Raw genomic sequence first — 56,884 nt, forward strand, 5'->3', positions numbered from 1 at the left:
GGGGGGCCGGGCAAGCGGCCCCTCTTGGCTCGCCGTGAAAGGCGAAAGGCGGGCTATCCAGCGGCACATGAGCGAAAAACACACCACCACAACCGGGCGCAGAGCGTCCTTACCGGCGCCCCCACGCAGGATCTTGGGAGCGATCAGAGCAAAAAAACACCTCGCGCCTTGTCGGATTGGCGATCTCGTTCGGGATATCCGGTGATATCTGCCAACTACAAGGAGTCACCCCCATGCCAACCCGCTTGTTCACCGCCCGCACGCCGCTGGCGCAAGCCCTGCGCTGCGCTCTGTTCGGCGGCCTGCTGGCCGGCCCGGCACTGCTGCTGGCGTCGCCGGCCGTGGCGCAAACACCGGCGGCCGTCAGTGCCGAGCTGCACAGTTTCAATATCGCTGCCGGCCCGCTGGACCGCGCGCTCAGCCAGTTCGCCGACCAGCTCAATCTGTTACTGGCCGCCGATGCCCGGCTGACCGCCGGCAAGACCAGCCCCGGCCTGCGCGGCCAGTACAGCCAGCAGCAGGGTCTGCAGCAACTGCTGCAAGGTAGTGGCCTGAGCGCACAGACTCGGGCCGACGGCCGGGTGGTGCTACTGCCTTTGCCGGAGGCGGGGGCGGACCTGCAGCTGAGCCCGATCACCGTGACCGGCCAGCAGTTGTCTGCGACCACAGAAGGCACCGGGTCCTACACCACCGGCTCGACCAGCACCGCGACCAAACTGCCGCTGTCGATCCGCGAAACGCCGCAGGCGGTCAGCGTGCTGACCCGGCAGCAGATCGACGATCTCAATCTCACCACCCTGGACGACGCGGTACAGAATATTACCGGTCTGACCATGCAGAAGGGGTACTACACGGGTGACTCCGGCAGCTTTATGGCGCGTGGCTTTCCGGTCTCCAGCATCCTGCTGGACGGCCTGCCGACCAGCACCGGCGCCAACGGCACTTTCAATGCCGACAACGATGCACTGGAGATCTACGACCGAGTCGAGGTAGTCCGGGGCGCAACCGGCCTGACCACCGGCGCCGGTACACCGTCGGCGGCGATCAATCTGGTGCGTAAACGCCCGACCGCCGATCCGCAGGCCAGCATCACCGTCAGCGCCGGCAGCTGGGACAACTACCGCAGCGTGCTCGACGCCGCCGGCCCGCTCACCGACGGCGGCGCTGTTCGGGGTCGCACCGTGGTCAGCTGGCAGGATGCCCAGCGTTTTTACGACTACGCGCGCGACCGCAATCATCAGTTCTACGGCATTCTCGAAGCGGACCTGACCCCAGATACTCTGGCTTCCATCGGCTTTCATTACCGCAAGGTCGATAACGACGGCATTCTGGCCAGCCAGCCGACCAATACCGATGGCAGCTTCCTGGAGGGGCTGAGCCGCTCCACCAACCTGATCAATGAGTTCGACTATTGGCGGCAGACCGACAAGACCCTGTTTGCCGATCTGACCCAGCACCTCGCAGGTGGCTGGCAACTGAAGGCCGCGGCCGTCTGGAAGCGCCCCGAGCAGGATATGCTGTTTACCGGCCTGAACCGCACCGCCGGTGTGTTGCGCCAGAGCTCCCAGCGCTACCGGCTGGACAACAAGCAGGACAGCTATGACCTGTCTTTGACCGGCCCATACCGCCTGTTCGGTCGCGAGCACGAGCTGGTGCTGGGCGCCAGCTACCAGCAGCGGGAGAACCGCAACTGGGGTGGTTGGGCGGCCTACAGCTGGACCGCCGCTGCACCCGCCGCGGACCCTTACAACTGGGATGCCTCGGCGGTGCCGCGCCCGCCCATCGACATGAGTCTGTGGACCCATGCTTTCGACGATCAGCAAAAGGCGGTCTACGCTGCCACCCGTCTGCAGTTGGCCGATCCGCTGACCCTGATACTGGGCACGCGGGTGACCTGGTATGAGCGTGAACTACTGACCGGCAGTGGTGATACGCTGAAGATCAACGCTGAGGCCGTACCCTATGCCGGGTTGGTTTTTGACCTGGATGACAACCACTCGGTGTATGCCAGCTGGACCGAGATCTTTGAACCGCAGACGGTCACGGATCAATATGGCGATTTTCTTGAGCCGATCACCGGCACCAACTACGAGCTGGGGATCAAGGGCGAGTACTTTGATGGTCAGCTCAACGCCAGTCTCGCGACCTTCCTGATCAAACAGCAGAACCGGGCGGTGTCTGACCTCGCCGGCCCCAACCCCTGCCCGGGCGGCTGGGGCTACTGTTCTCGCGCGGCGGGTGAAGTGGAAAGCCAGGGTGTCGAGGTGGAAATCAGCGGCGCGCTGACCGCCAACTGGCAGTTGACGGCCGGCTATGCCTTCATCGATGCCGAGTTCAGCAAGGATACCGACCCGGCCAACGTAGGCGAGCCCTATGACACGGACATTCCGCGTCATCAGTTCAAGCTCACCAGCAGCCACCAGCTGACCGGTACCCTGCAGCGCTGGCGCGTCGGTGGCAGCTTGTATGCGCAAAGCGACATCCAGGCCAGCGACGACAGTCGTATTCAGCAGCCCGGTTATGCCACCGTTGGCTTGCACGCGGCCTATCAGCCGACCGAGCAGACCGAGGTGCGGCTGAACGTCAATAACCTGTTGGACCGCGAGTACTATCAGAGCCTTGGCTGGGCCGAGGGCGGTAATAGCTTCGGCGCACCGCGCAACTATATGCTGAGCCTGCGCTATCAACTGTAGTGCCACCGGGGCAGGGCGGCAGACTCTGTCCCGGTCTTTCTTTTGTGTTGTTGAGAGTTGTTTTTATTTAGATTAGCATCCGTCGCCTCATTCCTATGGAAAAGGAGGTTCCCGACGTGTCTCGTTTACCCCAGCAAACCCCGCACCGTTTTCCCCGCTCGCTGCTGAGCATTAGCTTGAGTCTCGCCGCCATGCACGCCGCGCCGGTCTGGTCCCAGGAGTCGGCCGTCCCGGCAGAAGAGGAGCGCATTCAGCTTGAAGCGGTCACTGTGACCGCCGAATCCGCGGGCGCTTCGCCGGTGACCGAAGGCACCGGCTCCTACACTACCGAGGCGACGCGCACCGCCACCCGTCTTACTCTGGCACCGCGCGAGACACCGCAGTCAGTCTCGGTGATCACCCGTCAGGTGATGGACGACTTCGCGGTGGAGTCGATTACCGACGTGGTCAACATGACCACCGGGGTCTCCAGCAAGGCGTTCGACAGCTCGCGCAACGGCTTCTCTGCCCGGGGCTTTGACATCACCAACCTGATGGTCGACGGCGTGCCGACCACCTGGAGCGCCGGCTGGGCTGCGGGCGAGACGCAGATGGACACCTTGCTGTATGACCGCGTGGAAGTGGTGCGCGGCGCCACCGGGCTGGTGACCGGCGCAGGCAACCCGTCGGCCGCGATCAACATGGTGCGCAAACGCGCTGACAGTGTGCAGCCGCGCGGGTTTGTCAGCGGGCAGGTGGGCTCCTGGGATCGCTATCAGGGCACAGTGGACCTGTCCGGTGCCCTGCACGACAGCGGCAAAATCCGCGGCCGTGTGGTTGGCAGTTATCTGGAAGAAAGCTCCTATATCGATCTGGCGGAGAATGAGAAACAAGTCCTGCTGGGCACCCTGGGTATTGACCTGACCGATAGCACGCTGCTGAATCTGGGCGCCAGCTACCAGGAGAACAGTCCGACCGCGTCTATGTGGGGTGGCTTGCCGACCTGGTTCAGCGATGGCACGCGCACCGACTGGAGCTCCTCCAAGACCACCGCCCCGGAGTGGGCCGAGTGGGCCTCCACGCAGACCACCTACTACGCCAACCTGGAGCATACCTTTGACTCCGGTGTGCGCCTGTACGGGGCTTACAGCCGGGCGACCAACGAGGCGGATCTGCGCTTGCTGTACCTGTCCGGCGCGCCGGACAAGACCACCGGTCTGGGCATGAGTGCCAGCCCTACCTGGTACGACGTCAGCCGCGAGCAGGACACCCTCGACCTGTCCGCCACCATTCCGTTCTACTTTGCCGGTCAGGATCACGAGGTGGTAATCGGCTCCATGTACAGCCAGCAGGAGCTGGTCACCGAACGTCGTGCTGCGCTGACCAGTTCGCCGGTGGGTAACTATTTCGAGTGGAATGGCGCCTATCCCGAGCCAGAGTGGGGGCCGTCTGCGGTGTACACCACCCAGGACACCGACGAGCTGGGCGCCTACGCCGTGGCACGCCTGCGGCTGGCCGATCCGCTTCAGCTGATTATTGGTAGCCGCATCAGCGACTGGGAGACCAGCGGCATGAAGTGGGACGGTTCGACCTATAAGTTCGAGCACGAGCATGAAATCACGCCCTATGCCGGTCTGATCTACGACATCAATGATCAGTACTCCACCTATGTGAGCTACTCCGAGATCTTCAACCCGCAGGACTACCAGGACCGCAATGGCGATTATCTGGACCCGCTGGAAGGTCAGAATTATGAGGCCGGCATCAAGGCCGAGTATTTTGGCGGGCGCCTGAATGCCTCGCTGGCGGTATTCCGCATCGAGCAGGACAACCTGGCGCAACCGGACATCGGCCAGGTTGTGCCGGGTGGTATCGCCCAGGCGTATTACGCGGCGCAGGGCACGACCAGCGATGGTTACGAGATTGAAGTGTCCGGGGCCTTGACCGAGAACTGGAATCTGCTGGTGGGCTGGGCGCAGTTCAGTGCCGAGGACGCCGATGGGGAGAAGGTCAATACGCGTTACCCACGGCGCAGCGCAAACCTGTTCACCACCTACCGTATGGGGCGTCTCACCCTGGGCGGCGGGGTGAACTGGGAAGACGGCAACTACACTATCGCGACCAACCCGCTGGGCCAGCGCGACAAGCTGGAGCAGAGCTCCTACGCACTGGTCAATGTCATGGCACGCTACGCGCTTAGCGATGAACTCAGCCTGCAGCTGAACGTGGATAACCTGCTGGACAAGAAGTACTACAGCCAGATCGGCTTCTACCAGCAACATGCCTTTGGCGAGCCACGCAACGGCAAGCTCGAGCTGCGCTACAGCTTCTGAGTGTCTGCAGCGGCGCCAGCTGGCGCCGCTGCTGTCTGCCTACTCAGGCACATAGATCATGCGGCCGTCATCCAGCCGGTAAGTCACACCGGCGCGGGCGCCCTGGCCTTCGCCCATTTCCCCGCTGGACTCGTACCGGGTCAGCTCCTGTCCGTCCTTGACGGTAATGCGCATATTGTCCTCCCCCGGATTTTCGACCACCACTACCCGCTCCTCGGAGAAGGGGTTGAGGGGATTCTGCGCGATCACCACCATTAGCATGCCGATGATCACCAGAAACAGGTCGATCAGGTTGACCACCGAGAGCATCGGATCGTCGTCATCTTCGTCCAGGAAGCGCATCAGTTTGCCCCTTGGCGGCTACGCTGCTGCTCCAGCTGGCGCAGGTCTTCCAGCAGCCAGCGCCGGCGTACGGTAAGCATGAAGTAGCAGAGGCTGGCCGCCAGCAGCGCGAGGATCACTGCCGAGAAGGCCGCCACCATGTTGCGACCGACCGCTTGCGCATCGTTGTTGCCCAAGGCCAGCAGCGCCGGGCCCATGGGAATCATGGTGGCGATCAGGCCGAGCATGGGCGCGGTACGGGAGACCACGCGCAGCCATTCCAGCCGGCGCATGATCCACAGCTCCAGATCATCGCTGGCTACCGGTGTGCCGTCCGGGTGGTTGGCCTGCCGGAAGAGTGCGGCTTGATGGCTACGTCGCTGGCGTTGCCAGGCCTCCACGGCAAAGGCGCCGAGGGTCACCAGTGCGTAGGCCAGGGCCAGGGCGATGAGCAACATGACCGGGGCCAGAAACAGGCGGGAAACGGCGTATAACAGGTGTTCAATGTCGTTGAAAAAGCTCATGTCAGTCAGTCTTGTCAGAGGTTGTAGGAAGTGCGTTGGCGGCGCGCCTGCTGCAGGGCGCCGCCACCGATCAACAGCAGCATGAGCGCGAGCGCCCAGTAGGCGGTGTAGTCCGGTTCGGATTCTTCGCCGACGGCTTCTAGCACCTGGCCCTGCACTGGCTGGGTCGCTGCGGGTTCGCTGGCGGCAGCGGGCTGCTCGGGCAGCTCGGGACGCGCTGCCGACGGCTCGCTGCTGGCTGGCGCCTCGAAGCCGGCGCCGCGCGCCAGCTCGGCGATAAAGGCACTGGTCACCGGGTTGCCGGGTGCCACGTCAAACTCGTCCTGCAGCTGCTGCCAGCGCTCGGCCAGCTGCGCGCGGGTCTGCTCGGAGGCGTCCCAGTAGTCCTTGCGAATGGCCTCGGCCATGCGTTCCAGCATCTGTGCCTGGGCGGTGGGATTGTGTTGCTCGAACCATTCGTTGGTGCCCAGCGCCTGACTGTCGTTGACGTAGGTGTCGAACAACGCTTGCCATTGATCGTCGCGCACGGTCGACGGGTCCACTGCCTGCCAGCCAAACAGATTGTTGGTGACCTTCAGCACTTCCAGCGTGCCGGCATAGCCCTCGGCTTGCATGCCTTCGATCCACTGCGGGTTGAGATAACGCACGCGCAGCTCATCGGCGAGGAAGCGGTCCAGACCGGTGGTGCGGGTCTCGCTGCTGCGCAGGTCAGAGATCAGCAGTTGCGGCGCGGCGCCATCGAGGTGACGCACGGCAGCCGACAACCCGCCGAGAAACTCGAACGGGTGGTCGGTGGACAGCACGCCATGCAGGTTGGAGGAGCGCGACATGATGGCCGCCTGGGTGCCGCGCAGCTGTGAGGCCAGCAAATTGGCGTTGCCACTGGCCTCGCCCCATTGCCGATTACCAAAGGCGTAGCCGTTGCTGGCGAGGAACTGCTCGGCCAGCACGGCATCGTCATCCCACTCGGTCGAGGCCATGGCCAGATCAGGCACGCCGGTACCGTATTCGCCGGGGGCGTTGCCAAAAATGCGGTAGCCGGCGGCTTCAGCGGCCTGTTCGACGCTCATGCCCTGGGCTTGCAGCTCGGCGGCGATGCGGCGGTTGTTGGCGGCAATCGGGTTGCCCGGCTCGTCCAGCTCGGCCAGCCGGACGATGGCGTCGTCGAGCAGGCGCATAAAGTGGTCAAACTGGTCGCGGTAGACGCCGGTGACCTGAACCACCACGTCGCTGCGCGGGTGGCCCAGCTCGCTGGCCGGGATGATCTCCAGCGCGGTGACCCGGCCGCCGTCATCCCAGATCGGCCGCAGCCCCAGTGCATGCAGCACCTGGGCTTCGGTCACGCCGAGGTGGCGGATGGCTTCCGATGACCAGAGGCTGAAGGCCAGTTTCTCGGGCCAGGCGCCGTCGTGTTCAGCGCGGAAGGCGTCGACCAGCTGCTGGTAGGCGATTGCGCCGCTGTCCCAGGCGGCGCGGGCGGGAATCTTGTCTGCCTCGAAGGCATAGAGGTTACGGCCGCTGGGCACATCCGGGTTGCGGATCGGGTCGCCGCCTGAGCCCGGCGCGACAAAGCGCCCGGCCAGCCCGGCCAGCAGCGCCTCATTCTCGCCGGTATTGCGCAATTGCCGGTCCAGCTGGCGCGCGCGTTCGGCAAAGGCGGCGACCTCGGGAGCCAGTTCAGCGCTCGCCTGTTCATCCAGCAGCAGTTCGACAGCGCGGTAGGCCGGGGTGGCGGTGAGCGCCTCGTGCTCGACCGCAAACAGCTCCAGCTGGTCGGTACCCAGTGCCGCATAGAAGGGCGCACCCAATTGCTGCATCAGGGTGATCATGCGGTGTTCGGCGCTGGCCGGTTGACCGAAGGTATGCAGCCCGAGTGGCATGGCGGTGCGTGCCAGCTCATGCAGATGATCGTGCAGGGCCTGCAGAAAGCCGTCGAAATCGGCGGTGGTTCGCTCCTCGCTCCAGCCCAGGTCTGCGTGCATGTTGGCTTCGACGGCGCTGGCGCGGATCTGTTCGCGCACGGTGTCCAGCACCTGACCTTCGTCCAGTTGCTGGTACTCGTGGATCAGGTGATGCAGGTCGCGCATCTGGTCATACAGGCCGGCCGGGGCAAAGGGCGGGGTCTGGTGGCTGATGGTCACGGCGCGGCCGCGGCGCTTGGCCTGGATGGCTTCACCGACGTTGTCCTGAATGTAGGGATAGAAGATCGGCAGATCACCCGCCGCCAGCCAGGGGTAGTCATCCGCTGCCAGGCCGCGGTCCTTGCCCGGCAGCCATTCCTGGGTGCCGTGGGTGCCCAGGTGGATCAGCGCGTCCGTGCCGGCGCGGGTCTGCAGGTAGCGGTAGGCGGCCAGATAGCGGTGATCCGGGGTGCTGTCCTGGCTGTGATAGTTGCCGGGTTCTCCGCCACGCGGCATTTGCGGCATCAGCAGCAGCTGGCCCAGTTGCCAGGCCGGCAGGATAAATGCCGGTTCGCCGTTCACTTCACGCACGGCCGGGTGTTGCTCGGGCGGGCCTTGGGCGGCCAGGGCCTGCTGGCGCCGGGCGGGCAGGCTGTCCAGCCACGTTTGGTAGTCAGAGACCGGGTAGCTGACGGCCAGCCCGGCGGCCAGCAGCTGCTCGGGGGTGACACTGCCGTACAGAGCGCCGAGCAGGCGCTGGGCATGCTCGATCACCTGTTGCTCGCTGACTGGCTCACCTACCTGATACCCCTCGGCCCGCAGCGCCTGCTGGATCGAGACGATGCTGCGTGGCACGTTGAGGTTGGAAGCGCCGAGGTTCTTCTCCCCGGACGGGTAGTTCCAGAACAGCAGTGCCAGCCGTTTGTCCGCTGCTGGGGTGTGGCGCAGGGCAACCAGCCGCTGCAGTTTGGCGATCAGGGCGTCGGCCTGCTCGGGCAACAGGTCGTCGACACCGTCGGTGGTCGCCGACAGCACCAGCGAGTCGCTGACGCCCCAGCCTTCAGGCCCGGCCAGAAACACCGCCGTGGTGCGTGCAGCGACACCGCTGACCGCGTCAGGCCAGTCGGCTGCTTCACCCTCGCGAAAACGCAGGGTCTGGATGACTGGCACGTCGAGGGCGAGAAAGTCGGCGCTGCGCGCCGAGCCGTTCTGCATGTGGGTCAGGTTGACCAGTGCGTCTATCGACTGGCCGGCGAACAACGAGGTGAGACCGCCCTCGGCGTTGCCGTCGAACCAGAACATCACCGGCTGCAGGCCGGCGGCCTCGCTGCGGGCGATCAGTTGGTCCAGCTCGCGGGTCAGCATATCTCCGACCATGCCCGAGTGGATCAGGTAAGCGATGCGTCCCTTGGCATTGGGAAGCCGCTGATCAGCCCAGTCAAGATAGTCGGCCAGGGTGCTGAACAGCTCGGGTGCCTGCGGGTGATAAAACCCGGTGGACGGCAGCTGCTCGGGCGGGGCAAGTAACTCAGGAGTAACCGGCGCGCCGCGCTGAATGGCGGCAGCCAGCGCAAAGAAACGGGTGTAGTTGGACTCGCCGCCCGCGGCGTAGAGCGCCACCAGCGGGCCAGCCACTCTGGGCGGCAGCTGCTCCCAGAGTGGGCGGCCACCGCCGATGGTCAGCTGTGGCGGCAGGTCTTGCCGGGCTTCAAGTGCCCGACTGACTTGTGCACGGTCACTGGGGCGAGGCACGTCCAACACCACCAGCGCACTGTTCTCCAGCGCCTGTTGCAGCGCCTCGCTGTCTGCATTCTCGACGTTCAGGTGCTGCAGCGCGACATCGCGCTGCGCCGCCAGAGGTTGCAGCAGTTGGAATTTCTCGCTGGAGACAAAGCTGTTGTGCAACACCAGCACGCTGGCGCCCGGTGTCTGCGCTTGTGTCATGCCGGCCGCCAGCAGCCACAGCAGCGCGCAGAGGCTGCTGCGGATACCACGCTTGCCGTGCATCAGAAGCTGACCGTGACGCCAGCGAAGTAACGGCGGCCAGTGTCGACGCGGTCGTACTCGTCCGGGTCATCATTGGCCAGGCGCTCATCGCCGATATTCTCGATACCGGTCTGCAGGCTCAGGTTGCGGGTGACGGCGTAGTCCAGGTACCAGTTCACCAGCGTATAGCCGGGGCTGTCCGGCTCGCTGTCCGAACGGAATTGCGAGCTGTGGTACTCGGCCTGCAGGCGGGTGCCAAGCGACGAGCTCAGCTCCCAGTTGACGCTGGCATTGGCGCGGTGGCGGGAGCGGTCAGCCAGACGCTCACCGGTGACCCGGTTCTCGGCATCCAGGTAGGTGTAGTTGGCGCTCAGCTCAAGCGGGTCGAGCAAGGTGACGCGGCCGCTCAACTCCAGGCCCTGCAGGCGCGCTTCGGCGATGTTGTCGTACTCCAGGCAGACGCGGCCCGGTACGTCGCAGGTAGGCAGACGAATGGTCTCGATCAGGTTGTCGACGTCGTTGCGGAACAGGGTGGCGGCGACCATCCAGCGGCCCTGATCCAGCTCGGCGCCCAGCTCAAAGGACTGGTTGGTTTCCGGCTCCAGCTCGGGGTTGCCGCGGATGATGCCGCGCCCACCCATGGCCGCGCGCGACTCGTACTCGGGCGACAACTGCTTCAGCGTCGGCGCCTTGAAGCCGTGGCCCACGCCGGCGCGCAGGGTCAGGGCATCGCTGGGGTGGTACATCAGATAGCCGCGCGGGCTGGTCTCCCAACCAAAGTCCTCGTGGCGGTCGACGCGCGCGCCGAGCACCAGCTCCCACTGCTCGTTGAACCAGATTTCATCCTGGGCGAAGGCGGCGTAGTGGTCCTGTTCGGCCTTGCCGTCGAAGTTGACGGTGGGGTCTTCCAGTTCCTCGCGGCGGGTTTCTGCGCCCAGGGTGAGCAGATGGTGCTCGCCCAGCGGCAGGCCAACGCGGCCATCGAGTACGGTATCGGTGAAGGTGTTGGGGCCACTGGCGTCGGCACCGTCGCTGCGGTAGGCCTTGCGCTCCAGCTCAGAGCGATACAGCCGCACCTGGCTGTCGCCCCAGCCCCAGTCGCCGTTGTGCGACAGTGAGTAGCGGCGGCGGTCGATGTCGTAGTGCGTTTGGTACAGCGGGCTGGCAGTGGAGCTGCGGTCGCCGTCCTGCTCCTCGTTGCCGGCGTCGACCGAGAGGTCGATGCGCTGATTGTCCAGCGGGGTCCAGCTCAGGCCGAGGTGGCCGGTGCGCGCGTCTTGCTCATCCAGCTGGCTGAGGGCCGGGTTGGCGGCATCATGCAGGGCGTCGCGCTGGCGAAACTCGCCCCACAGGTTCAGGCCCAGCGTGCCATCGACCAGCGGGCCGCCCAGATAGAAACCGGTCTTGCGCTGGTCGCCATCCAGGCTGCTGTCGGTAAAGGTGGCGTTGCTGCTGAGCGAGCCTTGCCACTCATCGGTGGCGGCGCGGGTGATCACGTTGACCACGCCGCCAAGGGCTTCGGAGCCGTACAGCGAGGACATCGGCCCACGCACGATCTCGACTCGTTCGATGGCTTCGGTGGGCACCCAGCCCAGTTCAAAGTCCGAATGAGCAATACCCGAGGCCGAGGCGTTAATGCGTTGGCCGTCGACCAGCATCAGGGTTTGCTCGGAGTTCATGCCGCGAATGGATACGCCGCGGCGCCCCAGCCCGAGGTCTTCCAGATCAACGCCGACGGTATTGCGCACCGCGTCGGCCAGGTCATTGACCGGTCGGCGGCGCAGCTCATCGCCGGCAACCACGCTAACGCTGGCCGGTGCATCGGCGGCGCTGCGCTCGGTGGTGGTGGCGGTGACTACCATAGTGGGCAGCGCTGCTGCTGTGCTGGTGCTATCGGCCCAGGCGTTGCTCCCCAGCAACGCGAGCGCGAGCAGGCCGCCGCTGGCGGCTTCGATTCTGTGTTTCATGGTTGGTCCTTGCGATGGTTCTGCGACGGCCTGGGCGGCAGGCAGCCTGGCGGGGGTGCTGGCTGGTTATTTTTTAAATAGTTATAACATAACAATTAAGGCTGCGTCAGGTGCTTTGATAAATCGGTATGATGTCGACGCCGAGCTACGGCCGGTTGGCGGCCGTTATCGCGCGGCGCTGGGGTTGGCGTGGATAGAGGGAGAGGCAGGGATGGAGCAGGGCGGCAAGCTGGTCAACTGGAACGATGCCAAGGGCTTCGGCTTTATCCAGCCCGATGACGGCAGTGACAGGGTATTTGCCCATATCTCGGTGATGCGCGGCGACGCGCGACCGGTGGCGGGCATGGCAGTGCGTTTTGTCGGCGCGCGGGATGCTCAGGGACGCCTGCGCGCCGAGCATATGCGGGGCACTGGGTTGGCGCTGGATCGTCCGGCGATTCGCCGCAAGCCACAAGCGGCCCGTGGCAGTAACGGCAAGACCAGCACCAAGCCTGCGCCGCGGCGACAGGCAGCGCCTTCCCGGCCTGCGCAGCCGGTGCGTCATGCCGGGCTCAAGCTGGGGATTCTGGCCCTGCTGTGCGCCCTGCCGCTGGCCGGCAGTCTGCAGCTGTTGCGAGATCACGGACAGATTTGGTGGCTGTTAGCGTATGGCTTTGTGAGTGCTGTCAGTTTCAGACTGTACCAGGTGGACAAGCGCAGCGCCGAGACCGGCCGCTGGCGCACGACCGAAAACACCCTGCACATCACCGAGCTACTGGGCGGCTGGCCTGGTGCGCTGGTGGCCCAGCAGGTGTTTCGGCACAAGACCCGCAAGGTGTCCTTTCAGGTCGTGTTCTGGCTGATTGTCGGCCTGCACCAGCTGGTCTGGCTGGACCGGCTGGTGCTCGGCGGCAGGCTGACGGGCGGGCTGTTGCCGTTCTGAGCCGCGCCCGCCGCTATCAGAAGGTCAGGTTGGCGGATACCCAGAGCCGGCGTCCTTCCTCCAGCACACCGGTGGTCGATCGACCGCTGACAATGTAGTCGCTGCCAAAGGCGGTGCCGTCCACAGCACCGGCATTGGTGTAGGTGGTGTAGGTCTGGCCCTTGAGGAAGTCCTTGTCGAACAGGTTGTAGATGCTGGCGTTCAGGGTCAGGTTGTCGGTTGCCTGGAACGAGCCACCCAGGTGGAACAGGGTATAGGCCTTGGTCTTTGAACCCAGTGCGTCATACAGCGACTGGTTGCTGGAGTAGCTGCCGTTGCCGTTGGCCAGGTTGGCATAGCTGGACGAGAAGCGCGCACGTTCGCCGCGATACTCGCCGCGCAGCCACAGGTTCAGGCGGCTGGAGGTTTGCCAGTCGAGCTTGGCGTTGGCCAGATGCGCCGGTGTGTTGGTCAGCGGCTGACCCTTGTCCGCGCCACTTTTTTGCTCGCTGTCGGTATAGGTGTAATTGCCGCTCAGCGTCCAGGCGGGAATGAATTCCCAGCTGGCTGCCAGCTCCAGGCCGCGGGTGACCGCCTCGTCGATATTCACCAGCTGTGAGCAGGTACCGCCAGCGTTGCCGGCGCACAGCGGATCGGCCACCGGGTTACCGCTGGCGATCTTGTCCTCAAACTCGTTGTGGAACAGGGTGGCGTTGGCGTTAAAACCAGCCAGGCCGTTGTAGTACACGCCAAACTCGGTACTGGTGGTGGTTTCCGGGTCCAGGTCCGGGTTGCCGATGGTGACTACGGTGCCCTGACCGCTGATTCCGTTGATGCCGTCATGCAGTTCGTTCAGGTCCGGGGTGCGGTAGCCACGGCTGACACCACCCTTGATCGTCCAGCTGTCAGCGGCGTTCCAGACCAGGTAGGCGCGCGGGCTGACATGGCCGCCGAAGGCATCGTGATCGTCATAGCGGGCGCCGAGGGTCAGTGCCAGGTCGTCGCGCAGCATCCACTCGTCTTCGGCAAACAGCGCCCAGGTTTTCTGCTCGAAGTCTTCGACCGCAATGCCGTCGGTCATGTCCGCCTTCCACCATTGCGCACCCACGGTGGTCATGTGGTTTTCGCCGACCGGCGCGACCAGCTTGGTATCAAATACCAGGTTGGTGGTTTCCAGCTCGCGATCGTCACCGGCCAGGCTGCCGGGAATACCGGAGGGGCTGCCGATCGGGTTGCCGGGCAGGGTACGGCCAATGGTCTCGGTCTGGCTGCGCATCAGGCTGGAATCCAGCGTACCAATGCCCAGACGGGCGGTATGAGTCAGCGCAATCTGCTCGCGCTCAAAGCGCAATTCGTCGGCATAGCCGTTGGCGGTGGTGGATGGCGCGGTGCAGGCACGGTTGAGGCCATCCAGTGTGCCCAGCTGGCACTCGTCGTTGTTGTAGCGCTGGCGGCCACGCTCGAAGTCCAGACTGAAGTCGTGGTCGTCATGGGGTGTCAGGGTCAGACGAGCGCCCAGGGTCTGGTTGCGGCCATCGACCGGGGACGGGCCGCGTTTGCTCACATCGCTGCCGTCGCCGAAGCTGAGATCCGACTCCTGGCGGTCAAACACACTGGCGCGCAGCTGCAGACCAAGCAGGTCTTCGACCAGCGGGCCGCTGGTGTACAGGCTGGCGTTGCTGGTGGCCCCGTAATCGCTGTTTTCCTGGAAGGTGTGGTCCAGTGTTACGGAGCCGGTCCACTCGCTGGCGACCTTGCGGGTAATGATGTTGATCACCCCGCCCATGGCATCCGAACCGTACAAGGTCGACATCGGGCCGCGAATGACTTCGATGCGCTCGATGGCCGACAGCGGCGGCATGAAACTGGTGGAGGTCTCGTTGAAGCCGTTGGGCGTGACGTTGCCGGCGGCGTTCTGGCGCCGACCGTCGATCAGGATCAGCGTGTATTCGCTGGGCATGCCGCGGATGCTGATGTTGAGCCCGCCGGTCTTGCCGGTGCCTTGCCCGATATCGATCCCTTCTACATCCCCCAATGCGTGCGCCAGACTGTTGTAGCGCTTCTCCTGCAGATCCTGTTGGCTGATCACGCTGATGCTGGCCGGGGCGTCGGTGAGCTTCTGTTCAAAGCCGGAGGCGGTAACAACCAGCCGATCAAGGGTAACGACGTCTTCGGCGTGAGCGGCGGTGGCTGCCGACAGGGCGATTGCGCTGGCCAGCAGCGTGCGATGGCGAATCGGGGACATTCAGAGGCTCCAGTGGAAAATTTCGCAGATGATAATCAGTTGCAAATGAAATGGTTTCATCGGCAATGTTTCTATCTGTGAAAATCGTCTGGAGGGCGCGTGCAGCAAGGGGTAGAGGGAGGTGTAAATTCTGTAAAGCGCCGACCAGAGAGCAGACTCTGCTGGTCGGCGGTTTTGATCAGACCAGCACGCCCTGACTGCGCAGATAGTCGTCGTAGCTGCCGGAGAAGTCGGTCACGCCGTTTTCCGACAGCTCGATGATGCGGGTGGCCAGCGAGCTGACGAACTCACGGTCGTGGCTGACGAAGATCAGCGTGCCCGGGTAGTTCTCCAGCGCCAGGTTGAGCGCTTCGATCGATTCCATGTCGAGGTGGTTGGTCGGCTCGTCCATCAGCATCACGTTGGCCTTGCCGAGGATCAGCTTGCCGAACAGCATGCGGCCCTGCTCGCCGCCCGAGATAACCTTGACCGATTTGCCGATCTCGTCGTTCGAGAACAGCATGCGGCCGAGAGTGCCGCGCACCAGCTGCTCGCCACCTTGGGTCCACTGCGCCATCCATTCGAACAGGGTGCAGTCGTCCTTGAAGTCGTCGGCGTGATCCTGCGCGAAGTAGCCGATGTCGGCGCTTTCGGCCCATTTCACTTCACCGGCCATGGGAGCCATTTCGCCGACCAGGGTGCGCAGCAGGGTGGTCTTGCCGATGCCGTTGGGGCCGATGATGGCGACCCGCTCGCCGGCTTCGATCTGCAGGTTCAGGCCCTTGAACAGCACTTCGCCGTCGTAGCCCTGGCTGACGTTCTGCAGGGTGACCGCCTGACGGTGCAGTTTCTTGAACTGCTCGAAGCGGATAAACGGGCTGACGCGGCTGGAGGGTTTGACCTCTTCCAGCTGGATCTTGTCGATCTGCTTGGCGCGGCTGGTGGCCTGCTTGGCCTTGGAGGCGTTGGCCGAGAAGCGGCTGACGAAGGTCTGCAGCTCGGCGATCTGCGCTTTCTTCTTGGCGTTGTCCGACAGCAGACGCTCGCGCGCCTGGGTAGCGGCGGTCATGTACTCGTCGTAGTTGCCCGGAAACAGGCGCAGCTCGCCGTAATCCAGGTCGGCCATGTGAGTGCAGACCGAGTTCAGGAAGTGACGGTCGTGGGAAATGATGATCATGGTGCTGGTACGCGCCGTGAGGATGCTTTCCAGCCAGCGGATGGTGTTGATATCCAGGTGGTTGGTGGGCTCGTCGAGCAGCAGTACGTCCGGATCGGAGAACAGCGCCTGGGCCAGCAGCACACGCAGCTTCCAGCCGGGGGCGACTTCGCTCATCGGGCCAAAGTGCTGTTCCAGCGGAATGCCGAGACCGAGCAGCAGTTCACCGGCGCGGGATTCGGCGGTGTAGCCGTCCATTTCCGCGAACTCGCCTTCCAGTTCGCCGACTTTCATCCCGTCTTCTTCGCTCATCTCCGGCAGCGAGTAGATGCGGTCGCGCTCGGCCTTGACCTTCCACAGCTCCTGGTGACCCATGATCACGGTGTCGATCACGCTGAACTCTTCGTAGGCAAACTGGTTCTGGCGCAGCTTACCCAGACGCACGTTCTGTTCGAGCATGACCTGGCCGCCGGAGGGCTCCAGCTCGCCGCCGAGGATCTTCATGAAGGTCGACTTGCCGCAGCCGTTGGCACCGATCAGGCCGTAGCGGTTGCCGTTGCCGAATTTGACGGAGACGTTTTCGAACAGCGGCTTGGGGCCAAACTGCATGGTGATGTTGGCGGTGGAGATCACGGAAAGTCCTGATGTTGAGAGCGAAGAAGTGGGCGCGCATTGTAGCGACTTGGCGGCGCGGGTGACAGGCGAGTGCGACCGGAGGTGTTTGCCGGACGGTGGTGGATGCAGTATGTTTGCGGGCGTTTATGGTTCTCATTCTTGGTGCGACGGGTGCAGGTATTTCAAGCACGCATATTGGCGGTGGAGGACGACCCTGTACTGGGCGAGCACTTGCTGCAGTCGCTCGGCAACAGCGGGCACGATGTCGTGTTGGCTACCGACGGTCAGCAGGGCCTGGCGCAGGCCAGTCAGGGCGCGTTTGATCTGATCCTGCTGGATGTCATGCTGCCGGGCCTCAGTGGCATGGAGCTGCTCAGCCGCCTGCGTCGGCTGTGCGTCACGCCGGTCTTGATGATGTCGGCACTGGGCGATGAAGAGAGCCGAGTCACCGGCTTTGATCGCGGCGCCGACGATTATCTGCCCAAACCCTTCAGCAGCCGCGAGCTGGAGGTGCGGGTCAATGCGATTCTGCGCCGCATCAGCTATGAGCGGGGGCAGGGAGTAGCGCAACCTGCGGTCGGCGATGCCGAACTGCACTTTGACGAAAAAGCCTCGCGTCTGCGTTATGGCGACATTGCCGTCATCTTCACGCCGACCGAGTATCGCCTGCTGGAAGTGCTGCATACGCACGCCGGCGAGGTGCAGAGCAAGGCCTTTCTGTATCAGCAGGTGCTGCATCGCGGTTTTACCCGGCATGACCGGGTGCTGGATATGCATGTCAGCAATCTGCGCCGCAAACTGAGTCAGGCCGGGATAGATTGCCTGCGTCTGGAATCTGTCTGGGGACACGGCTACCTGCTCAGCCGGGACCCGTGCTGATGCTCGGCCGCCGCTCGCTCTACTGGCGCATGGTGTTGTTGGTCGCCGGCTTTTGCCTGTGCATGATTGCGGTAACCGACTACGCGGCCCAGCGGGTGGACAGCTACCTGGCGCACCTGCCCGAATCGACCCTGCGCGAGCTGCGTGGTTATGCCGCCGATGCCGCCAGCGCGCTGGATCAGGGCGTCGACGCACTGAATGCCTGGCGAGACCAGCACGCAGAGCTATCCCCGGAAATTCTGGTGGTGGTGGATGCTGCCCTACAGGCGTTGCCCGGCCAGCCGCTGAGTGACGAGCAGCGCAACATGCTGACCTTTCTGCGCAGCTATACGGCGCCGATGAGCATGCGTGGCGGTGGCCGCCAGGTGATCTATGTACCCATGCAAGGTCGGGACGAGTCGCTGGTGCTGCGCCTGCCCGAGCCGCTGACGCCCTGGGCTGTGCGCCCGCTGCTTAATGCCTTGGTGCTTTATTTGATGCCGGCGCTGCTGTCGCTGCTGTTTTGTGCGCTGCTGTACATGTTGCTGATCTCGCCGCTGGAGCGCTTGCGCCGCCAGGCCAACGCCATGCGCGCCAACCCGCTGGAAACCCTGCTGCCTGCCGAGTTGGCCGGGCGCCGGGATGAGCTGGGCGAGCTGGGCCGGTCGCTGGATTACCTGACCCGGCGCCTGCGCGATTCCATCGGGCAACAACGGCAGTTGCTGCGGGACGTGTCCCATGAGTTGCGTACCCCGCTCAGCCGGTTGCGCGTGGCGGCTGAAAGCGATCTCAGCCAGCGTGAGCTGCGCGAGCGTCTGGAGCATGAGGTTGATCGCATGCAGGAGCTGCTCGACGGCACGCTGGAGGTCGCCTGGCTGGACAGCCAGCCGGGTCAACTGCAACTGGAAGCCGTTGACTTGAATGCGCTCTGGGAAGTGCTGCGCGAAGATGCGTTGTTCGAGTCGGGCTGGGCGCCCGAGCGCATCAGCGCCGAGCTGCCTGATGACTGTCGGGTGCAGGGCCACCTCAACGGCCTGAGTCAGGCTCTGGAGAATGTATTGCGCAATGCGATACGGCATTCACCGGATAACGGCCTGGTGCAAATGCGTGCGCAGCGCGAAGGCGCCAACTGGTTGCTGTGCCTGGCTGATCAGGGCCCGGGCGTTGAAGAGGCCCAGCTGGAGCAGATTTTCCGACCGTTTTCCCGCCTGAACAGCGCGCGCCCGGGTGACGGCGGCTTCGGCCTTGGTCTGGCTATCGCCGAACGCCAGATTCGCCTGCAGGGCGGCAGGATCTGGGCCCGCAATGGCCATCCTGGCTTGCAGCTCTGGTTCAGTTTACGCGCTGTATAGAATGTAAATGCGCTTTACTCTTAAATGACAATCAATATCATTTGTGCCGATTTCACCACATTGGATCGGCCTGACGGGAGCGGGTCGTTGCTGATGCATTCGATCATTATCTTGTCAGGGAGTCGAGAGTATGCGGATTTTCAAACGCCACCAATTGGCCTGTGCAGTCGCTGTGGCCAGCGTCGGACTGACCGCCAGTGCGCTGGCCGCCGAGCCGGACACCGATGGGGACGTGGTGACGCTGGACGAGATCACGGTGGTCACCGCGGCTGGCTATGAGCAGAACATTGCCGATGCGCCGGCCAGTATCTCGGTGATCACCCGCGAGCAGCTGGAAAAGCAGTCCTACACCGACATTACCGATGCGGTACGCAATATCCCCGGTGTCTACGTCACTGGCGGCGGCAACATGCAGGACATCAGCATCCGCGGCATGAGCAGCAACTACACCCTGTATCTGGTGGATGGCCGTCCGGTTTCTGCCGGGCGCATGGTCAACACCAACGGCTCGGACGGTGGCAAGCAGATCGGTCTGCCGCCGGTGTCGATGATCGAACGTATCGAGGTGATTCGTGGGCCGATGTCATCGCTGTACGGGTCCGAGGCCATGGGCGGGGTGATCAACATCATCACCCGGCGTGGTGGCGACGAGTGGGCCGGCAGCATCTCCACCGAGTACACCAGCGCGATGAACGATATCAGCAGCGACGCGCAGCAGACTGACTTTTACCTCGGTGGCCCGCTGATCGAGGGCCTGCTGGGTGCCCAGTTCACCGGCACCTATGTGGGGACCGACGAAAGCAGCTTCAGCGGCGGTAGCGACAGCGCTGCCAGCATGCCCGAAAGCACCCGCCGCCAGGGCGGCGCCGAGTTCTACCTGACGCCGAATGAGCAGAACCGCTTCACCGTCGGCTACACCGCATCCGAGCTCAAGTACACCCACACCCCGGGCGAGAGCATCGCGGCGACGGCTCCAGCCTCGACCACCCGCTACGAGAAGGATGTCTATGTCATCGGGCATGACGGTACCTACGGTGACCTGATCGTCAACAGCTACCTGCAGCATGATGTGTCCGACAAGCCGGGCACCGGCAGCACCAAGCAGGAGGAGATCAGCCTGCTCAACAGCCAGGCGAGCTACTTCTGGGGTGATCATGTGATCACCTTTGGTGGTCAGTACAAGCAGGAAGAGTTTGTCGATGAAACCAACGGCATGCTGGTGTCTGGTGTGCCGGGTGCGGTGAAGAGTGTAGACCGCTGGATTGCCGCGCTGTTTGCCGAAGTGGACTGGGCGATGACCGATCGCCTGTCCGTCACCACCGGCCTGCGCTACAACGATGACGAGCTGTTTGGTGGCGAGCTGTCGCCGCGGCTCTATGGTGTCTATCGCCTGAATCCGGAATGGACCGTCAAGGGTGGGGTGTCCACCGGCTATCGCCAGCCGACCCTGTCCGATGCCACCGAAGGCTTCGGTCGTGGCACTGGCGGCGGCGGCTCGCCGATTGCGCCCTTGCCGCGCGCCCTGATCATCGGCAACTCGGACCTGCAGCCCGAGACCAGCACCAACTATGAAATCGGCTACGTCTACGACAACGCCGCGCTGGGCCTGAACACCAGCGCCATGCTGTTCCACACCCAGTACAAGGACAAGATTGCAGAAGATCGTTTCTGCACCAGCCCGGATACGTCTGATCGCAATGATCCCTCGACCTGGACCTGTGACTTCAACGGGCAGACCTACTGGTTCCTGAGCACCCGCCAGAACATTGCCGAGGCGATGATGCAGGGTGTCGAGCTGACGCTGGACTACCGCTTCCAGCCCAACTGGAACCTGTCAACCAGCTACACCTTCACCAAGTCGGAGCAGAAGTCGGGCGAGTTCAAGGGCGAGCCGCTGAACAAGCAGCCGCGCCATATGTTCAACGCGCTGCTGGAGTGGGATATCAACCCGCGTTTCAACGCCTGGGCGCAGGGCAACTACCGTGGCGAGACTTCTGACTACATGGGCCGCACCAGCATGTCTGACGGCACGCCGGGCTACGGGTTTGTCGATCTGGGTGTTGGTTTCCGCCTGACCGACAGCGTCACCGTGAAAGGCGGCCTGTACAACGTCGCCAACAAGGAAGTGACCAACGACAGCTACGGCGTGGTGCTGGATGGCCGGCGAGCCAACATTGGTCTGACGGTCGACTTCTGACCCACGACCTCCTCGCATCTGACCTTCTAAGGTCAAAGCACAAGGCGCCCACCGGTTGCTCCCCGGGAGGGCGCCTTGTGCGTTCGGGGGGGGGCGTGCGCTGATGGGAGCGGCCAGGGGACGAGCGGGGTGGTGCTGAGTATTAAGTAATCTATAATGCGAATCTACTGCAATCACATTAAATATTAACTGGCTGCCGCCCGGGGACGGGCTCGGCCAGCTTGCCGAGGTAGCCATGCATTCACTTCCGTTCAAGCGCTCAGCGCTTTCACTCGCCCTGTCGTCGCTGTTCTATGCCGGGTTGGCGCAGGCGCAGCAAGCAGGAGAGGCGGCTGAACAGGCTTATGAGCTGCCATCGCTGACCGTCACGACCAGCGCCGATGCGTCCGCCGAAGGGTTGCCGCCGGCCTATGCAGGCGGGCAGGTGGCAGCTGGCTCACGGATTGGCATTCTGGGTAACCAGGACTATATGGATACCCCTTTCACTGCTACCAGCTATACCCAGACCCTGATTCAGGACCAGCAGGCCGCCAGCATTGGCGAGGTGTTGCTGAACGACCCGGCGGTGCGCGTGGCGCGCGGTTTTGGCAACTTCCAGCAGGTCTATATGGTGCGCGGCCTGCCGATCTACTCTGACGACATCTCCTACAACGGCCTGTACGGCCTGCTGCCGCGCCAGTACATGGGCACTGAATTTGTCGAGCGGGTCGAGGTGCTGCGTGGCGCCAACGCCTTCCTCAATGGTGCAGCGCCGGGCGGCAGTGGCTTGGGCGGCGCGATCAATATTGTGCCCAAGCGGGCAACCAACGAGCCGTTGAATGAAGTGACCGCCGGTGTTCGCTCTGGCGGGCAGTACTACACAGCGGGTGATTTTGCCCGCCGTTTCGCCGATGATCGTGTCGGTATGCGCCTGAACGTGGCGCGCCGTGATGGTGATACGGCGGTGGATGGCGAGTCGGGCGAGCTGTCGCTGCTGGCGCTGGGCGCCGACTACCGGGGTGATCGCCTGCGCATCTCCGCCGATCTGGGTTATCAGAAGCATGAAGTGGACGCTGGCCAGCCGAATATCACCATTGGTGCCGGTGTGCCGGTGCCGTCTGCACCTGACGCCGACGAGAGTGTGGCGCAGAGCTGGACCTACTCCAATGCCGAGGACACCTTTGGCAGTCTGCGTGCCGAGTACGATTTCAACGACTACGTCACCGGCTGGCTGGCCGGTGGTCTGCGCACCAGTGAAGAAGAGGGCAACTTTGCCAATCCGACGGTGATCAATACTGCGGGCGACACCAGAGCCTATCGCTTCTACAACGTGCGCGAAGACGAGGTGGTCACCGGCGACATGGGTCTTCGCTTCAGCTTTCATACTGGCCCGGTCAGCCATCAGCTGACCACCTCGGCCTCGACCTACGAAATGAAGTCGGCCAACGCCTGGGGGGCATCGGACTTTTCCGGTGATGTGCTGAGCAACATCTATCGTCCGGTTGACGTGATCCAGCCGTCTGCGACGCTTGGCGGCGCCGGCTCGCTGGGCAACCCCGAGGTCACCGAGCGTACCCGCACCAGCAGCTACGCCATCGCCGATACCCTTGGTTTCATGGACGACCGTCTGCTGGTCACCCTGGGTGCCCGCCAGCAGAACATCGCCACCTACAGCTACGCCTACGCGGATGGTTCGCGCACCGCTTCCTACGATGACGATGCGCTCACGCCGATTGCGGGCGTGGTCTATCGCGTTACCCCTGAGGTGTCTGCCTACGCCAATTACATCGAAGGGCTGGTCAAAGGGGATGTGGCGCCCACTACTTCCGGTGGTGCCCCGGTCCCCAACGGCGGTGAGGCGCTGGAACCCTACGTTACCCGTCAGGCCGAGCTGGGCGTGAAGTACGACGGTGGCCGTCTGGGCGGTAGCCTGGGCGTGTTCCAGAGCCGCAAGCCGGTAGCCGGTGTGGACGCCAGCAACACCTACGGCGTGGTCGGCAAACAGCGTTATCGTGGGGTGGAGTTCAATGCCTTCGGTCAGGCCACCAACGACCTGACGGTGCTGGGCGGCATCGGCCTGCTGGATACCGAGCTGGAGGGTAATGACGGCATTGGCGCACCGGAGGTGCAGGCCAATCTGGGGCTGGACTATCTGGTGCCGGGCGTTGACGGGCTGGCGCTGGACGGTCGCCTGATTTACACCGCCGAGCAGTACATCGATGCCGCCAATACCCGTGAGATCCCGTCCTGGACGCGCTTTGATCTGGGCGCGCGTTACAGCTTCCTGGTCAACGACGCCCAGGAGATGACGCTGCGGGCCCGGGTGGAGAACGTCGCCAACCGTGACTACTGGGCCTCGGCCGGCGGTTATCCGGGTGCCGGTTACCTGACAGTGGGTGCGCCGCGCACCGTGGTGGTATCCGGCACCTTGTCGTTCTAGGGCCGCGTCATGCGAAACAGGGCATCGGCCTCAATGCGGAAGTAGTCCGCCGGGCCGCCGCCGCGCAGAATGGGCTGTGCGGCGGCGGTGTCGTAAACGCCGTCGATCAGCAGGCGACGGTCAATATGCACAGCGACCACTTCTCCCAGTACCAGCCAGGTATTCACCGCCTCACCCGCTGCGCTCTGCAGCTGGATAATCTGCGTCTTGCGGCACTCGAAGGCCACCGGGCTTTCAGCCACCCGTGGTACGTCGATCAGCCGTGACGCCGCTGGCGTCAGGCCGGCCAGGGCAAACTCGTCTACCTCCGGTGCAACCGCTGCGCAGCTTTGATTCATCGCCTCAGCCAGCGGCAGCGTTGCCAGGTTCCAGACAAACTCCCCGGTCTGCTCGATATTGCTCAGGCTGTCCTTTTGGCCGATGCTGGCAAAGCCGATGATCGGCGGTATGTAGTTGAAGGCATTGAAGAAACTGTAAGGTGCCAGGTTGAGCACGCCGCCCGCGCTGCGGCTGGCAATCCAGCCGATCGGTCTGGGACCGACGATCGCGTTGAACGGGTCGTGCTTCAGCCCGTGACCCTGAGCGGGTTCGTAGTAGTAACTGTCGTCCTGCATGCTGCCCCCATCCTTACGGCGTGATTGGTGCCCGCCATTGCAGCGCGCCCTGGCGGCGCGCGCAAGAGGCTAGCGCGGATCAGTAGCGTTCCAGCCAGTGGGCGTAGGGCGCGGGCATCACCCAGGAGGGACGTTCGACCTTGAGTTCGCGGGCCGCGTGATAGGTCCAGTGCGGGTTGGCCAGATGCGCCTTGCCGATCATGACCAGGTCCAACTGGCCGTCCTGTACTGCCTGCTCGGCGATCTGCGGCTCACCAAAGCCCCAGGCGGAGGAGACCGGCACACCGGCTTCATCACGCACGCGCTTGGCAATCGGACCCATAAACGCCGGAGCCCAGGGGATTTTGGCGGTCGGGATATTAAAGCCCATGCTGACGCTCATCATGTCCATGCCACCTTCTTTGAACTGACGGGTCAGGTCGATGGCGTCGCTCATGGTCTGTTCGTCGTTGCCGTCAAACTCGATGACGCCAAAGCGAATGGTCAGCGGCAGGTGCTCTGGCCACACCGCGCGCACCGCAGCCAGCGTCTCGCGCAAGAAGCGACCACGGTTATCGGCATTGCCGCCGTAGGCATCGGTGCGCTGGTTGGCATGCGGCGAGAAGAAGCTCTGGGCCAGATAACCGTGGGCAAAGTGCAGCTCCAGCCACTCGAAGCCGACGGCCAGTGCGCGGCGGGCGGCGGCAACGAAATCCGCCTTGACCCGCTCAATGTCCTGCAGCGTCATGGCCTCCGGCACTTTCGGCAGGTGCGCGCCGAAGGGGATGGCGGAGGGGGCGATGGTTTGCCAGCCGTTGGCGGCGTCGGTGGGGATGTGATCGTCACCTTCCCACGGACGGTTGGCGCTGGCCTTGCGGCCGGCGTGGGCAATCTGAATACCGGGCACAGCACCGTGCGCCTTGATGCCGCGCACGACAGGCATGAACGCCTCAGCCTGGGCGTCATTCCACAGTCCGGCGCAGGCCGGCGTGATACGGCCTTCCGGTGCAACTGCCGTGGCTTCGACAATCACCAGTCCGGCGCCGCCGCGGGCCTGAGCGGTGTAATTGGCGACGTGCCAGTCGTTGACCACGCCGTCGGTGGCCGAGTATTGGCACATCGGCGGTACGGCGATGCGGTTACGCAGGGTGATGTCTTTGAGAGAGAAGGGTTGAAACAGCGCTGACATGGATAGCCTCCGGCAGCTGATTGGGTTATTCAATAGTTCGATAATATTGGAACTATGGATCAGAAGTAAACCCCTGTGTATCATCAGCGTCATGCGACCCTTCAAACACCCCCCTGCCAACGAGCTGCTGCTCGAACGTGTGCTCTACGCCCTGAGTGATCCGGTGCGGCTGGAAATCGTGCGCCGCCTGGCCGAGGTCGGCGAGGCCAGTTGCGGTGATCTGGATGGCGGCAGGCCAAAGTCGAGCATGTCTCACCATTTCCGCGTGATGCGCGATGCCGGCCTGGTGTGCACCCAGAGCGTCGGTACCACGCACATGAACAGCCTGCGACGCGCTGACCTGGATGCCCGTTTCCCCGGCCTGCTGGATGCTATCCTGAATCAGCCAGGCTGATTGTCGATCTGCCTGAGCGCTACCGCTGTGTTGCGGCGCGGTCTTTACCTGATCGGTGACTGCGACTATCGTTGCAATAGTGCTGGCAAGGAGCCAGCTTCAGGAGTTACGGATGACTGCCCGCCGCCCCCTTACCCCTTTGGAAACCTTGCTGCAGAGCCGTTCCCAGGTTCCCTGGTGGCTGTATCTGCTGTTGGCGCTGCTCAGTGGTTTGCTGCTGCACTGGCTGGGCTATCGGTTCTGGCAAGGCAGTGTTCCGGCGACCGGTGGGACCTTGCTGCACGGCTTTACCCTGGTCGGTCAGGTGTTGTTGCCGCTGGCGCTGCTGTGCGCTGCGGTGGCCGATCTGTTCAATCGTCTGTCGCGTCGTCGGCGTGTCAGTCGACTGCAGCAGGAAGCGTCACCCGACCATCTGCTCCAGCAGCTCAGCCGTCAGGACGTGCGCGCGCTGGTGCTTTGGGCTCTGCAGGCGGAAGGACTGCTGCTGCAGAACGGCTGTGCGGCGGATGGCGGCATCCTTCTGCGCCAGGGCGAGGAGGACGTTGTGCTGGACCTCACCTGCTGGCGCGCCCCCCACCTGCGGCGGGCCGATCTGCTGGCGCTGCGTGAGCGGATGACCAAGCAGGGCGTTGATGGTGGCTTGCTGGTCTGTCATGGGCGTATCGATGCCGATGCCTGGACGCTGGCGCGGCGCTCGGGTATCCGCTTGATTGATCGACGCCTGCTGCAGCAGTGGTTATGCGCGTCGGTCAGTCGAACAGTGCCACAGCCTTGATCTGCACCCACACCGGCAGCCCCGGTTGCAACTGCAGTTGGTCTACCGAGTAGCGCGTAAGGCGTGCCAGCAAGACGTTGTCACCCAGCGCAAGGCGCACCAGCGCCTGTGCCGGGTGGCTGCCGGGTTCGATGGCCTCGATGTGCGCAGGCAACTGGTTGAGCACACTGCTGTGTTGCGGCTTCTCCAGCGCCAGGCTGACATCGCGGGCCTGGACCGCGACCCGCACGCGCTGCCCGAGCGGTAGCGCCGAGTGCGGCAGGCGCAGCTGCAGCGGGCTGCCATCGAGGGTCAGCTCCAGCAACTGATAGCGATCATCGCAGGCGCTGACCTGCCCGTGCAGCACGCTGCGCGCGTCGTCGCTGTGCGCCATGGGCAGATCCAGACGCGGCAGCAGTGTCTGCAGCGGGCCGCTGGCGCGCAGTGTGCCGTTGTCCAGCAGGACGAGGTGATCCGCCAGTCTGGCGACCTCGTCCGGGGAATGGCTGACGTAAAGCAGCGGCATGTCCAGTTCTGCGTGCAGGCGCTCCAGATACGGCAGGATGTCGGCCTTGCGTTGCGGGTCCAGCGCGGTCAGCGGCTCATCCAGCAGCAACAAGCGCGGGTTGGCCAGTAGCGCGCGGGCGATGCCGACGCGCTGCCGCTCACCGCCGGACAGCCCGCTGGTACTGCGCTGGAGCAGCTGCGCAATGCCGAGCAGCTCGATGATCTGCGTTGCCTGCTGGTCGCTGGCCGGCTCTGCGCTGCGGTGTCTGCCGTAGTTCAGATTGGCCTGCACGTTCAGGTGATCGAACAGGCTGGCCTCCTGAAAGACATAACCCAGCGCGCGCTTGTGCGGCGCCAGCCAGAGGCCGCGCTGGCTGTCCTGCCAGCAGTGGCCATTGACCTCGATAAACGCCTGTTCCGCCCTTTCCAGGCCGGCGATACAGCGCAGCAGCGTGGTTTTGCCCGAGCCGGACGGGCCGACGATGGCGCTGACGCCACGCGCCGTCAGCGTCAGATCCAGGTCCAGCGTAAAGGCAGCCAGCTGCTGTTTGAGCCTGATATGGATCACCTGCGTGCCCCCGGCATGACCGTCAGGCGCCCGCGCCGATTAAGCAGCAACAGAATCACGAAGGAGCAGATCAGCACGCCGCCAGCCAGCCAGTGGGCGCTGGCGTAGTCCATCGCTTCGACGTGGTTGAAGATCTGCACCGAGACCACGCGCGTGCGCTCCGGGATATTGCCGCCGATCATCAGCACCACGCCAAACTCGCCGAGGGTATGCGCAAAGCCCAGCACGCTGGCGGTGATGATGCCCGGGCGGGCCAGCGGCAGCGCGACGGTGAAGAAGCGGTCCAGCGGGCTGGCGCCGAGGGTGGCGGCTACTTCCAGCGGGCGTTTGCCGATGGACTCGAAGGCGTTCTGAATGGGTTGCACGACAAAGGGTATTGAGTAGCACACCGAGCCGATCACCAGGCCGCTGAAGCTGAACGCCAGGGTGCCCAGCCCGAGCTGCTGAGTCAGCGCGCCAATCGGCCCGTGCGGACCCAGCGCAACCAGCAGGTAGAAGCCCAGCACCGTCGGCGGCAGCACCAGGGGCAGGGCTACCAGCGCACTGATCGGGCCTTTCAGCCGCGAGCGGGTATGGGCCAGCCACCAGGCCAGCGGCGTACCGATCAGCAGCAGGACCAGGGTCGTCAGCGACGCCAGTTTGAGCGTCAGCCAGATGGCTGCCAGGTCGGCGCTGTCCAGCGGCAGGGACATGTCAGTGACCGTAGCCGTAGCGGCTGATGACCGCTGCCGCCTGCTCGCCTTTGAGGTAGTCGAGCAGGGCGGCAGCGGCGTCGTTGTCAGCGCCGGTGTTGAGCAGCACGGCATCCTGGCGGATGGGTTGGTACAGCGCCGCCGGAACCTGCCAGGCTGAGCCGCTGGTGATCTCCCCGTCGCGGGAGACCTGCGACAGAGCAACGAAGCCGACTTCGGCGTTGCCGCTGGCGACAAACTGGTAGGTCTGGCCGATACTCTGGCCTTCGACCAGCTTGGGTGCCAGCGCTTGCGTCAGGCCCAGCTGCTGCATCACCTGTGTGGCGGCCAGCCCGTAGGGCGCGGTTTTCGGGTTGGCGATAGCCAGATGCTCGAAGTTGCCGCTGCGCAGCAACTGTGCGCCGTCGCTGATCAGACCGGCATCAGCGGACCACAGCGCCAGCGCGCCGGTGGCGTAGGTAAAGCGCGAGCCTGAGACCGCCAGCCCGTCGCTTTCGGCGCGTGCCGGGGTAGTGTCATCGGCAGCCAGAAATACCTCGAAGGGGGCGCCGTGGCTGATCTGGGCGTACAGCTGGCCGGTCGAGCCGAAGGCCGCGATGACGCGATGGCCGGTATCCTGCTCGAACGCCTTGGCGATGTCCTGCATGGGGGCGGTGAAGTTGGCAGCGACGGCGACCTGGACCTCGCCGGCCAGTGCAGGGTGGCTGATACTGATGCAGCAAGCGGTGGCGACGAGCAGCGGCAAGCGCATGCAAACTCCTGGGCAGCGAGGAAGGCAGGTTGTCGTTATATTATTCGTTATATAGCGCTTGGGGTAGTGTGCAATGAAGCTTGAAGGACAGTTCTGGTTTTCTCACCAGGGCCGACGGTTGGCCGGGCAGGATCGCATCGAGTTGCTGGCCTGCATCGCTGAAACCGGCTCGATCAGTAAAGCGGCCAAGGCGGCCGGCATGAGTTACAAGACCGCCTGGGATGCCGTGGATGCAATGAACAGCAGCAGCGATCAGCCATTGGTTGAGCGCGCGGCGGGCGGGCGTGGCGGTGGCGGCACGCGTCTGACGGCGGCAGGGGGCCAGCTGGTGAGCGCCTTTCGCCGTTATCAGCAGGAGCACGCCGTGTTCCTGGCCAGACTGAGCGAAGACGCCAGCCTGGACCCGTATCTGCAGGTCATGCACCGGCTGCGGCTGCGTACCAGCGCGCGCAACCAGCTGTTTGCCCGGGTGGCCGCTCTGCAGTCTGAGGGGCTGAACGAGCGGGTGGCGCTGACGCTGGCTGGAGGTCAGGCGCTGACGGCCGTGATCACGCGCAGTAGCAGTGAACGTCTTGGATTGAGCAAGGGCGTGGAGGTATTTGCGCTGATCAAGGCGCCCTGGGTGAAGCTGGCGAGTGACGGCGCGGAGCAGAACCGGCTGACTGGCACGGTGCTGGGCCGGGAGCAGGTGGGTGACCAACTGGCGCTGGAGGTGGAACTGAGTGCGGGTGTGCAGCTGGTAGCGACGCTGGCTGATGTCCCCGCTGTGCCCGGCATCGGCGAGCCGGTGACCTTGTGGGTCGATCCTGACCAGATCATTCTCTGCGCACTATAGTGCCGATAACAGGGACAAGGAGCGTACGTATGGCTGCACCCGAGCAAGACAACAGGGGATCAATCAGCCCGGCGACACCCGCCGCAGGCCGGCATCATTTCCGCTTTCTACGACCGAACATGCACCTGGATTCGGTATTTGGCGACGGCTGGTTTGCGTTGCGCGCGGAAGCCTTCGCGCGGTTTTTTGGTACGCCGGTTTTTCTCATCGCGCAGACCTTGATCGTCGGTCTGTGGATCACCATCAACGTGACCGATCTGGTCAGCTTTGACCGCTATCCCTTCATTCTGCTGAATCTCGCGTTCAGCTTGCAGGCCGCCTATGCCGCGCCGCTGATTTTGTTGGCGCAGACCCGTCAGGCTGATCGGGACAAGGCCTCGGCGCAGGCTGATGCGCTGCATCGCGAGGCCCTGGCGCAAGCCAGCGAACAGCGCGCCGCCCACGCGGCGGAGCAGACCGAACAGCTGCTGCAGTTGATGGAGCAGAACACCCGGCTGACCGAGACGGTACACCACCTGAGCCAGCGCATTGAAGCGCTGACCTGCGAAATCCATCGCGGTGTGTGTGAGCGCCCGGCTCAGCCCTGACGGCGCGGCAGGCGCAGCACCAGCAGGCCGAGCAGCAGACCCCAGAAGGCGCTGCCGATACCCCATAGTGCCAGCCCGGAGGCGGTGACCAGAAAGGTCAGGAAGGCTGCTTCGCGTTGCGCCTCGTCGTGCAGGGCGGTGGCCAGTGCGTTGCCGATGGTGCCGAGCAGCGCCAGGCCGGCAATGGCCATGACCAGCGCCTGCGGAAAGGCGGCAAACAGGCTGGCGACCGTGGCACCGAACAGCCCGGTCAGCAGATAGAAGAAACCGCCCCAGGCGCTGGCCCGGAAGCGCTGGCTCGGGTCCGGATCGGCGTCCTTGCCGGCGCAGATGGCGGCGCTGATCGCCGCCAGATTGAAGGTGTAGCCGCCAAAGGGCGCCAGCAGCAGACCGGTGATGCCGGTGGTGGTCATCAGCGGCGACGCGGGCAGCTGATAGCCGTTGGCGCGCAGGACCGCCATGCCCGGTACGTTCTGCGAGGCCATGGTGACAATGAACAGCGGAATGCCGACCCCGAGCAGCGCCTGCAGCGAGATGGCCGGCGTCGTCCACACGGGCTGCGCCAGCGACCAGTTGAGCTGCTCCAGATGCAGCTGGCCTGCCAACGCCGCCACCACTACGCCCACCAGCAAGGTGACCGGAATCACGTAGCGCGGGAACACCAGCTTGCCAGCCAGATAGCAGGCCAGCATCAGGCCGACCAGCAGCGTTTGCTCCTGCAGCGCGCCAAACAGGTTGAGGCCAAACGGCAGCAGCACCCCGGCCAGCATGGCGCCGGCCAGCGACGCCGGCACCAGGCGCATGATGCGGTCAAACCAGCCAAGCAACCCGCACAGGGTGATCAGCGCGGCATTGAATAGAAACACGCCAATCGCCTCGTTCAGACTGAAGCCGGGCAAGCCAGTGGCCAGTAGCGCGCCGCCCGGTGTGCTCCAGGCAATCAACACCGGCGCGCGAAAGCGCAACGACAGGCCGATGCTGGTGACCGCCATGCCGATACCCAATGCCCACAGCCAGGAGCTGATTTCCTGTGGCGAGGCACCGGCAGCCTCGGCGGCCTGGAAGATGATCACCGCTGAACTGGTATAGCCCACCAGCACGGCGATAAAGCCGGCGGCGATGTGGGACGGGTTAAACCAGGCTTTCAGCATGCGGTAATCCTCGATCGATGGTCGTGCGCTATAGCGCACGAGTGGCCGATCCTAGCACTGTGCGCTATAACGCACAAAAGGAAATTGCTATGCTGTGCGGCCTTTCGATGAGCGGACCTGTGATGCAGGAAATCAATCAGTATCTGGCAGCCACCCTGCGGCAGTGGCGCAGCGACCGTGGCTGGAGTCTGGATCGGGCCGCCACCGAATGTGGCGTGAGCAAGGCGATGCTCGGCCAGATCGAGCGCGGCGAATCCAGCCCTACGGTGGCGACGCTGTGGAAGATCGCTACTGGCTTCGATACCTCGTTGTCGACCTTTCTGGAGCCCTCGCCCGCCGAACAGGGCGGCATGACACTGCGTAGCGCCGACGCCGTGCGTCAACGACCCGCGGCGGACCAGATGTTGATTGCGCCGCTGTTCCCCTTTGATGCGCGTTACGGCTTTGAGCTGTTCGAGCTGACGCTGTTGCCCGGTTACGAGCGTTTGTCCGAGCCGCACAGTGAGGGTGTGGTCGAGCACGTGGTGGTGGTGCGTGGCGAGATGGAGTTGCTGGTGCGGGACGTCTGGCAACCGCTGAAAGAGGGAGAGGCGGTACGTTTTGCCGCTGACCAGCCGCACGGTTATCGCAACCCGGGCACGCTGCCAGCGGTATTTCATAACCTGATCTACTACCCGCCGGGCAGCGCGCGTCAGTCGCGGTAGAACACCTGCACCAGGTGATAGCCGAACTGGCTCTTTATCGGGCCGTGCACCACTTTCAGCGGCTTTTTGAAAATGATCTGGTCGATCGCACGGACCATTTGGCCGGGACGTACCTCACCCAGATCGCCGCCGCGTTTCTTTGACGGGCAGGTGGAGTGTTTCTTGGCCAGCACGTCAAAGGCTTCTCCGGCAGCGATGCGTTTTTTCAGCGCGGCGGCTTCGGCTTCGGTTTTGACCAGAATGTGGCGGGCCATGGCGACTGGCATAGGGGGTGCTCCTGGGGCTGGTACTAAGGCGGCTGCTGGGTTACTCGTTCAGCTCGCCGCGCTGGCTCTTGTTCGACAGGCGCAGGCCGCGCAGGCTGCGCTTGACGCTCTTCAGGTGGTTGACCAGCTCAGGCCCGCGACGCATGGCCATGCCCATGGCGAGCACGTCGATGACCACCAGGTGGGCAATGCGCGAGGACAGCGGCGTATAGATATCGGTGTCTTCGGACACATCAATCGGAATGTGTACCTGACTGACGTCGGCCAGCGGCGTGCGGCTCGGACACAGGCTGATCAGGGTGGCGCCGGTTTCGACTACCAGACTGGCTGAATGCAGCAGGTCCTTGGTGCGCCCGGTCTGCGAGATGGCAACGGCGACATCCTCCGGCCCCAGGGTCACTGCTGACATGGCCTGCATGTGCGGGTCGGAGTAGGCGGCGGTGGACACCAGCAGGCGGAAGAACTTGTGCTGGGCGTCGCTGGCCACCGCACCGGAGGCGCCAAAACCGTAGAACTCGACACGGCGGGCATGGGTCAGTGCGCTGATGGCCTGTTCGATGGCCGCAGCGTCGAGGCGCTCGCGTACCTCCATCAATGTTGCCAGGGTTGTGTCGAAGATCTTGTGCGACAGGGCATCGACGCTGTCGTCCTCGTTGATCGAGAACTGCCCGAAGCTGGCGCCGGCGGCCAGGCTTTGCGCCAGCTTGAGCTTGAGGTCCTGAAATCCGCTGCAGCCAATCGCGCGACAGAAGCGTACGATGGTGGGCTCGCTGACACCGACCTGCTGCGACAGGTCCGCCATGGATGAATGCATCACCTGCGCCGCTTGCGCCAAGACAAAATCGGCGACCTTGAGCTCTGACTTTCTGAGCAGGTCACGGCTGGCGGCGATGTGCTGGAGCATGTTCACGGTGGCATGATGTCGGCAGCAGGTGAGGGCAGCATGGCTGCCAGTTTCCCGTCGGCGGGTGGGGCCGGCGGGCGTATAGCTTGTAGTTATACTACAAAAAGGCCCATCGTGTGATGCAGGGGAGGGCAGAGCGTGGCTCAGGCGGGTATCAGTTGTGACATCGTGGTGTTCGGCGGCACGGGTGATCTGGCCATGCGCAAGCTGTTGCCGGCGCTCTACTATCTGCACCGTGACGGGCACCTGCATCCGGATACCCGCATTCTTGCCCTAGCCCGCGCTCAGCACAGCCTGGAGAGCTACGGCAAGCTGGTCAGACGGCATGTCAGCCAGCATGTTGCCCGTGGTGACTTTGATACGGCGCAGTGGGAACGTTTTGCCGAACGGCTTGACTACCTGTCGCTGGATGTCAGTCAACGCGTTGCCTTTCCGCGCCTGACCAAGGTCCTGAGCCCCGGCACCGGGCGTGTGCGGGTGTTCTATCTGGCGACCATGCCGGCTCTGTTTGCGGCCACGGTGCAGCATCTGTCCTCGGTCGGGCTGGTCGATGAGCATGCCCGGGTGGTGCTGGAGAAGCCGCTGGGCGAAAGCCTGGAAACGGCTAACGAAATCAACGACCGCATCGGCAAGGTATTCGACGAATCACGGGTGTTCCGTATCGATCACTACCTCGGCAAGGAAGCGGTGCAGAACCTGCTCGCCCTGCGTTTCGGCAATGCTCTGTTCGAGCCGTTGTGGCGCAATGCGCATATCGATCATGTGCAGATCAGCGTGCTGGAAAGTGTCGGGGTAGAGAACCGCGGCGACTACTATGACCGCGCGGGCGCCATGCGCGACATGGTGCAGAACCATCTGTTGCAACTGCTCTGCCTGGTGGCCATGGAAGCGCCGGTGCATTTCGAGCCCGAGGCGGTGCGTAACGAAAAGCTGAAGATCCTCGAGGCCCTGCGGCCGATCACCGGGATGGATGTGCAGGACCGCACCGTGCGCGGTCAGTACGGCGCCGGGCAGCACGCGGGCGAGCGCCTGCCCGCCTACTACTTCGAGAAGAAGGTCGACCACGACAGTAATACCGAAACCTTTGTCGCGCTGAAGACCGAGGTCGATAACTGGCGCTGGGCTGGGGTGCCGTTTTATTTGCGCACCGGCAAGTGCATGGCTCAGCGCAAGTCGGAGATCGTCATTCAGTTCAAACCGGTACCGCATCGGCTGTTTCCGCGCACTGGCGACAACCCGGAGAACAACCGCCTGATCATCAGCTTGCAGCCGGACGAAGGTATCCGCCTGTCGTTAATGGCCAAGTCGCCCGGGCGCGGCATGGGGCTGCAGAACGTGGATCTGAACCTGGATTTCGCCGCCGCCTTCACCCGGCGCCGCTGGGACGCCTACGAACGTCTGTTGCTGGATGTGATCGAGGGTGATGCGACGCTGTTCATGCGCCGTGACGAAATCGAGGCGGCCTGGCGCTGGGTTGATCCGATCATTGAGGGCTGGGGCGACTTTTACCGTTCACCCAAGCCCTATGCCGCCGGCAGCTGGGGCCCGGACGCCGCCGACAGCCTGCTGGAGCGCCTGGGCCACAGCTGGCTCGATCCGCGCTATTGATCGAGCAGTTGGCAGTTGTTCTGTTCCAGTAGCCGGGTAAAGGCGCCGGCCTCGATCGGCCGACTGATGAGGTAGCCTTGGACTTCGTCACAGCCGTTGGCCTTGAGGAAGTTCAGCTGGCCCTCGTGTTCGACACCCTCTGCGACCACCTTGAGCGACAGGCTGCGGGCCATGGCGATGATGGCCAGCACGATGGCGTTGTCGGCATTGGCGGCGTCCAGCTCGGCGACGAAGGCGCGATCGATTTTCAGCGTGCTGATCGGGAAGCGCTTGAGGTAGGCCAGCGATGAATACCCGGTGCCGAAGTCGTCCACCGACAGGCTCACACCCAGCGCTCGCAGTGCGGCAACGTTTTCGGCGACCTGGTCGCTGTGTTCGGCCAGCATGCTTTCGGTCAGCTCCAGCTCCAGCAGGCGGGCAGGCAGGTTGTGGCGCTGCAGGGTCAGCCGTACGCGCTCGGCAAAGCCTTCCTGGCGCAGCTGCTGTACTGACAGGTTGACCGACACCGCGACCGATTGCGGCCCCTGGTGGCACCAGAGCGCGGCCTGCTCGCAGGCGATATCCAGCACCTTCTGCCCCAGCGTCACGATCATGCCGGTTTCCTCGGCGATGGTGATGAAGTCGCCGGGCATCACCAGCCCTCTGTCCGGATGCTGCCAGCGCACCAGCGCTTCCGCGCTGCAGATACGGTCACTGGCCAGGTGCAGCTTGGGCTGAAAGTGCACCACCAGCTGGTCTTCGTCGATGGCTTTGCGCAGCTGGTTTTCCAGCTGTAGACGGTCCAGGCTGTAGGCGCGCAGCTCACGTGTGTAGAACTGCCAGCGGTTGCCGCCCAGGTGCTTGGCGTGCTGCATCGCCTGGTTGGCCTGGGTGATCAGCAGCAGGCTGTCGCGCGCGGTGGCCGGGAATACGCTGATGCCGATGGAGGCGGTGGTGACCAGCTCGTGCTCGGCCACCAGCATGGGTTTGCGCAGGGCTTCCAGCAACTGGCTGGCCAGGACGCCGAGCTGCTGTTCGTCGTCGGCCTGCTCGACAATCACCACAAACTCGTCTGCCGACAGCCGCGCCAGGGTGTGCCGGCTGTCGACTTCGGTGCTGAGCCGGCGTGCAACCTCCTGCAGCAGGCCGTCTGCCACGGCGTGGCCCAGAGTCACGTTGATGTGCTTGAAGCGGTCCAGATCGATATGCAGCAGCGCAACCGCGTGGTGGTGCTGGCGGGCGCGGGCAACCGCGTCCTGCAGGCGGTCGGTGAACAGGCTGCGGTTTGCCAGCTGGGTCAGCGGATCGTAGTTGGTCAGGTATTGCAGCTGTTCTTCGGTCTGGCGGTGGGTGGTCAGGTCGGCGAAGAAGCCGACGTAATGCGTCAGCTGTCCGCCGGCGCTGCGCACGACCGCGAGCTGCAGCCAGATCGGGAACAGCTCTCCGTTGCGGCGCCGGGCGGTCATTTCTCCCTGCCAACGATCCTGATTGTTGAGCAGTTGCTGCAGATGGAGGAATTGCTGGCGCAGATCGTCGCTGCCGCTGAGAGCCAGAATGTTGTGGCCAACGGCGTCTTGCTGTGACAGTCCGGTGATCACGGTGTAGGCCTGATTGACGGCGAGGATATCCAGTGTCGGGCCGAGGATGAAAATGCCCTCGCTGGTCGCCTCGAACACGGTAGACGCCAGCTGCGCCTGTTCGTCCTGATGCTTGCGTGCGCTGATATCGCGGCGGGTGCCGATCATGCGCAGTACTCGGCCATCGGCGGCACGTTCCACTGCACGGCCGCTATCCTCGACCCACAGCCAGTGGCCACTGCTGTGACGTACGCGGTACTCCATGCGGTAAGCCGCGGTCTGGCTCTTCATATGCCGAACCAGCGTGCGGCGCACCATGGTGACATCAGCCGGGTGTACCAGCGGGCGCAGATCCTGGCGCATGCTGGGTACGTATTCGTCCGGCATGCCGAAGAGCGCGTTGAGGCGCGAGTGGTACACCTTGTCGGTGGTCAGATCCCAGTCCCACAGACCGAGCTGGCTGGCCTCCATGGCCAGGGTTAGCTGCGCCTCGCTGGCCTGCAGATCGTGGGTGGCCTTTTCCAGCTCGGCGGTGCGCTGGCGCACCCGTTCTTCCAGATCGTCGTGGCTGTCGCGCAGGGACTGCTCGGCGCGGCGGCGCTGGTTAATCTCGCGGGTCAGTTGCTGGTTAAGCTCTTCGGTGTGCTGGTGGGCGCTGCCGAGATTGCCCAGCAGGGCTTCGTTGCGCAGGTTGCTGATCAGCGCGTTGCGCATGGTCCGGTGGATCAGCGCAGCGGCCAGCAGGATAAAGCAGAACATCATGGCGCCGGTCTGCGCCCAGACCAGGCTGCTGGGCGTGCCGTCGGCCAGCAGCCAGATGACCGGCGGCAGCCAGGCGGGCAGCATGAAAGAGGCGAACGCGCTGTAGCGCGGCGCGTAGAGTACGCCAACGCAGATGCTGACGCCGCTGGCGATACTGTACATCTGCGCCTGCAGGGCAAAGTTGTCCAGCGGGGTCAGGGCGATATGTACCCAGCTCAGGCAGAGTCCGGAGGCGAGGTTGCCGAGATGGAAAAACAGGCTCCAACGACGCTGCAGGCGCTCCCGTGCCGAGGCCTGCCAGTAACGGCCTACCAGCACCTGACGGGTTGCCACCAGCAGGCCGAGCAGGGCTATCCACACCAGCAGGCTGCTGCGGGTGCTGTGGGCCCAGGCGAGCGGGGTGATCAAAACGGCGGTGACCAGCAACAGCCATTGCGGCAAGCGGGACTGGGCGTACAGCTGGTTCAGCTGCTGCAAGCGCAGTTCATCGCGGGGAATCGGGCTGAAGGCCGCTGGACTGGCGCTCATGCGGCTGCGCTGCTCCATGGTCCGTTGACGTTGTTTTTTGTCATTGTTGTGTCTGTCGGTTCGGCTTGTGTGCCTGCCCAACCATACACCAGGGGACGTGCCCGGCACAGTCCCTGGTGCGCAAAAAACAGCTTGCCAAGCTCTCTATCTCGGGAATCCGACGCAGACGCTCAGCCGTTGGGCGGATGACCGTAGGGTCCGCCAGTGACGGACCCGGCGACGGGGCGACAGTAGCGCGTGTGCGCTGTGCTGAAATGGCCTATTTGAATTGAGCAGGCAGCCCCGTACGGCGAGCGCCCAAGCATGCAGAGGGCTTGTGGAATGGATCAGTGCTTCCCTAGAATGCCGCGATGGATATTTCCCACCTGCTTAATTCGCTTAACGAAGCCCAACGCCAGGCGGTCAGCGCCGCAGTCGGCCAGCAACTGGTGCTGGCCGGGGCCGGCTCCGGCAAAACCCGAGTACTGGTGCACCGTATCGCCTGGTTGGTTCAGGTGGAACAGGCGTCGCCCTGGAGCATTCTCTCGGTCACTTTCACCAACAAGGCTGCCCATGAGATGCGCGCGCGGATCGAGCAGCTGCTCGGCATCTCGCCGCAGGGTATGTGGGTCGGCACCTTCCACGGCCTGGCGCACCGTCTGCTGCGCGCCCACTGGCGAGAGGCCGGCCTGGCTGAACAGTTCCAGATCCTCGATAGCGATGACCAGCAGCGGTTGATCAAGCGCGTGATTCGCGAGCTGGGCCTGGACGACAACCAGTGGGCGCCCCGGCAGGCCCAGTGGTGGATCAACTCGCAGAAGGATGAAGGCTTGCGCCCGCAGCACATCCAGCCGGCGGGTGACCTGTACATGACCACCATGGTGCGCATTTACGAAGCCTACGAGCAGGCGTGCAATCGTGCCGGCGCGGTCGACTTTGCCGAGCTGTTGCTGCGCTCGCTGGAGCTGTGGCGCGACAATCCGGCCCTGCGTGAACAGTACCGCGCGCGTTTCCGGCATATTCTGGTCGACGAGTTTCAGGACACCAACGCGGTGCAATACGCCTGGTTGCGGCACCTGGCCGGCAACAATCCGAGCCTGATGGTGGTGGGTGACGACGACCAGTCGATCTATGGCTGGCGCGGGGCACGCATCGAAAATATCCAGCAGTTCCAGACCGATTACCCGAACGCCGAGATGATTCGCCTGGAGCAGAACTACCGCTCTACCGCGACCATCCTCAAGGCCGCCAACGCGCTGATCGGCAATAACGCCGGGCGCCTGGGCAAAGAGCTGTGGACCGATGGCAACGAGGGTGAGCCGATTGCCCTGTATGCCGGCTTCAACGAGCAGGACGAAGCGCGCTACATCGTCGAGCGTATCGAGCAAGGCATTCGCGATGGCCTGAGCCGCAGTGAGATCGCTATCCTGTATCGCTCCAACGCCCAGTCGCGAGTGCTGGAAGAAGCGCTGCTGCGCAGTGGCATTCCCTATCGCATCTACGGTGGGCAGCGCTTTTTCGAGCGGGCCGAGATCAAGAACGCCATGGCCTACCTGCGGCTGATGGGCAGTCGTGGCGACGATGGCGCGCTGGAACGCATTATCAACCTGCCCACCCGCGGCATCGGCGACAAGACCGTCGAGTTGCTGCGTCAGCAGGCCCGGGAGCAGGATGTCTCGATGTGGCAGGCGGCCTGCGACCTGCTCGATAACAAAGGCTTGCCGGGCCGCGCTGCCAATGCCGTGCAGGGCTTTATGGTGCTGATCGAGGAGATGGCCGAGCGCGCTCAAGGTCTGCCGCTTTACAGTCAGGCGCAGATCGCCATCGAGCACAGCGGCCTGCTGCGCTTTCATGAGCAGGAAAAGGGCGACAAGGGTCAGGCCCGGGTGGAAAACCTGGAAGAACTGGTGTCCGCCGCGCGTGGCTTCGAGAACGACATGGCCGACGCGGAAGAGGACGGCGACGTGCTGCTGGCCTTCCTCGCGCACGCTTCGCTGGAAGCGGGCGAAACCCAGGCCGATCGCTTTGAAGACAGCGTGCAGCTGATGACCTTGCACAGCGCCAAGGGGCTGGAGTTTCCGCTGGTATTTATGGCCGGGGTGGAAGAAGGGCTGTTCCCGCACAAGATGAGTCTGGAAGACCCGGGTCGGCTTGAGGAAGAGCGTCGCCTGGCTTACGTCGGCATTACCCGGGCGATGCAGCAACTGGTGATCACCTGGGCCGAGACGCGCCGCCTGTATGGCAGCGAAACCTTCAACAAGGTCTCGCGCTTTGTACGTGAAGTCCCGGGTGAACTGATTCAGGAAGTCCGGCTGGGCAATCAGGTCAGCCGTCCCTTCGGCCCGGCCAAGGGTGGCCTGTTTGCCAGCGAAGCGTCAGAGAACACCGGTTTTGCCCTTGGCCAACGCGTCGAACACGCGCTGTTCGGCGAAGGTGTGGTGCTCAACTACGAAGGCCAGGGCGCGCAAGCGCGCATTCAGGTCAACTTTGATGACGAAGGCAGCAAGTGGCTGATGGTGGCGTATGCCAAGCTGCAGGCGCTGTAGCGCCAGCAGCTCGGAGCCGCAAGCTTTAAGCCTCAAGCTGCAAGCGGTTTGTGCGTGCGGGAAGCACTTTGCCAGGTTGCACGATGCTGTGGTTAACGGCGCGCGGTTGTCGACAGGCTAATCCGCGACCATGCGGACAGCGTGTGGCTTTGAATATTTTGCGGTTTGGGTAATTCGCCGGAGAGGAGGGCGCGTGTCGACGCTCCCTACACCCCTATAAAAGTCAGCAGCGGACAGCTTGCCGCTTAAAGCTTGGAGCTATAAGAATGGATAGACGTAACTTACTGACCGCCGCCGGACTGGGTTTGGGGGCTGCGGCGCTGGCCGGGTGCAAGGACGATAGCGCGTCGGCGGGCGGGGCGAGTGCTGCGCCGGAGCAGCGCTTTCGCTGGAAAATGGTTACCTCCTGGCCGGAGAACTTTCCTGGCCTGGGTACCACCGCGCAGCGCTTTGCCGACACGGTAGCGCGGCTGTCCAACGGCCGCTTGAGTATCCAGGTTTTTGCTGCTGGTGCGCTGGTGCCGGCGCTGGAAGTGTTTGACGCGGTATCCAGCGGTACCGCCGAGCTGGGCCACAGCGCGGCCTATTACTGGAAGGGCAAGAGCGCCGCTGCGCCTTTTTTCACCGCTGTGCCCTTTGGTATGAACGCGCAGGAAATGAACGCCTGGCTGTACGAGGGTGGCGGGCTTGAGCTGTGGCAGAAGGCCTACGATCCGCTGGGCGTGGTGCCGCTGCCCTGCGGCAACACCGGCGTGCAGATGGCCGGCTGGTTCAACAAGGAAATCAACAGCCTGGATGACCTGCAGGGCCTGAAGATCCGCATGCCCGGCTTTGGTGGCGAGGTGCTGGCACGGGCCGGCGCGACCACCGTCAACCTGCCCGGCAGCGAGATCTTCACCTCCCTGCAGACCGGCGTGATCGACGCCAGCGATTGGGTCAGCCCCTACAACGATCTCGCCTTCGGCCTCTACCAGGCCGCCAAGTACTACTATTACCCCGGCTGGCAGGAGCCCTGCGCGGTGCTGGAGTTGACGATCAACAAGCAGAAGCTGGCCGAGTTGCCAGATGATCTGCGTGCCATCGTCATCGAGGCCGCGCGCTCGACCAACCAGGCCATGCTGGATGAGTACGGTCGACGTAACGCCGAAGCCCTGCACACGCTGGTTAACGAGCACCACGTCCAGCTACGCCGCCTGCCGGACTCAGTGCTGGACCGCTTGCGTGACATCAGCGGTGACGTGCTGGAAGAAACCGCCGCCATGGACCCGCTCAACCGTGAGGTCTGGGACTCGATGCAGGCCTTCCGTGAACGCATTCAGGCCTGGCACGCGCTGGGCGAGAAGGCGATGTACGATTTGCGCAGCTGAGCGCTGTCAGGGGTAAGTCGGCCTGTTCGCCGATGATCGCTGCCGTAGTATTTGTTTTGACCACACAGGGCGATAGTGGGTAAGGTGATTGGCCGTTAACAACAATCACCTGTCCCACTGGCGCGGTCCTTGCAGTTCGACGTCAGACAGTGCGTGACGACAGCGAGGCATAACAATATGAAAGACAAGGCGCATCCCGCGTTCAGTGACTGGTGGGCCCGGCAGGGCGACTGGGTAGAAGAGCCCAACGAGCGCCGCGACGGCAACAGCGGCGTGCAGCGGCTGACCGATCAAGACGTCACCCTCTATCTCAAACGCCAGGTTGGCCACCTCAGCCGTTCGCTGCGTTATCCCCTTGGACGGCCCACTGTGGTGCGCGAAGCCTGGGCCTTGGAAGCTTATCGCGCCGCTGGTGTGCGTGTGCCGCAGATCCGCTTTGCGGGTGCGCGCAAGCAGCAGGGCCAGTGGCAGGGGCTGCTGGTGACCCAAGAGCTGCGCGACTTCATCAGCCTTGATGAGTGGTATGCCGGCGATGCCAGAGCGCAGCATGGCGAAGCCGTGCACCGCCACATGTTGCGTGAGCTGGCCAGCTGCCTGAGTCTGGCGCATAACGCCGGCCTGCAGCATGGCTGCCTGTACTCCAAACATATTTTCATCCGGGTACGCAGTCGGGGGGTGGAAATCGCGCTGCTCGACCTGGAGAAGTGTCGCCGCCGCTGGCGTCGCAGCGCCGCCGTGCGCCACGACCTGAAGCAGCTTTACCGCCACCGAGGGCCGATGCCCGAGGCAGACTGGTTCCAGTTGCTGGAGGATTATCGCCAGGTGGCTGAGATCCTGCCCAGCGAACGCCTGTTGGGCCGCAAGACGCCGGTCCGGCCGCGTCAGGCCTAGGCGTTGTCTCTCTGGTGAATGACATGCGCATTGGCCTCGCCACCGCTGCCGACGCCGAGCGGGTGGGGCGACTGTTTGACCTGTACCGTCAGTTTTATGAGCAAGCTGCCGATCTAGCGGGCGCGATCGCCTACCTGCATGCCCGCCTGCAGAAGGGGGAGTCGGTGGTGCTCATCGCCGAGACTGCAGAGGGCGAGCTGGCGGGCTTCTGCCAGCTGTACCCGACTTTCTGTTCGGTGGATATGGCCCCTATTTGCGTACTGTACGATCTGTTTGTTGCCGCTGACTTTCGTCGTCAGGGCATTGCCGAACAGTTGCTGACGGCAGCCGGCCAGCAGGCCGAGGCCCGCGGCGCGGTGCGCATGGAGCTGGCAACGGCGATCACCAATACGGCGGCCCAGCGGCTCTACGAGTCGACCGGTTGGGTCCGTGATGAGGTCTTTTTCCATTACGCGAAAACGCTGCCGGCGCCAGCGAACTGAGCTGCGCCAGGGGCGTCCGCTCTGTGCCGACGCCGCCTTGTCCTTGCTTAGTCTGTCGCGTCGGCAAACCGGGCAGCGACACTCAGCACCGCCAATACCGATGCCGTCGCTATATTCGGGTGTCGACCGACGCCGAAGCGTGAGCCGGGCACGCCGGGCATGGCGGCTTCAACTATGGCGACGGCTGCGGCCTCTGACCCTGCACCCAGACTGCGCTCTTCAAAGCTGTCGATACGCAGCGGCAGCCCCAGGGCCGCAACGGTGGCGGCTATCGGGCCGTTGCCCGATCCGGCGATGGTCCTGACGGCACCGTCGCTGTCTGCCAGCTCCAGTGCGATGCCTTGACCGTCCAGATGCTCGAACAGACGATGGTTGCGGTAGATGAAGCTTGAGCGCACCTGCGTTGGTGCGAGATAGGTCTGCTCGAAAATCGCCCAGATCTGCGCACTGCTCAACTCCGTCTCACTGGTGTCAGCCAGCGCCTGCACGATGGCACTGAACTCGACCTGCATGCGGCGTGGCATGCGGATGCCGCTGTCGCGTTGCAGCACAAAGGCGATGCCGCCTTTGCCCGACTGGCTGTTGACGCGCACGATGCTGTCGTAGGTGCGACCGATATCCTGCGGGTCAATCGGCAGGTAGGGCACGCGCCAAGGCGCATCGGCCTGCTGCGCGGCAAAGCCCTTGGCGATGGCATCCTGGTGCGAACCCGAGAAGGCGGTGAACACCAGGTCGCCGACATAGGGGTGGCGCGGATGAATCGGCAGGGCGGTGCACGCTTCGGCCACGCGAGCCAAAGCGGCGATATCGGAGAAATCCAGCCCAGGCGCAATGCCCTGGGTATAGAGGTTCAGCGCCAGGGTCACCACGTCGACATTGCCGCTGCGCTCACCATTGCCAAACAGGCACCCCTCGACCCGTTGCGCGCCGGCAAGGATAGCCTGTTCCGCGCAGGCCACGCCGGTGCCCCGGTCGTTGTGCGGATGCACCGAGAGGGTGATGTGCTCGCGTCGCTCCAGTCGCCGGTCCATCCATTCGATCTGATCGGCAAACACGTTGGGTGTCGACATCTCTACGGTGGTGGGCAAATTGATGATCATCCGGCGCTGCGGACCGGCATCCCAGGTACGGATGGCGGCGTTGCAGACGGCCAGTGACACCTCCAGCTCAGCCATACAAAAGGTCTCCGGCGAGTATTGCAGTATCCACTCGGTTTCCGGGTGGGCGGCCGTCAGCCGTTTGAACAAGGCGACATGGTATTCAACCATTTCGATGATCTGCGGCACGCTCATGCCGAAGACAATCTCGCGCCAGGCGGGCGCCACCGCGTTGTAGAAGTGCACGATGACCTGCCGGGCGCCTGCGACGGCGCGCACCGTTTCGCTGATCAGGTCCTCGCGCAGCTGGGTCATGACCATTGGGGTGACGTCGGCGGGAATCTGCTGCTCGTCGATGAGCTGGCGCACGATGTCGAAATCCGTCCGCGAGGCGGCTGGAAAGCCGACTTCTATTTCCTTGAAGCCGATACGTACCAGCTCATGAAACAGGCGCAACTTGCGCTCGCGGTTCATCGGCTCAAACAGCGCCTGGTTGCCGTCACGCAGATCGGTAGACAGCCAGACCGGGGCTCGTGTCATGGTGCGTGAGGGCCATTGGCGGTCAGGCAGAGCGACCGGGGTGGCCGCGCGGTATTTATGGGAAGGATCAGTCAGCATGGGAAACACTCCAGAGAAATCGTTTGCTCCTGATTCCCCTGCCTGGTTGAAGCTGACGTCGGTCGGGGGTCAGGGGGATTCAGGATGGGTCTTGGCGCAGATGGGCGCGCGCCGACCCCGACCGAAAATCAGCGGTAGTAGCCGTTGCGAGAGACCGATTGCAGACATGCGTGATTAGACCCGGCAGTGAGATGTGTGGTTGATGGTAGGCTTGTGGACTGTGTCTATCTACATAAAAATAGACAAATTATTTATCTATACGGACAGTGTGCGAGATGGGTTTTCTCCCTCCTGAACAGGGCGGTCACGCGCTGGACTCGACCCCGGACGGGCTGCCGGTATCCGGTGTGGCGGTTCATTATCCGACCGGTCATGTGGTGCCTGAGCACCGCCACCCGCAGGGTCATCTGATCTACGCTGACCGTGGCTTGTTGCGGGTCGAAGCGCAAAGCGGGCAGTGGTTGGTGCCTCCCACGGCCGCCGTCTGGTTGCGCGCCGGGGTAGCGCATCGGCTGGTGGTGCCCGTTGCGCTGCAGGCGCATGGTCTGTTCGTGCGTGAGGACCTATGCGCGCGCCTGCCTGCGGTCGACTGCGTGGTGCATGTCTCGGGCTTGCTGCGGGAGCTGATCATGGCGCTGACCCAAAGCGATATCCCTGGTGGTGTCCGGCGCAGGCAGTTGCTTGGCGAGCTGCTGGTTGAGGAGCTGCACGCTCAGCCGCTGCTGCCGCTGCATTTGCCGTGGCCGCCTGGTGGCGCTGACAGCGCCCTGCAGCAGGTGTGTCAGGCACTGGTGGACGATCCGGGCGATAGCGCCACGGCTGCCGAGTGGGCGAGCAGACTGGCCATCGGCGACAAGACGTTCCAGCGGCGTTTTTTGCAGGCCACCGGCATGACGTTCGGCAGGTGGCGACAGCAGCTGCGGTTGATGTCGTCGCTGACGCTGTTGCTGCAGGGGTTGCCGATCACTCAGGTCGCGCTCGCCTGCGGCTATGACAGCCATAGCGCCTACAGCACGGCCTTCCGTAAACAGTTCGGGCAGACGCCTTCGGCTTTTGTTGCGACCCGATAGATGTGGCGCTGCCATGCGCTGGCTTGACAGCGCGCGGAGCGCACACGGCGCAGGCCAAGCCTGATATGCTCGCGGGATTCTCATCTGCCCAAAGGACTGACCATGAGCGAACCCCAATACGCCGGTTTCTGGCTGCGTTTCGGCGCCACCATTATCGATTCTGTGATTTTCGGACTGGTGCTGATGGTGCCGCTGGCGCTGATCTACGGTGAAAGCTACTGGATCGATGAAACCATGGTGCATGGCGTCTGGGACGTCCTGCTCAGCTATATCGTGCCCTTTATTGCCACGCTCTGGTTCTGGCGCCGCTTTCTCGGTACACCCGGCAAGATGTTGCTGCGCTTGCGGGTGGTCGATGCGCGCACCGGGGAGCCATTGCCGCTGGGCCAGTGCGTGCTGCGCTATATCGGCTATTTCGTGTCTGCCTTGCCGCTGTGTCTGGGCTTTCTCTGGGTCGCGTTCGATGCACGCAAGCAGGGCTGGCACGACAAGATCGGCGGCAGTGTGGTGATTGTCGAACCCCGTGAGCCGGTGCGCTTCGAAGGCCGAGACTAAGGAACGCCGTCATGACCGTGGTCGAGTCGCCGGTGATTCTGTTCGACGGGGTCTGCAAGCTCTGCAGCGCCTGGGCCAACTTCATCATCGCGCATGATGCCGAGCATCGCTTCCGGCTCTGCAGCGTGCAGTCGGCGGCTGGCCAGCGGCTGTTGGCGCAACACGGTTATCCGACCGATACCTTTGAAACCATGCTGGTGAGCGATGGGCAGCGCTGCTTTGAGAAAAGTGCGGCGTTCTTCTTCGTGATGAAGCGGCTTGGCTGGCCGTGGCGTGGACTGCTGGTGTTTCGACTGATTCCGCGGCCGCTGCGCGACTGGCTGTACGACCGTATCGCGCTGAATCGCTACCGGCTGTTTGGCCGCTACGAGCTGTGCCAGCTGCCGTCGGCTGATCACGCGGGGCGCTTTGTCGATGAGTAGGCAGGACGCGCTGACGATGGCGCGCTGGTGTCGCTGGATGCTGGCGTTGGTCTTTATCTACCACGGCCTGGTGCCCAAGCTGCTGTTTCTCAGCCCGGTTGAGGTGCAGATGGTCGAGGCGGCCGGGCTGGGCCTGGATGCGCGGGTGGTGTCGCCTCTGGCCGGCTTGGCAGAAGTGGTGTTGGGGCTGGTGATTCTGTTTGGTTGGCTTGGCCGCTGGCCGGTACTCGCCGCCGGGCTTGGACTGGTTGGGCTGCTCGCCTACGTCGCGGTGTTCACTCCGATGCTGCTGATCGAGGCGTTCAACCCGGTATCGACCAATCTGCCGGTCCTGCTGCTCTGCGTCCTGATCTTCCGTCTGGAGCAGAGCGCAGAGAGCTGAGCTCAGGCAAAACCGCCGTTGGCGCGCAGCACCTGACCGTTGACCCAGCCACCGTCCTGGCTGCAGAGAAAGGCCACGGTGTTGGCGATATCCTCCGGCTCGCCCAGGCGCTCCAGCGGATTCATCGCCGCCAGCTGGGCGATCTGCTCCGGCGTTTTCCCCTTGAAGAACAGCTCGGTCGCTACCGGCCCCGGGGCGACCGCGTTGGCGGTGATCTGGCGGCCGCGCAGCTCGTTGGCGAATACCCGAATAAGCCCCTCAACCCCGGCTTTGGCGGCGATGTAGGGCCCGTACCCGGGGAAATTGCGCGCCAGCACGCTGCTGGACAGCGCGACAAAGCGGCCGCCCTCGCTGAGCTGCTCACGGGCGTGGCCCATCAGCAGAAAGGTGCTGCGCAGGTTAACTGCCACACATTGATCGAAGGACTCAAGGTGCTCCAGAGCGATATTGGCCATCGGCAGAATGCCGGCGTTGTGCACGATGGCGGCGATCGGACCGGCGGCCTGAACGGCATCGCTGAACAGCTGCTGCAGTTGTTGCGGGTCGCTGACGTCGGCCTGCAGGGCAACGGCCTTGCCGCCGGCTGCTGTTATCTCGGTCACGGTATCCGCCGCAGCGGCGGCGTCACGTGCGTAGTTGACGATGAGGGTGAAGCCGTCGGCAGCCAGACGCTGGGCAATGGCGCGGCCGATGCCGCGGGATGCGCCGGTCACCAGCGCGGTGTTTGGCGTTGTCATGGTGGTGTCTCCCATTGAGTGGTGGCCTAGTATTGTTGTTGCGTGCATATGGATAAATGCCGCTAAACTGCCAAGAGAATTCAACCAGGAACAACAATTCCTATGGATCGTTTTGACAGCCTGCGGCTGTTCGTACGCATCGTTGAGCGGGGCAGCTTTACCCGGGCGGCGGCGGACCTGAGTATTCCTCGAGCGACCGCAACCCACGCGATCAAGGCGCTGGAAGAACGTTTGGGCGCGCGTTTGCTGGAGCGCACCACGCGCAAGGTGACGGCCACGCTGGATGGTCAGCAGTACTACCAGCGCTGCCAGCGGATTCTGGCCGAGCTGGAGGCCGCCGACGAGGATGTGGCCAGGCGTGCGCGTGAGCCCGAAGGCACGCTGCGGCTGGATTTGCACGGCTCCCATGCCTCGCGCATCGTGCTGCCACACATCGACAGCTTTCAGCGCCTGTACCCGCGGATTCATCTGGTGGTCGGCAGCGGCGACCGGCTGGTGGATCTGGTCGCCGAAGGCGTGGATTGTGTGGTTCGCAGCGGCATGCCTGAGGATTCGTCGCTGAGTGCCAGGCCGCTGGCGCTGATCCCCGAGGTCACCTGCGCCAGCCCGGACTATCTGCAGCGCTACGGCCGTCCGCAGCATCCGGATGAGCTGGCCGCGCACCTGGCAGTCGGCTTTTTTGCCCGTCATCAGGATCGCCGCTACCCCTTCGAGTTTCTGGTCGACGGCGTGGTGCGGCGGGTTGAGCTGGCCAGCCGTATCGATGTCAATGACGCAAACAGTTATGTCGCCTGTGCGCTGCGCGGCTGCGGGTTGATTCAGCTGCCGCGCTATCGTGTCGAGCGCGAGCTGGCCAATGGCGAGCTGGTCGAGGTGCTGGCTGGCTACCCGAGTCCGGGCTTGCCGGTGCACGCCCTGTATCCGCGCCATCGCCAGCCGTCGCGGCGGGTTCGGGTCTTTATCGACTGGGTCAGCGTTATCTACGCCGAGCGTTTCGGACCGCTGGACAGACATCAGCTGCAACCCTGAGCCGCCGCCGCGGTCCAACTCCGGATTGGGCCGTTGGGGCCCGCTTTCCAAGGAGTGGTTGTGCCGGCATCCTGGTCCCCCCGAATCTGGCTCAGCGTGGTGCTGGGCATCTTCCTGCAGCCCTTTGTCTTCCTGTACGTCAACCGGCCAGGGCTGTTCTGGCTGTACCTCGTCGCCAGCCTGGTGTGCGCCGGAGTGGATTGGTACTTCGGTTGGGCGCTGACGCTGTTATTCAGTGTGTTGTGCCCGCTGCATGCGGCGCTGATCGCGCGTCGCTATGATCCGACCCAACCTCGGCGCTGGTACTGTCGTGCCTGGGTGCCGGTCGGGTTTTACCTGCTGCTGATGGCGGTAATCCTGGGTACGCGCACCTACCTTTACGAGCCTTACTCGGTGCCGTCCGCCTCCATGCATCCCACCCTGCGCGAAGGTGACCTGTTTATCGCCCAGAAGTGGGGCTTCGCCCATCGCAGCCTGTTCGGCCTGCGCCTGCCGGGCAGTGGCCATGTGGATACCGCACGCCTGCGCCGTGGTCAGGTCTATGTGTTTTATCCACCGGGGCATGAGATGCTTTACGTCAAACGCCTGATGGCCCTGCCGGGCGACATTATCGCGCTGACCCCGGACGGGGTTGTGATCAACGGCCAGACCCTGGCGCGTACCGAGCTGGTATCCGCTGCGGGCCTGCATGTCTATCGTGAGGACAACGGCCCGCAAAGCTACCGTATCCAGCAGTTGGATGATGCGCCGCCCACCGAGGTCCGCACCTTCAAGGTGCCGGCCGGACATTACTTCTTTCTGGGCGATAACCGCGACAACTCCAATGACAGTCGCTACTTTGGCAGCGTGCCGGCTGACCAGATTGTCGGAGAGCTGGTCTGGCAGGGGCTCGAATGACGCAGCGTCAGCCCGCGTCCATGGCCATACGCTGATCAGGCAAAGGGTCGGCTCGTTGCCATAGCGCGCGCAGCTGACACAGTGCCATGGCGTTGGTGCTGCATGCGCCGCTGGCCACGGCGTCGCGTACCGCAGCTACATTCACGCGGTTGAGGTAGCCGACCGCATCGCTCATCAGCTCGCCGTCGCCAAAGCCGCCCTCGAGCATTTCCGCCATGGCCTGTTCGCGGCTCCAGCCATCAAACACGATGCGGTACATGGCGGCCATCAGGCCGGTGCGGTTCTGGCCGTGCTTGCAATGGATCAGCACCTTGCCGTGCTGTTGGCCGGCGCGAATCTCACGTAAAACTCGAATCACGTCGGTATCGGTTACCCGGTCGGCGTGCAGCGGTTCGTGGACGGCGGTCAGGTTGCTGCCGCTCAGCCAGTCGTCGTTGCGCTGGTAGAAATTGATAACGGTACTGATGCCCTGGGCCTGCAGTGTCGGCAAGTCTGCGCCATTCGGCAGTGCGCTGCGGTATAGGTTGGGCGCGATGCGGTAGAGCCGCAGTGCCGGGTCGACCGGAGTGGCCCAGTCGGCAGGGCGAGCCTGCCCCGCAGCGAGCGTGGCAGCGGGCATCTCGACCTGATCGCTGCGCAGCACGTCCGGGCGGGCCAGTGCAACGACAGTAAAGGCCAGCAGCGGCAGGCCGGTGGCCAGCATCAGATTACGCAGTTTCATGGCGCAGCTCCCCTAGTTGAGTAATTGTGTTTGGCTGTGGGGCCGGGCGGTACAGCAGCAGCCGGTAGCAGAGCAGCGCGATGCACCAGTCGAACAACAGGGTCCAGACGTTGTGCGAGAGGAAATGCGCGCCCTGCATGGTGCGCCCGAGTGACAACACGCTGCCGAGTGCCAGTGCGCCGATCAGGGTGCCGCGGGCGGCTCGCGGAAAGCGGTCACGCAGGGCAAAGAACAGTGCCAGCAGGGAGAACCCGGAGGAGGCATGACCGCCGGGCCAGCAGCGTCCGGCCTTGTTGCTGTCCGGGCGGGCCGACAGCAGCGGCGTGTGAATCTCCGTGCCGCCGTACTGCACCAGACTCCAGGGGCAGGGCACGTTGGTCAGCTGCTTGAGCGGCGTGACCAGACTGGTAGCCAAGGCCAGCGACAGCACCAGATAGCCCAGCTCCGGCCGCCAGCGCCGCAGCCGGGTCGGCAGCAGGCTGAGGAGAAAGCCAATGATCGCCAGCACGCCGATCAGGATGACGGCCTGCTTGACCCGGTCGTGCAGGATGTCCTCGAGGAAGAAGCTGTGGCGGCCGACGAAGCCGTCGCCCGGCACGTAGAACAGGCCGGAGAACCAGAAATCCAGCGCGCTGGTGTCAAACACCAGCATCAGCGCCATGACTGCTGCCGGAATCAGCAGCCAGCGACCGACCGGAAAGGGGCGCGTTGGGCGCGCGCTGCGGCTCATCGCTGGCTTACCTGACGGACAGGGTGGCTGCTGGAAGGTTGCCACGCCAATAGCTGGTGGCCGTAGTCGTAGCTGGCGCCCTCGTAGTAGGCGATGGCGCGACGGACCAGCGGATCAGTGGCCTGCGCCGCCTTTTCTACGCTCAGGTCCATGGCGTCGTCGTGCCGACGGATCAGGCCGCGCGGGCTGAGGATCGCCAGATCCTGACCGTCAAACAGGCCCAGATGCTGATAGTTACCGATCAGCGCCCGCCCCGGGCCGGTATCCGCGCGCAGCAGGTTGTGGCCGAAGAAGGTCGAGGTGTAATCCATGTTCAGCAGGCCCATCAGCGTCGGTGCCAGATCGATCTGGCTGGCCACGCGGCTGTCCTCGCGGGCGTCGATCAGGCCTGGGGCGTAGACGAACAGCGGGATGTGGTAGTTGTGCACCGGCAGGTCTTCCTTGCCGGCGCTGCCGGCGGTGTGGTCGGCAACGAACACGAAGACGGTGTCCTTGAACCAGGGTTTCTCACGCGCTTGCTCCAGAAACTGGCCAATGGCGTAGTCGGTGTATTTCACCGCACCTTCACGACCGGTGCCGGAGGGGATGTCGATGCGGCCTTCCGGGTAGCTGTAGGGGCGGTGGTTGGAGGTGGTCATCAACTGCAGCAGGAACGGCTTGCCAGCGGCTGCATCGGCGTCAGCCAGCTTCAGGGTCTGCTGGTACAAGTCTTCATCGCTCATGCCCCAGGCGTTGGTAAAGGTCACCTCTTCGTCGGGCACGCTGGCCTGGTCGACGACGCGGTAACCGTTGCCGGCGAAGAAGGCGTTCATGTTGTCGAAGTAACCTCGGCCGCCGTAAACGAACACACTGTCGTAGCCTTCGGCGCTGAGCTGCTGGCCGAGGCTGGCAAAGCCGGTTTCCCGGCCGATGCGCTTGACAATCGAGCGGCCGGGGGTCGGCGGGATCGACAGGGTGATGGCTTCCAGGCCGCGGGTGGTGCGGGTGCCGGTGGCGTAGAACTGGCTGAAGTAGAGGCTCTGCTTGCGCAGCGTATCGAGGTTAGGGGTCAGGTTGCGCGCATCGCCTTCGCTGCCCAGGTACTTGGCGCTCAGGCTTTCGATGGTGACCAGAATCAGGTTCAGCTTGCGCGGCTGGCCGGGGTTATCGATCTGCCGGCGAATGCCCATCGGTTCGCTGTCGACAAAGCGGGCGTTCGGCTCGCTGACTTCATCACGCAGGCTCTTGGCGGCGGTGGCCTCGGGCAGCTGCGGGTAGAACTGGGTGTAGTCCAGTTCGTTGTTCCGGAAGGCGGCAAAGAACTGGTACGGCCCGTTGCTGGCCAGCTCATGCTGGTAGGCGTTACCGCCCGGGCTGCGCGGGAAGTTCTGGCCAATGATGACAATGCTCAAGGCGGTCGTGGTCACGGCGCCAGCCAGGCTGACGCCACGCTGGGGCCAGCTCAGCAGCGGAGCGGCAGCGATGCGGCGCACCCGTGGTTGCAGCAGCGCGGTGGTGATCACGGCGATGACGGTCAGCGCTGCCAGCAGCGGATAGACCGGGTAGGACTCAAGGATGTTGTTGATCACCTCGTCGGAGTAGACCAGATAGTCGACGGCGATAAAGTTGAAACGCACGCCGAACTCATCCCAGAACAGCCATTCGGCCACGGCGGTAAACAGCATCAGGAACACGCCGATGGTCATTGCCACCTGCAGTACCCGCAGATGCCAGCGCTCTCGCCAGAGCCAGCCTGGGCACAGCAGCAGGTAAAGCGCCAGCGGTGCTAAAGCGTAGAGCAGAAAGCTGACATCGTAGATCACACCCTCGCCGTACAGGCGCAGCACGTCGCCCAGGCTGAGCTGGGCTTCGCTCAGATGGGTCAGCAGCAGGGTCGAGCGGGTAACGAAGAAAACACCGAGCCAGAGGGCTGCGAGCAGGCCAAGAAAGCGGGCTTGGACGGATTTGAGCAGGGGCATGTGACGGTCCGTAGTTGAAATCGACCGTCGCAGTGTGGTGATCTTGCTGTCGGCGCAGCGTCAACGCGCTGTGAAAATTTTGTCAAGCTGCGCTGTTTCCGGAGAGCCCCCTGCATGCGTATTCTGGTCATTGAGGATAACCGCGATATCCTCGCCAACGTGATGGACTACCTGCAGCTCAAGGGCTACACGGTGGACTGCGCCCAGGATGGGGTTTCGGGGCTGCATCTGGCGGTCAGCGAGCACTACGATCTGATTGTGCTGGATATCATGCTGCCGGGCATGGACGGCTATCAGCTGTGTCAGCGGCTGCGCGAGGACGCAGGCCGTGACACGCCGATTATCATGCTGACCGCGCGTGATGCGCTGGACGATCGGCTCAAGGGCCTGAAGGTTGGCGCCGATGATTACCTGCTCAAACCCTTTGCGCTATCCGAACTGGTAGCCCGTATTGAAGCCATCCTGCGCCGCAGCAGTGGTGGCGGACGCCACCGGCTTGAGGTTGGTGATCTGAGCTATGACCTGGACACCCTGCAGGTCAGCCGCGCGGGCAAAGCGCTCAAGCTCAACCCGGTCGGGCTCAAGCTGCTGGAAGTGCTGATGCGCAAGAGCCCGGCGGTGATTCGCCGTACTGTGCTGGAAGAGGCGCTCTGGGGCGACGAACTGCCCGACAGCGATAGCCTGCGCAGCCACATTCATCAGTTGCGGCAGATCGTCGACAAACCTTTTGAAACGCCGCTGATTCATACCGTGCACGGGGTTGGTTACAGCCTTTCGGAGCCGGCGCAATGATCCGTAAGCAGCCGCTGCGGCGGCGGATCGTAATTGCCTTCACGCTGATGACGCTGGCGGTCAGCGGGGTGTTTTCGCTGGGGATTGTCGGCATTGTGCATTTTGTCGAGGAGCATCTGGTCTCCCAGGAGATGGGGGAAGAGCTCGATAGCGTCCTGAAGCAGGACCTGGCGCACGGGCTGCCCCCTCGACTGGACGCCAAGACCCGCTTGTATGCCTCGCACATGCCGGGCTACGAGATCCCGGCAAGCCTGCGCGACATGGAGGAGGGGTTCAGCGAACTAGTTGACGACGACCATGCTGCTTACGTGTACGTGCGCCAGATGGGTCAGCAGCGTTTTGTGCTGGTGCAGGAGCAGGCTGAATTTGAAGCGCGCGAAAGTATCCTGTTCGCCGTGGTCTTTGCCGGATTTCTGCTCAGTGTGCTGCTCGGGGCGCTGCTTGGCTGGCTGATGGCGCAAAAGATTTTGGCGCCGATTATCCGCCTGGCAGGCCAGGTACAGCACCGCGACCAGCTGCTGCCACTGGCCCCGCCGCTGGCCTCGGACTACGCCGATGATGAGGTAGGTCACCTGGCCGAGGCGTTCGACGCGACCCTCAGCCAGTTGCGTCGTACGCTGGAGCGCGAGCGCCTGTTCACCGGCGATGTCAGCCACGAGCTGCGCACGCCGTTGATGATCATTGCCACCTCGACCGAGCTGCTTGAGGCCAGCAATCTGGGTGAGCGTGAGCGTAGACAGGTGGATCGCATTGCCCGCGCCGCAGAGGAAATGAACGAGCTGGTGGGCACTTTCATGTTGCTGGCACGTGCCAAGGATCAGGCAGTGCGTCTGACCGGTAGTTCACGGTTGCTGGATATCGCGCGCGAGCAGGCCGAACGCTGGCAGCGAGGTTTTGCTGACAAGGGGCTTTCTTTTGATCTGATTGTCGAGGCAGAGGACGCGGGAAACTACCATCCGGGGCTGCTGGCAACGGTGATGTCCAATCTGTTGCGCAATGCCTTGCACTACACCGAGCAAGGGCACGTGCGGCTGGTGTTGCAGCAGAGCGGATTTCGGGTGGAGGACACCGGTCCCGGCGTACCCTCTGAGCAGCAGAGCGAGATATTCGAGCCGTTTGTGCGGGGCAGCGAAGCGCGGGGCGAAGGGCTGGGGCTTGGCCTGTCGCTGGTCAAGCGTATCTGTGCCCATCAGGGCTGGTCGGTGACCATGCGTTCGCCGGCCTCTGGCGGCAGCTGCTTTGAGGTCAGTCTCGGCTGATGCCGGATGGAATAACCCCGATTGCAGAGCGATTAACCGCTGTTTTCACGAAATTTTGACATCCCTTTGACGGGGCCTTGATCCGCCGGTCAATACCCTGACAGCACTTATCACTGTCAGGGTCACCGTCATGTCCGAAGTCAAACCGATCGAACTCGCCTTCTCCGACAAGTACGACCGCGATCATTCCCAGCAGTATCTCGACAAGCATCAGGCCGGCCTCTCGCGTCGGCTCTCCAACTGGCGCGACATGCAGCTCGCGCGACGTGCGTTGAAAGACGCCGGTGAGCCGAACTTGGTGCTGGATCTGCCCTGCGGCGCCGGCCGCTTCTGGCCACTGCTGGCCGAAGCGCCAAACCGGGTGATTTTGGCGGCTGATAACTCTGCGGATATGATTCGCACTGCCGTCGCTGGCCAGCCAGCGGAGGCGGTGGCGCGGGTCAAGCCCTTCCAGACCTCGGCCTTTGACATCGACCTTGGCGACAACGCAGTCGACAGTATCTTCTGCATGCGCCTGATCCATCATGTGGCTGACCACGAGCACCGACTGGCGCTGCTGCGTGAGTGCGCCCGGGTTACCCGGGACACGCTGATCATTTCGCTGTGGGTCGATGGCAACTACAAATCCTGGAAGCGTGCCCGGCTGGAAGCACGCCGGGCGCAGAAGGGGCGCGCCGGCCAGAACCAGAACCGTTTTGTGGTTGCGCGTGATGTGATTGAAGCCGAGTTCCGCGAGGCCGGTTTCAGCGAAGTCAGCCATCACGATTTCCTGCCGGGCTATGCCATGTGGCGGGTGTACGTGTTGCGCAAGGTGAACGCATGAGCGCGGTCATCTCGGCCCAGGGCCGACTGTCGTCCTTCGGGCAAGCACGTTTTGAGCGCTGGTGGGATCTGGATGGCAAATGGGTTGAAGCGCCCAATCAGCGGCGCGGTGGCGAGAGCGGTGTAAAGCTGCTGCCGGCGCAGGGGCGCGGCCTGCCCCGTCTCTACAGCAAGCGTCAGGTGGGGCATCTCTACCGCAGCTGGTTGCATCCCTTTGGCCGCCCGACGGTGCTGCGTGAAGAGCTGGCGCTGCGTGCCTGCGAGGCGTTGGGTGTGCCGGTACCCAACCTGGTGTTCTGTGCCGCTCGTCAGCATCAGGGGCGCTGGCAGGGGCTGCTGGTGACTGAGGAGCTGAGTGGCTACGTCAGTCTCGGCCAGTGGTATCAGCTTGGTGCGACCACTGCTCAGCGCCACGCCGTGTTGCAGCAACTGGCGTGTGTGCTCAAGCGCTTGCATCGCGGGCGTCGGCAACATGGCTGTCTCTACGCCAAGCATATCTATGTCCGGGTTGAGGGCGAACAGGCCGAGGTTGCCTTGCTTGATCTGGAGAAAAGCCGTCGACGCCTGCTGCGCAGTCGGGCGGTACGCCATGACCTGGACCAGCTGAGCCGCCGCCGTGAAGGCATGCCGGAGAGCGACTGGCAGTACCTGCTGGCCTGTTATCACAGCCTGGCTGACGGCAACGGAGGCAGTCGTCATGCAGCATGAGTCGCTGGCGGGCGCGCAGGACGCGCTGAAGCTGAAAAGCCGGGGCG

The 56,884-nt window shown here is 63.7% G+C and carries 48 protein-coding genes (1 of these 48 cut by a window edge); 28 read left to right on the top strand and 20 right to left on the bottom strand.

Going from position 1 to position 56,884, the window contains the following annotated elements; translation table 11 throughout:
• Nucleotides 1–233: 233 nt before the first annotated feature.
• The gene (locus ASB58_RS17205; protein ID WP_118131728.1) at nt 234–2,693 is read left to right on the top strand and encodes a TonB-dependent siderophore receptor; all 2,460 of its coding nucleotides are present in this window, start codon (nt 234–236) and stop codon (nt 2,691–2,693) included.
• 116 nt (nt 2,694–2,809) lie between these two features.
• Nucleotides 2,810–5,005 (top strand): TonB-dependent siderophore receptor, encoded by a 2,196-nt coding sequence (locus tag ASB58_RS17210; protein ID WP_202974652.1) that lies wholly within the window; start codon nt 2,810–2,812, stop codon nt 5,003–5,005.
• Between the two features lie 39 nt (nt 5,006–5,044).
• On the opposite strand, the gene ASB58_RS17215 is transcribed toward ASB58_RS17210, so the two are convergent.
• Genes ASB58_RS17215 through ASB58_RS17230 form a run of 4 tightly spaced genes read right to left on the bottom strand, consistent with a single transcriptional unit; the run spans nt 5,045 to nt 11,704 of the window.
• Nucleotides 5,045–5,347, bottom strand: coding sequence for a DUF2149 domain-containing protein (locus ASB58_RS17215; protein WP_096004917.1), 303 nt, complete (start codon nt 5,345–5,347; stop codon nt 5,045–5,047).
• Nucleotides 5,347–5,850, bottom strand: a complete 504-nt coding sequence (locus ASB58_RS17220) for a MotA/TolQ/ExbB proton channel family protein (protein WP_118131730.1) — start codon at nt 5,848–5,850, stop codon at nt 5,347–5,349. Before ASB58_RS17220 ends, ASB58_RS17215 begins: the two co-directional genes overlap by 1 nt.
• A 14-nt stretch (nt 5,851–5,864) precedes the next feature.
• Nucleotides 5,865–9,758 (bottom strand): cobaltochelatase subunit CobN, encoded by a 3,894-nt coding sequence (cobN, locus tag ASB58_RS17225; protein WP_118131731.1) that lies wholly within the window; start codon nt 9,756–9,758, stop codon nt 5,865–5,867.
• Complete coding sequence (locus ASB58_RS17230; RefSeq protein WP_118131732.1) at nt 9,758–11,704, bottom strand: TonB-dependent receptor domain-containing protein; 1,947 nt, start codon at nt 11,702–11,704, stop codon at nt 9,758–9,760. Before ASB58_RS17230 ends, cobN begins: the two co-directional genes overlap by 1 nt.
• Before the next feature lie 211 nt (nt 11,705–11,915).
• On the opposite strand from ASB58_RS17230, the gene ASB58_RS17235 reads away from it, so the two are divergent.
• Nucleotides 11,916–12,626, top strand: coding sequence for a DUF1294 domain-containing protein (locus ASB58_RS17235; RefSeq protein WP_118131733.1), 711 nt, complete (start codon nt 11,916–11,918; stop codon nt 12,624–12,626).
• A 16-nt stretch (nt 12,627–12,642) separates the two neighbouring features.
• Here ASB58_RS17235 and ASB58_RS17240 read toward each other — a convergent pair whose 3' ends face one another.
• Both ASB58_RS17240 and ASB58_RS17245 read right to left on the bottom strand, forming a co-directional pair.
• Complete coding sequence (locus ASB58_RS17240; RefSeq protein ID WP_118131734.1) at nt 12,643–14,850, bottom strand: TonB-dependent receptor domain-containing protein; 2,208 nt, start codon at nt 14,848–14,850, stop codon at nt 12,643–12,645.
• Nucleotides 14,851–15,028: 178 nt separating this feature from the next.
• Complete coding sequence (locus tag ASB58_RS17245) at nt 15,029–16,618, bottom strand: ABC-F family ATPase (RefSeq protein ID WP_118131735.1); 1,590 nt, start codon at nt 16,616–16,618, stop codon at nt 15,029–15,031.
• Between the two features lie 144 nt (nt 16,619–16,762).
• On the opposite strand from ASB58_RS17245, the gene ASB58_RS17250 reads away from it, so the two are divergent.
• The 4 genes from ASB58_RS17250 (at nt 16,763) to ASB58_RS17265 (ending at nt 23,426) form a co-directional block, all read left to right on the top strand.
• Nucleotides 16,763–17,479, top strand: a complete 717-nt coding sequence (locus ASB58_RS17250) for a response regulator transcription factor (RefSeq protein WP_407920689.1) — start codon at nt 16,763–16,765, stop codon at nt 17,477–17,479.
• Entirely contained in the window at nt 17,479–18,810 is a 1,332-nt protein-coding gene (locus tag ASB58_RS17255) for a sensor histidine kinase (protein ID WP_118131737.1), read from the top strand. Before ASB58_RS17250 ends, ASB58_RS17255 begins: the two co-directional genes overlap by 1 nt.
• Nucleotides 18,811–18,940: 130 nt before the next feature.
• Complete coding sequence (locus ASB58_RS17260) at nt 18,941–21,007, top strand: TonB-dependent receptor domain-containing protein (RefSeq protein WP_118131738.1); 2,067 nt, start codon at nt 18,941–18,943, stop codon at nt 21,005–21,007.
• Nucleotides 21,008–21,242: 235 nt separating this feature from the next.
• Nucleotides 21,243–23,426: a TonB-dependent receptor gene (locus tag ASB58_RS17265; protein ID WP_118131739.1), complete on the top strand. Its 2,184-nt coding sequence runs from the start codon at nt 21,243–21,245 to the stop codon at nt 23,424–23,426.
• On the opposite strand, the gene ASB58_RS17270 is transcribed toward ASB58_RS17265, so the two are convergent.
• Together ASB58_RS17270 and ASB58_RS17275 are read right to left on the bottom strand one after the other, a co-directional pair.
• Complete coding sequence (locus ASB58_RS17270; RefSeq protein ID WP_118131740.1) at nt 23,423–24,040, bottom strand: flavin reductase family protein; 618 nt, start codon at nt 24,038–24,040, stop codon at nt 23,423–23,425. The two genes, ASB58_RS17265 and ASB58_RS17270, sit on opposite strands and share 4 nt — an antisense overlap.
• Nucleotides 24,041–24,119: 79 nt before the next feature.
• Entirely contained in the window at nt 24,120–25,208 is a 1,089-nt protein-coding gene (locus tag ASB58_RS17275; RefSeq protein WP_118131741.1) for an NADH:flavin oxidoreductase/NADH oxidase, read from the bottom strand.
• A gap of 91 nt (nt 25,209–25,299) precedes the next feature.
• Here ASB58_RS17275 and ASB58_RS17280 point away from each other — a divergent pair, with 91 nt between their 5' ends.
• Both ASB58_RS17280 and ASB58_RS17285 read left to right on the top strand, forming a co-directional pair.
• Nucleotides 25,300–25,602, top strand: a complete 303-nt coding sequence (locus tag ASB58_RS17280; protein WP_096004904.1) for an ArsR/SmtB family transcription factor — start codon at nt 25,300–25,302, stop codon at nt 25,600–25,602.
• A gap of 112 nt (nt 25,603–25,714) precedes the next feature.
• Complete coding sequence (locus tag ASB58_RS17285; protein ID WP_118131742.1) at nt 25,715–26,377, top strand: restriction endonuclease; 663 nt, start codon at nt 25,715–25,717, stop codon at nt 26,375–26,377.
• On the opposite strand, the gene modC is transcribed toward ASB58_RS17285, so the two are convergent.
• Genes modC through modA form a run of 3 tightly spaced genes read right to left on the bottom strand, consistent with a single transcriptional unit; the run spans nt 26,352 to nt 28,874 of the window.
• On the bottom strand, nt 26,352–27,431 hold the full coding sequence (gene modC / locus ASB58_RS17290; protein ID WP_118131743.1) for a molybdenum ABC transporter ATP-binding protein: 1,080 nt from the start codon (nt 27,429–27,431) through the stop codon (nt 26,352–26,354). The two genes, ASB58_RS17285 and modC, sit on opposite strands and share 26 nt — an antisense overlap.
• A complete protein-coding gene (gene modB / locus ASB58_RS17295; protein ID WP_118131744.1) occupies nt 27,428–28,123 on the bottom strand; it encodes a molybdate ABC transporter permease subunit in 696 nt (231 codons plus the stop codon). The genes modC and modB overlap by 4 nt, the downstream gene beginning before the upstream one ends.
• Before the next feature lies 1 nt (nt 28,124).
• Complete coding sequence (gene modA / locus ASB58_RS17300) at nt 28,125–28,874, bottom strand: molybdate ABC transporter substrate-binding protein (protein ID WP_118131745.1); 750 nt, start codon at nt 28,872–28,874, stop codon at nt 28,125–28,127.
• Between the two features lie 73 nt (nt 28,875–28,947).
• Here modA and ASB58_RS17305 point away from each other — a divergent pair, with 73 nt between their 5' ends.
• Both ASB58_RS17305 and ASB58_RS17310 read left to right on the top strand, forming a co-directional pair.
• Complete coding sequence (locus ASB58_RS17305) at nt 28,948–29,709, top strand: molybdenum-dependent transcriptional regulator ModE (RefSeq protein ID WP_118131746.1); 762 nt, start codon at nt 28,948–28,950, stop codon at nt 29,707–29,709.
• 119 nt (nt 29,710–29,828) lie between these two features.
• Nucleotides 29,829–30,296 carry a DUF1003 domain-containing protein gene (locus tag ASB58_RS17310; RefSeq protein ID WP_235827331.1) on the top strand — a complete coding sequence of 156 codons (468 nt, stop codon included), beginning with the start codon at nt 29,829–29,831 and terminating at the stop codon, nt 30,294–30,296.
• Here ASB58_RS17310 and ASB58_RS17315 read toward each other — a convergent pair.
• Nucleotides 30,287–31,447, bottom strand: coding sequence for a benzoate/H(+) symporter BenE family transporter (locus tag ASB58_RS17315; RefSeq protein WP_118131748.1), 1,161 nt, complete (start codon nt 31,445–31,447; stop codon nt 30,287–30,289). The genes ASB58_RS17310 and ASB58_RS17315 overlap by 10 nt on opposite strands.
• Before the next feature lie 122 nt (nt 31,448–31,569).
• Between ASB58_RS17315 and ASB58_RS17320 the strand changes: the two genes are divergently transcribed.
• Nucleotides 31,570–32,151, top strand: a complete 582-nt coding sequence (locus ASB58_RS17320; protein ID WP_118131796.1) for a helix-turn-helix domain-containing protein — start codon at nt 31,570–31,572, stop codon at nt 32,149–32,151.
• On the opposite strand, the gene ASB58_RS17325 is transcribed toward ASB58_RS17320, so the two are convergent.
• Both ASB58_RS17325 and hexR read right to left on the bottom strand, forming a co-directional pair.
• Nucleotides 32,139–32,417 (bottom strand): peptidylprolyl isomerase, encoded by a 279-nt coding sequence (locus ASB58_RS17325; RefSeq protein WP_096004896.1) that lies wholly within the window; start codon nt 32,415–32,417, stop codon nt 32,139–32,141. The two genes, ASB58_RS17320 and ASB58_RS17325, sit on opposite strands and share 13 nt — an antisense overlap.
• A 40-nt stretch (nt 32,418–32,457) precedes the next feature.
• On the bottom strand, nt 32,458–33,327 hold the full coding sequence (gene hexR, locus ASB58_RS17330) for a transcriptional regulator HexR (protein ID WP_096004895.1): 870 nt from the start codon (nt 33,325–33,327) through the stop codon (nt 32,458–32,460).
• Between the two features lie 132 nt (nt 33,328–33,459).
• Here hexR and zwf point away from each other — a divergent pair, with 132 nt between their 5' ends.
• A complete protein-coding gene (gene zwf / locus ASB58_RS17335; RefSeq protein WP_181977964.1) occupies nt 33,460–34,929 on the top strand; it encodes a glucose-6-phosphate dehydrogenase in 1,470 nt (489 codons plus the stop codon).
• Here the strand turns inward: zwf and ASB58_RS17340 are convergent.
• On the bottom strand, nt 34,923–37,775 hold the full coding sequence (locus ASB58_RS17340; protein WP_118131798.1) for a putative bifunctional diguanylate cyclase/phosphodiesterase: 2,853 nt from the start codon (nt 37,773–37,775) through the stop codon (nt 34,923–34,925). The two genes, zwf and ASB58_RS17340, sit on opposite strands and share 7 nt — an antisense overlap.
• A 350-nt stretch (nt 37,776–38,125) precedes the next feature.
• Between ASB58_RS17340 and uvrD the strand changes: the two genes are divergently transcribed.
• The 4 genes from uvrD to ASB58_RS17360 all read left to right on the top strand — a co-directional run bounded on the left by uvrD (nt 38,126) and on the right by ASB58_RS17360 (nt 43,040).
• Entirely contained in the window at nt 38,126–40,300 is a 2,175-nt protein-coding gene (gene uvrD / locus ASB58_RS17345) for a DNA helicase II (RefSeq protein WP_118131749.1), read from the top strand.
• Nucleotides 40,301–40,566: 266 nt separating this feature from the next.
• On the top strand, nt 40,567–41,667 hold the full coding sequence (locus tag ASB58_RS17350) for a TRAP transporter substrate-binding protein (protein WP_118131750.1): 1,101 nt from the start codon (nt 40,567–40,569) through the stop codon (nt 41,665–41,667).
• A gap of 177 nt (nt 41,668–41,844) precedes the next feature.
• On the top strand, nt 41,845–42,558 hold the full coding sequence (locus ASB58_RS17355) for a lipopolysaccharide kinase InaA family protein (RefSeq protein WP_118131751.1): 714 nt from the start codon (nt 41,845–41,847) through the stop codon (nt 42,556–42,558).
• A 23-nt stretch (nt 42,559–42,581) separates the two neighbouring features.
• Entirely contained in the window at nt 42,582–43,040 is a 459-nt protein-coding gene (locus ASB58_RS17360) for a GNAT family N-acetyltransferase (RefSeq protein ID WP_118131752.1), read from the top strand.
• A gap of 47 nt (nt 43,041–43,087) precedes the next feature.
• On the opposite strand, the gene ASB58_RS17365 is transcribed toward ASB58_RS17360, so the two are convergent.
• On the bottom strand, nt 43,088–44,755 hold the full coding sequence (locus ASB58_RS17365) for a 2-isopropylmalate synthase (RefSeq protein WP_118131753.1): 1,668 nt from the start codon (nt 44,753–44,755) through the stop codon (nt 43,088–43,090).
• A 275-nt stretch (nt 44,756–45,030) separates the two neighbouring features.
• On the opposite strand from ASB58_RS17365, the gene ASB58_RS17370 reads away from it, so the two are divergent.
• The 4 genes from ASB58_RS17370 to ASB58_RS17385 all read left to right on the top strand — a co-directional run bounded on the left by ASB58_RS17370 (nt 45,031) and on the right by ASB58_RS17385 (nt 47,184).
• A complete protein-coding gene (locus ASB58_RS17370) occupies nt 45,031–45,825 on the top strand; it encodes an AraC family transcriptional regulator (RefSeq protein ID WP_118131754.1) in 795 nt (264 codons plus the stop codon).
• 102 nt (nt 45,826–45,927) lie between these two features.
• The gene (locus ASB58_RS17375) at nt 45,928–46,380 is read left to right on the top strand and encodes an RDD family protein (protein WP_096004889.1); all 453 of its coding nucleotides are present in this window, start codon (nt 45,928–45,930) and stop codon (nt 46,378–46,380) included.
• Between the two features lie 11 nt (nt 46,381–46,391).
• The gene (locus ASB58_RS17380) at nt 46,392–46,802 is read left to right on the top strand and encodes a thiol-disulfide oxidoreductase DCC family protein (RefSeq protein WP_118131755.1); all 411 of its coding nucleotides are present in this window, start codon (nt 46,392–46,394) and stop codon (nt 46,800–46,802) included.
• Entirely contained in the window at nt 46,795–47,184 is a 390-nt protein-coding gene (locus ASB58_RS17385; RefSeq protein ID WP_235827328.1) for a DoxX-like family protein, read from the top strand. Before ASB58_RS17380 ends, ASB58_RS17385 begins: the two co-directional genes overlap by 8 nt.
• Nucleotides 47,185–47,186: 2 nt before the next feature.
• On the opposite strand, the gene ASB58_RS17390 is transcribed toward ASB58_RS17385, so the two are convergent.
• Nucleotides 47,187–47,921, bottom strand: a complete 735-nt coding sequence (locus ASB58_RS17390; RefSeq protein ID WP_118131757.1) for an SDR family oxidoreductase — start codon at nt 47,919–47,921, stop codon at nt 47,187–47,189.
• A 102-nt stretch (nt 47,922–48,023) separates the two neighbouring features.
• Here ASB58_RS17390 and ASB58_RS17395 point away from each other — a divergent pair, with 102 nt between their 5' ends.
• Both ASB58_RS17395 and lepB read left to right on the top strand, forming a co-directional pair.
• Nucleotides 48,024–48,950: a LysR family transcriptional regulator gene (locus tag ASB58_RS17395; protein ID WP_118131758.1), complete on the top strand. Its 927-nt coding sequence runs from the start codon at nt 48,024–48,026 to the stop codon at nt 48,948–48,950.
• A 60-nt stretch (nt 48,951–49,010) separates the two neighbouring features.
• Nucleotides 49,011–49,847: a signal peptidase I gene (gene lepB / locus ASB58_RS17400; protein ID WP_118131759.1), complete on the top strand. Its 837-nt coding sequence runs from the start codon at nt 49,011–49,013 to the stop codon at nt 49,845–49,847.
• 7 nt (nt 49,848–49,854) lie between these two features.
• Here lepB and ASB58_RS17405 read toward each other — a convergent pair whose 3' ends face one another.
• From ASB58_RS17405 to ASB58_RS17415, 3 genes are read right to left on the bottom strand one after another with little or no spacing between them, the layout of a single operon-like run.
• Nucleotides 49,855–50,568 (bottom strand): dual specificity protein phosphatase family protein, encoded by a 714-nt coding sequence (locus tag ASB58_RS17405; RefSeq protein WP_235827329.1) that lies wholly within the window; start codon nt 50,566–50,568, stop codon nt 49,855–49,857.
• Entirely contained in the window at nt 50,555–51,298 is a 744-nt protein-coding gene (locus tag ASB58_RS17410; RefSeq protein ID WP_181977965.1) for a phosphatase PAP2 family protein, read from the bottom strand. Before ASB58_RS17410 ends, ASB58_RS17405 begins: the two co-directional genes overlap by 14 nt.
• Nucleotides 51,295–53,256, bottom strand: coding sequence for an LTA synthase family protein (locus ASB58_RS17415; protein WP_118131760.1), 1,962 nt, complete (start codon nt 53,254–53,256; stop codon nt 51,295–51,297). Before ASB58_RS17415 ends, ASB58_RS17410 begins: the two co-directional genes overlap by 4 nt.
• Nucleotides 53,257–53,370: 114 nt before the next feature.
• Here ASB58_RS17415 and ASB58_RS17420 point away from each other — a divergent pair, with 114 nt between their 5' ends.
• The 5 genes from ASB58_RS17420 to ASB58_RS17440 all read left to right on the top strand — a co-directional run.
• Nucleotides 53,371–54,048 (top strand): response regulator transcription factor, encoded by a 678-nt coding sequence (locus tag ASB58_RS17420; protein ID WP_088275809.1) that lies wholly within the window; start codon nt 53,371–53,373, stop codon nt 54,046–54,048.
• A complete protein-coding gene (locus ASB58_RS17425) occupies nt 54,045–55,307 on the top strand; it encodes a sensor histidine kinase (RefSeq protein ID WP_096004881.1) in 1,263 nt (420 codons plus the stop codon). Before ASB58_RS17420 ends, ASB58_RS17425 begins: the two co-directional genes overlap by 4 nt.
• Nucleotides 55,308–55,437: 130 nt before the next feature.
• Nucleotides 55,438–56,130 carry a class I SAM-dependent methyltransferase gene (locus tag ASB58_RS17430; protein ID WP_118131761.1) on the top strand — a complete coding sequence of 231 codons (693 nt, stop codon included), beginning with the start codon at nt 55,438–55,440 and terminating at the stop codon, nt 56,128–56,130.
• Complete coding sequence (locus ASB58_RS17435; protein WP_118131762.1) at nt 56,127–56,837, top strand: lipopolysaccharide kinase InaA family protein; 711 nt, start codon at nt 56,127–56,129, stop codon at nt 56,835–56,837. Before ASB58_RS17430 ends, ASB58_RS17435 begins: the two co-directional genes overlap by 4 nt.
• Nucleotides 56,827–56,884, top strand: partial view of a diacylglycerol kinase gene (locus ASB58_RS17440; protein WP_096004878.1) — the start only. 347 nt of this gene lie beyond the right edge of the window; the window shows 58 of its 405 coding nt (coding positions 1–58); it begins with the start codon at nt 56,827–56,829; its stop codon lies off the right edge, out of view. Before ASB58_RS17435 ends, ASB58_RS17440 begins: the two co-directional genes overlap by 11 nt.

It is taken from the genome of Pseudomonas abyssi (assembly GCF_003444685.1).
GTDB lineage: Bacteria > Pseudomonadota > Gammaproteobacteria > Pseudomonadales > Pseudomonadaceae > Halopseudomonas > Halopseudomonas abyssi.

Excerpts from the sequence above, each read along its gene's own strand:
- ASB58_RS17205 (WP_118131728.1), top strand. The coding sequence starts at position 234 with ATGCCAACCCGCTTGTTCACCGCCCGCACGCCGCTGGCGCAAGCCCTG.
- ASB58_RS17215 (WP_096004917.1), bottom strand. The coding sequence starts at position 5,347 with ATGCGCTTCCTGGACGAAGATGACGACGATCCGATGCTCTCGGTGGTC.
- ASB58_RS17220 (WP_118131730.1), bottom strand. The coding sequence starts at position 5,850 with ATGAGCTTTTTCAACGACATTGAACACCTGTTATACGCCGTTTCCCGC.
- cobN (WP_118131731.1), bottom strand. The coding sequence starts at position 9,758 with ATGCACGGCAAGCGTGGTATCCGCAGCAGCCTCTGCGCGCTGCTGTGG.
- ASB58_RS17230 (WP_118131732.1), bottom strand. The coding sequence starts at position 11,704 with ATGAAACACAGAATCGAAGCCGCCAGCGGCGGCCTGCTCGCGCTCGCG.
- ASB58_RS17235 (WP_118131733.1), top strand. The coding sequence starts at position 11,916 with ATGGAGCAGGGCGGCAAGCTGGTCAACTGGAACGATGCCAAGGGCTTC.
- ASB58_RS17240 (WP_118131734.1), bottom strand. The coding sequence starts at position 14,850 with ATGTCCCCGATTCGCCATCGCACGCTGCTGGCCAGCGCAATCGCCCTG.
- ASB58_RS17255 (WP_118131737.1), top strand. The coding sequence starts at position 17,479 with ATGCTCGGCCGCCGCTCGCTCTACTGGCGCATGGTGTTGTTGGTCGCC.
- ASB58_RS17260 (WP_118131738.1), top strand. The coding sequence starts at position 18,941 with ATGCGGATTTTCAAACGCCACCAATTGGCCTGTGCAGTCGCTGTGGCC.
- ASB58_RS17265 (WP_118131739.1), top strand. The coding sequence starts at position 21,243 with ATGCATTCACTTCCGTTCAAGCGCTCAGCGCTTTCACTCGCCCTGTCG.
- ASB58_RS17270 (WP_118131740.1), bottom strand. The coding sequence starts at position 24,040 with ATGCAGGACGACAGTTACTACTACGAACCCGCTCAGGGTCACGGGCTG.
- ASB58_RS17275 (WP_118131741.1), bottom strand. The coding sequence starts at position 25,208 with ATGTCAGCGCTGTTTCAACCCTTCTCTCTCAAAGACATCACCCTGCGT.
- ASB58_RS17280 (WP_096004904.1), top strand. The coding sequence starts at position 25,300 with ATGCGACCCTTCAAACACCCCCCTGCCAACGAGCTGCTGCTCGAACGT.
- ASB58_RS17285 (WP_118131742.1), top strand. The coding sequence starts at position 25,715 with ATGACTGCCCGCCGCCCCCTTACCCCTTTGGAAACCTTGCTGCAGAGC.
- modB (WP_118131744.1), bottom strand. The coding sequence starts at position 28,123 with ATGTCCCTGCCGCTGGACAGCGCCGACCTGGCAGCCATCTGGCTGACG.
- modA (WP_118131745.1), bottom strand. The coding sequence starts at position 28,874 with ATGCGCTTGCCGCTGCTCGTCGCCACCGCTTGCTGCATCAGTATCAGC.
- ASB58_RS17305 (WP_118131746.1), top strand. The coding sequence starts at position 28,948 with ATGAAGCTTGAAGGACAGTTCTGGTTTTCTCACCAGGGCCGACGGTTG.
- ASB58_RS17310 (WP_235827331.1), top strand. The coding sequence starts at position 29,829 with ATGCACCTGGATTCGGTATTTGGCGACGGCTGGTTTGCGTTGCGCGCG.
- ASB58_RS17315 (WP_118131748.1), bottom strand. The coding sequence starts at position 31,447 with ATGCTGAAAGCCTGGTTTAACCCGTCCCACATCGCCGCCGGCTTTATC.
- ASB58_RS17320 (WP_118131796.1), top strand. The coding sequence starts at position 31,570 with ATGCAGGAAATCAATCAGTATCTGGCAGCCACCCTGCGGCAGTGGCGC.
- ASB58_RS17325 (WP_096004896.1), bottom strand. The coding sequence starts at position 32,417 with ATGCCAGTCGCCATGGCCCGCCACATTCTGGTCAAAACCGAAGCCGAA.
- ASB58_RS17340 (WP_118131798.1), bottom strand. The coding sequence starts at position 37,775 with ATGAGCGCCAGTCCAGCGGCCTTCAGCCCGATTCCCCGCGATGAACTG.
- uvrD (WP_118131749.1), top strand. The coding sequence starts at position 38,126 with ATGGATATTTCCCACCTGCTTAATTCGCTTAACGAAGCCCAACGCCAG.
- ASB58_RS17350 (WP_118131750.1), top strand. The coding sequence starts at position 40,567 with ATGGATAGACGTAACTTACTGACCGCCGCCGGACTGGGTTTGGGGGCT.
- ASB58_RS17355 (WP_118131751.1), top strand. The coding sequence starts at position 41,845 with ATGAAAGACAAGGCGCATCCCGCGTTCAGTGACTGGTGGGCCCGGCAG.
- ASB58_RS17360 (WP_118131752.1), top strand. The coding sequence starts at position 42,582 with ATGCGCATTGGCCTCGCCACCGCTGCCGACGCCGAGCGGGTGGGGCGA.
- ASB58_RS17365 (WP_118131753.1), bottom strand. The coding sequence starts at position 44,755 with ATGCTGACTGATCCTTCCCATAAATACCGCGCGGCCACCCCGGTCGCT.
- ASB58_RS17370 (WP_118131754.1), top strand. The coding sequence starts at position 45,031 with ATGGGTTTTCTCCCTCCTGAACAGGGCGGTCACGCGCTGGACTCGACC.
- ASB58_RS17375 (WP_096004889.1), top strand. The coding sequence starts at position 45,928 with ATGAGCGAACCCCAATACGCCGGTTTCTGGCTGCGTTTCGGCGCCACC.
- ASB58_RS17380 (WP_118131755.1), top strand. The coding sequence starts at position 46,392 with ATGACCGTGGTCGAGTCGCCGGTGATTCTGTTCGACGGGGTCTGCAAG.
- ASB58_RS17385 (WP_235827328.1), top strand. The coding sequence starts at position 46,795 with ATGAGTAGGCAGGACGCGCTGACGATGGCGCGCTGGTGTCGCTGGATG.
- ASB58_RS17390 (WP_118131757.1), bottom strand. The coding sequence starts at position 47,921 with ATGACAACGCCAAACACCGCGCTGGTGACCGGCGCATCCCGCGGCATC.
- ASB58_RS17395 (WP_118131758.1), top strand. The coding sequence starts at position 48,024 with ATGGATCGTTTTGACAGCCTGCGGCTGTTCGTACGCATCGTTGAGCGG.
- ASB58_RS17405 (WP_235827329.1), bottom strand. The coding sequence starts at position 50,568 with ATGAAACTGCGTAATCTGATGCTGGCCACCGGCCTGCCGCTGCTGGCC.
- ASB58_RS17410 (WP_181977965.1), bottom strand. The coding sequence starts at position 51,298 with ATGAGCCGCAGCGCGCGCCCAACGCGCCCCTTTCCGGTCGGTCGCTGG.
- ASB58_RS17415 (WP_118131760.1), bottom strand. The coding sequence starts at position 53,256 with ATGCCCCTGCTCAAATCCGTCCAAGCCCGCTTTCTTGGCCTGCTCGCA.
- ASB58_RS17420 (WP_088275809.1), top strand. The coding sequence starts at position 53,371 with ATGCGTATTCTGGTCATTGAGGATAACCGCGATATCCTCGCCAACGTG.
- ASB58_RS17425 (WP_096004881.1), top strand. The coding sequence starts at position 54,045 with ATGATCCGTAAGCAGCCGCTGCGGCGGCGGATCGTAATTGCCTTCACG.
- ASB58_RS17430 (WP_118131761.1), top strand. The coding sequence starts at position 55,438 with ATGTCCGAAGTCAAACCGATCGAACTCGCCTTCTCCGACAAGTACGAC.
- ASB58_RS17435 (WP_118131762.1), top strand. The coding sequence starts at position 56,127 with ATGAGCGCGGTCATCTCGGCCCAGGGCCGACTGTCGTCCTTCGGGCAA.